Below are 57671 nucleotides of genomic sequence, written 5' to 3' on the forward strand. Positions count from 1 at the left end.
TGCCGTTGAGCGGGGTGCGGATCTCGTGGCTCATATTGGCGAGGAATTCGGACTTGATCCGGCTGGCCTCCAGGGCCTCTTTGCGTGCCAGATCGAGCTCGATGTTCTGGATTTCGATGGTTTCCAGGTTCTGCCGCACGTCTTCGGTGGCCTGGTCGACACTGTGTTGCAGTTCTTCCTGGGCGTTCTGCAGCGACTCGGCCATGCGGTTGATGCCCGAGGCCAGTTCGTCCAGCTCATGGCTGCCGAGTGGCGGCAGGCGGGTTTCCAGATGGCCATCCTTGAGCTGGGCGACGCTCTGTTTGATCTGCCGCAGCGGGTCGTTGATGGTGCGACTCATACGCACGGCGAGCAGGGCGGTGACCATCAGCCCGGTGGCAATCAGCAGCAGGCTGGCCAGCAGGCTGCGGTAGCCGCTGAGCAGGGTGCTGTGGTGGGACAGCTCCAGCTCGACCCAGCCAAGCAGCCGAGTGCCAGGTTCCTCAGTGGCTTTGCCGGTGATGCTCAGGTGCTGCTGATACACCGGCAACAGAAAGAGCGTGGCGTTCTGGTTGCTGTTCTGCGCGGGTTGCGGCTCGCCAGCTGCCGGCGAGGGGTTAAGCATGCTCGGCCCAGCATGGGCCAGGGTGGTGCGCTCGGCGGCGAGAAAACTCACGGCGCGCACATCCGGCTGATCGAGTGCCTGGCTGGCAATGCGCTGCAGCACCTCGCTGTCGCCGGCATGCAGCGCCGGTGCGGCCAGCGGCGCAAGTTGCTCGATAATCATCTGCCCGCGCTGCAGCAATTGCCCCTGCAGATCGGACAATTGCACCCAGGTGAAATAGCCGCCCAACACCAGCGCCAACAGGCTGGTGGGCAGCAGGGTGAGCATGAGCACACGACCTTTGATGCCTAAATCCTTTAACACGCGCTGCCTCCTTGGGTGATGTTTTGGCAGTGTAGCGATTCAGCCGGAGAGAATCTGTAGGTGAGTGCGGTGTGGTTAGTAGGTAGAATTATTCTCATTTGAGTCGGTGAATTGTTCGTGCTCACTTGTTCCCGCCCAGCCGCGCGGATTCTTGCGGTTGAAGATGACCCGCTGCTGGCCAGCCATTTGCTACAGCACCTGCAGGACAGCGGTTACTGCGTCACCCTCAGTCGCGATGGCCGTGAAGGGCTGCGACTGGCAGCCGAGGGTGATCTCGATTTGGTCCTGATGGACTCCTGCTGCCTGGCCTCAGTGGCTTGGAGGCCCTGCAGAGGCTACGTGAGCAGCGCGGTGTGCCGGTCATTCTGATGTCGGCGTTGGGCGGCGAGCAGGACCGGATTGCCGGTTTCAGCCAGGGCGCGGATGACTACCTGCCCAAGCCGTTCAGCATGGATGAGCTGAAAGTGCGCATCGAGGCGGTATTACGGCGGGTGGCTTATGAGCGGCGCGAATTTACTGCTCCGGGGCTGGATCCGCAGTTGCAGTTTGACGATTCGCGCACGGATGTGTGTCTGCGCGGGCAATGGGCTGATCTGACCCAGACCGAATTTCGCCTGCTTGAGCTGTTCGTGCGCCATCCGGAAGGCTTGATGACCAAGGCCTTCCTCTACCAGCATGTGCTGCGCCGCGCCTATTCGCGGCACGACCGCAGCCTGGACATGCATATCAGCCATATCCGACGCAAGTTGCTGGCCCTTGGTTACAGCTCCGGGCGCCTGGAAACCGTGTGGGGAAAGGGCTATCTGTTCACCCGTGAGGGCCTCTGAAGTATGCCCGGGCGCCACTCACTGTTCTGGCGGCTGGCTTTGCTGGTTATGGCTTTCTGCCTGCTGATCATCTGGGTCAGTTGGTCCTGGGGTGGGCGCATCGAGTTTCGCGGTTATCTGCTCAGCGAGGCGGCGCAGCAGCAACTGCTCGACTATGCCGGCGAAGCCGAGCAGGCCTGGCGCAGCGGCGGTGCCGAAGGCGTCGAGCGCTGGCAGACGCAGATGCAGCAGCGCGAGTCGGTTTGGCTGACGGTGGTCGGGCGCGATTTGCGTGCGCTGGGTACGCGCGCCCTGAGTCTTGAGGAAACCGAGCGTCTTACCGCCATGCGCCGTATCGACTGGCCGATGAGCAAACGCGCCAATGGCCTGCCGGTAATTGCCTTGCCATTTCCGCTGCAGCCGCTGGATGGCCAGCTGGTTATCGAGTTACCGGAGCGGTTTTTGCCGCAGGGTTTTACCTGGCGCGCCCAGTTGCTGGTGCACGGCCTGTTGCCCTGCGGGCTGGCGCTTTTGCTCTGTGCCTTGCTGTATCGCCTGCTGATTACCCCATTGCAGCACCTGCGTGAACAGGCCAATGCCCTGCGTGCAGAGCAGCTCAGTGTGCGCATGGCCAGTCAGATCAGTATCCGCCGGGATGAGCTGGGTGAGCTGGGCCGCGCTTTTGACCATATGGCCGAGCGTCTGCAGGGCATGCTCAGTCTGCAGCGTCAGCTACTGCGCGATCTTCCCCATGAATTGCGTACGCCCCTGAGCCGCTTGCGGGTGGCCTGTGAAAGTGGTCTGGATGCCGAGTCGCTGCGTCAACGTCTGGAACGTGAAGTCGGCGGCATGCAGCGCCTGGTCGATGACACTCTGGAGCTGATCTGGTTGGGTACGGAGCGTCCGCAACCACCGCTGGAGCCGATCAACCTGCCATCACTGTGGGCATTGCTGGCTGAGGATGCCTGCTTTGAAAGCGGCTGGCCGCAAGCCCAGCTGCGTTGCCTGTTACCTGAGGACTGCTGTGTGCGCGGGCATCTCAATGGGCTGGCGCAGGCGCTGGAAAACGGTTTGCGCAATGCCATTCGGCATTCACCCTCTGGCGCAACGATCAGCCTGGATGGGCGCTTGGAGCAGGGCGATTGGCTGTTCTGGCTGGAGGATCAGGGCGGTGGTGTTGCGGCAGCACAGTTGGAGCAGATGTTCTTGCCGTTTATTCGTCTGTCTGCAGATCGACCGGGCGGTGATGGTTTTGGTCTGGGCCTGGCGATTGCTCGCAGCGACATGCAGATGCAGGGCGGAGCAATTTGGGCCGAGAACACGGGTGAAGGTTTGCGCCTGAATTTCCGGTTGAAAAGTGTATAGATTGTAAATGATCTTTACTGACAAATAAGAATTAGTATCATCTGCGCTGTTCCCGCGTACGGGTCGGGTTAGCGCAGTGCTTTGCTGTCAGCGCCTGAGCCTGGATGCGGACCATTCGCCACAGGAGAGGGTGTTCATGCAGTCGCGATTCATGCTCAGTCATCTATCATTGGCCGTCGTTGCGGCCAGTCTTTCCCCCTGCACGCTGTTTGCCGCCGAGGTGGTGGATGCCGAGGTGGATGCTCTGAGTGCAGCCGCCGAGCCCGCCGATGCGATCAAGCTCAAGGATGCTGTGGTCACCGCCAAGCAGGAGCTCAAGCAAGCGCCAGGCGTATCGATCATTACCGCTGAAGACATCAAGAAGCGCCCGCCGGCCAATGATCTCTCCGATGTGATTCGCCGCGAGCCAGGAGTTAATCTGACCGGCAACAGCACCAGTGGCAGCCGGGGTAACAACCGCCAGATCGACCTGCGCGGCATGGGCCCGGAAAACACCCTGATTCTTATCGATGGTCGTCCTTCCAGCTCGCGCAACGCCGTGCGATATGGCTGGACCGGTGATCGCGACACCCGTGGCGAAACCAACTGGGTGCCGGCTGAAGAAGTTGAGCGTATCGAAATTCTCCGTGGTCCGGCCGCCGCACGTTATGGCTCGGGGGCCATGGGCGGGGTGGTGAATATCATCACCAAGCGGCCGACCGAGCAGCTGCGTGGCTCGGTCACCCTGTACGCGATCCAGCCGGAAGACGACGCCGAAGGGGCCGGCCAACGCGCCAACTTCAACCTCAGCGGTGCCTTGAATGACAGCCTGGCCTTCCGCCTCTACGGTGGTGCCAACAAGACCAATGCCGATGATGCGGATATCAATGCCAATGACATCGCCGCCGTAGGGAGCCAGGTGGCGGGCCGTGAAGGCGTGCGCAACAAGGACATCAGTGGCCTGCTCAGCTGGCAGTTGAACCCCGCCCATAGCCTGGATCTGGAAGCCACTTACAGCCGTCAGGGCAACATTTACGCCGGCGACACCATGCTCAACGGTGGTGGTGCGTTCGTGAACCAGCTGTATGGCAAGGAAACCAACATTATCCAGCGCAGCAGCTATGCCTTGACGCATAACGGCGAGTACGACTGGGGCAGCTCCACTGCTTCGCTGGCCTACGACTACACCCGTAACGAGCGCCTCAATGAAGGTTGGGCCGGAGGGGGCGAGGGTGCGCCGGCGGAAGGGGCTGGGGTGTTTATGTCGCGCCTGCGCAACACCCGTGGCAATGCCGAAGTCAACTTGCCGCTGGAGATGGGCGCGCCGCAGGTGCTGACCCTGGGCGGCGAATACCTGTATGAGAGTCTGAATGACCCCGGCTCCCTGCGCGCGCAAACCTGGGACCCAGGTGTCGGCGGTGTGCCGGCGATTCCGGGTTTTGACCGCAACCAGACCAAGACCACCGCGCACAGCTTTGCCCTGTTTGCCGAGGACAATATCGAGGTAGGTGAGCGCACTATAGTTACCCCTGGGCTGCGCTATGACGACCATGAAGAGTTTGGCGGCAACTGGAGTCCGAGCCTCAACGCCTCCCATGAACTGACCGACGAGCTGACCCTCAAAGGCGGCATCGCCCGGGCCTACAAGACCCCCAACCTGTATCAGTCCAACCCCAACTACCTGCTCTACAGCATGGGCTTTGGCTGTAACGCGGCAGAAGCCAACGCCGGTGGCTGCTACCTGATCGGTAATCCGGATCTGGAGCCGGAGACCAGCATCAACAAGGAAATCGGCCTGGCTTTGGACAAAGGCACTTGGCGTACCAGCGCGACCTACTTCCGCAACGACTACAAGAACAAGATCGTTTCCAGCAACACGGCGGCTTTCCGCCTGGCGAACGGTCGTCGTGTGCAGAACTGGGAAAACTCCGGCAAGGCGGTGGTCGAGGGGGTTGAAGGCAACCTGTTCGTCACCCTCAGCCCGACGCTGGAGTGGAACACCAACTTCACCTACATGATCGAGTCCAAGGATAAGGACAGCGGCGAGCCGCTGAGCATCATCCCCGAGTACACCGTCAACACCAGCCTGGACTGGGCCGCCACCGAGAAGCTGTCGCTGCAGGTCAGCGGCACCTACTACGGCACTCAGGAGTCCCCGAGCTACAACGCCCGACGCAACGTGGCGATCGACAGTCAGGCACAGAAGGACATCGATCCCTACGGCCTGATGGGCGTCAGCGCCGGCTATGCCTTCAATGAGCAGTACAGCGTGCGCATGGGTATCAACAACCTGTTCGACAAACGCATCTACCGCGAAGGCAACGCCACCGAAGCCGGTGCCAATACCTACAACGAAGCCGGGCGTGCCTACTTCGCCTCGGTCACCGCATCCTTCTAGGTCATCGTGCTCCTTACCCGTTACTACGGCGGGTTTCGGCTCCGCCAGGCGTGTCCTGGCGGAGTCTTTTCAGTGCAGGAAAACGCTTAATGCAAGTGTGGAATCAGGGGTATCTGGCCGAGTTGCCCTATCCCCATCATGTGCAGCCGCAATTGGCGCCCAGCTGGCTGGTGGCGCTGCAGACGGCCCTCGGCCAGCGAGCTGGCAACCTGCAGGCGGGCTTTCGCTACTGCGAGCTGGGCTGTGGGCAGGGCCTGAACAGCCTGCTGTTGGCGGCCAGCAACCCGGCGGGGCAGTTTGTGGCGGTGGACTTCAATCCGCAGCACATCGAGCATGGCCGGCGTCTGGCGGCGGCTGCGCAGCTGAGCAATATCGAGTTTGTGCAGGCCGATTTCACCGAGCTGCTCGCGCAACCGGGCGAGGGTTATGACTTTATCGTCGCCCATGGGGTGTACAGCTGGGTGGCGCCTGCGCAGCGTGCGGCCATCCGTGGCTTTGTCGAGCAGCGCCTCAAAACCAATGGACTGCTGTGCCTGGGTTATATGTGTCAGCCCGGCATGGCGCCCTTGGCGGCGGCTCAGCGGTTTATCTGGCAACACGCGCAACACAGTGAAGGTTCACCGCCGCAGCGTGTGCAGGCGGCTCTGGAGGCATTGCAGGCCTTGCAACAGGGCGGCGCCGGCTATTTTGTCGAGCAGCCTGAGATGGCCCGGCTGCTGGCGCGCAGCGCCGAGCAGGGGCTGGATTACCTGGCCCATGAACTGTTGTGTGAGCACTGGCAACCGCTGCAGGTGGCCGACGTCATGGCAGAGTTTGCCAGCCTTGGCTGTCAACTGATCGGCAGCGCCATTCCACTGGAAAACATCGATGCAGTGTCGCTGCCCGGTAACTGCCTGGCCGCGATTCAGGGCCTGACGGATCCGGCGCTGCGGGAAACCGCCAAGGACCTGGCACGCAACCAGGCCCAGCGCAGTGACTTGTACCAACGCGGCGATCAGGCCTTGTCGGCCACGGAACATCGGCAAGCCTTGCTGGACAGCTGTTGGGCACTGTTGCCCGCAGCACCGGCACCGGCACCGGGGGCGGTGGAGTTTTCAACGCGCATTGGCCCGTTGCAGGGCGCTGCCGAGTTGTATCAACCCCTGTTGCAGGCCCTTGGCGAGGGGCCGCAGAGTTTTGCCGAACTGGCGCGGCGGCCCGCCCTGACGGCGCAGGTTGGCCAGCTCAGTGGCGCCTTGCAGCTGTTGACCTGGGCGGGCTATGCCCATCCGCTGCTGCACGCGTCGGTGGATGTCACCCGCTGCCAGGCGCTTAACCGTCTGCTGGCTGAGGGGACGTTGCAGGGCGTTGGTTACGCACACCTGGCCGCGCCAAGCCTGGGCGCGAGTGTGTCGGCAGACATGCTGGAAATGGCCGCCGCCCGCGTGCTGCTGGAGCATCCGCAGTTACGCGGCACCTTGCTGAGTGAAACCATTCAGGCGCTGCTGCGCCGTTATGGCCTTGGCGTGGAACAGGTTGTCGAGCGCGTGCAGCACTTCGAGCAACGCACCTTGCCCAGCTGGCAAGTACTGGGAGTATTGCCATGAAGCGCTGCTGGTTATGGTGGCCTTGCCTGCTCTGGCTGAGCGTAGCGAGCGCTGCGGATTATCCCGGTTACCAACGGCTTGAGCCGTTTCAGGTGCAGTCGGCAGATGCCCAGCGCAGCTATCAGGTGCAGTTGCTGGTACCGGCGCGTGCGGCACCGGTCAGCGGTTTTCCGGTGCTTTACCTGCTTGATGGCCATGCCGCGCTGGCGGCGCTGGAAGCGCAATGGCTGGCCGAACTGGAGGCGGGTACGCCGCCGCTGCTGGTATTTATCGGGCATGCAGGAGGGAAGCCCTTCAATGTGCCGGCGCGCACCCTCGACTACACCCCGGCACGCCGCGATGGTCAGCCGATGCAGGCGTTCAACGGGGTGCAGGGTGGCGGTGCTGCGGTCTTTCTGGCTTTGCTCGAGCAGCGCATCAAGCCGCAGGTGGCCGCGCTGCAACCGGTTGATCCGGCGCAACAGGCGCTCTGGGGGCATTCGTTCGGCGGGCTGTTCGTGCTCAATGCCCTGTTCACCCAGCCGGCCAGCTTTAGCCGCTACATCGCCGCCAGCCCGTCGCTGTGGTGGCAAACCGGGCTGTTGCTGGAGACTGAGCGTGACTTTGCCGGGGGCCACTGCCCAGCTGTTGATCGTGCGCGGCAGTGACGAAGGCCTGCCCGGCCATGCCCGACCCGGCGTCGATCCGGCAGTGCTGGAACAGCGGCGCAAGGCCATGGCCGCGGTTCCGGCCGATGCCGCGCGGCAGATGGCCGAACGCCTGGCACGCTGGCCGGGCTTGCAGGTGAACTATCAGGAATTTGCCGGCTTGGGCCATGGACCGATGCTGGCCGCGTCCTTGCGGCCGGCATTGCGCATGGCGGCCGGCTTGGCGCAGGAGGGACGCGATGAGTAAGGCCGGAGAAACAACCCTGGCGTGGCCGATCTGTTCACGGGTGCTGGCCGGGCTGCTGGGCGGCTATGTGTTCACCTACGCATTGACCGCCGCCCTGGCGCAGCTGTTGCCGCTGGACCGGGTGGACGCGCTGCTGATCGCCAGTTTGCTGTCATTCACCTTCTACACCCTGGCGATTCTCTGGGCGTTTGCCGCACGCAGCACCTGGCGCGCCTGGGCGGTATTGCCAGCCGCTGCGCCGCTGGTGCTGATCGGCTTCTGGCCACACCTGCTGGAGCGCCTGGCATGAAACAGACCCTGACCCAATCCATGGCCTGGCTGCACACCTGGGGTGGCCTGCTGTTCGGCTGGCTGCTGTTCGCCATCTTTCTCACCGGCAGCCTGGCGGTGTTCGACCAGGAGATCGATCACTGGATGCAGCCGGAGATCAAGCAGACGTCGGTCAGCAGCGCTCAGGCTGTCGAGCACGCCGTGGCTTATCTGCAACGCCAGCATGCCGATGCCAGCGCCTGGAACATCAGCCTGCCCAGCGAGCGCATGCCCGCCTTGCGGGTGACGGCGGGTGATCGGCGCTCGGGCATCAGCACTTACCTGGATCCACTCACCGGTGAGCCCTTGGTGGTGCGCGACACAGCCGGCGGTACATTCTTCTTTCGTTTCCACTACAGCCTGAGCATGCCACGTAATCCGGGTATCTGGATTGTCGGGTTGGCGGCGATGGCCATGCTGGTGGCGCTGATCAGCGGCATCATCATTCACAAGAAATTCTTCAAGGAGTTTTTCACCTTCCGCCCGAACAAGGGCCAGCGTTCCTGGCTCGATGCACACAATGCCAGTGCAGTGCTGCTGTTACCGTTTCACCTGATGATCACCTATACCGGTCTGTTGATCTTTGCCCTGATCTATATGCCGGCGGCGCTGGACAGTCTCTATAACGGTGATTTTGCGGCGTTCTACCAGGAGCATATTGACGTTCCAGAAGAGCATCATGCGGTTCAGACCAGCCAGGCCCGCTCACTGATCTGGCTCCGCTGCTGGCCCAGGCTGAGGCGCGTATGGGGCCGCTGAGCGGTGTGGTGATTGAGCACCCAGGACGCAGTGATGCGCGTATTGAAATGCGCCGGGTGCTGGGTAACCGCATCGCTCTGACCAAGGGCCACAACATGGTCTTCGATGGGGTTACCGGTGAGCTGCTGGCCGGACCACCGGAGCTGCGCCCCACTGTGCTGGTGCAACGGGTGATGTTTGGCCTGCACTTTGCGCAGTTCGGCGGCTACCCGATGCGCTGGTTGTACTTCGTTTGCGGCTTGCTCAGCAGCGCCATGATCGCCACCGGGCTGGTGCTGTTTACCGTCAAGCGGCGGCGAAAATACGCCAGTGAAAGTGCGCTAGGACAACAGCTCTATCGCCTGGTGGAAAGCCTCAACGTGGCGACGGTCGCTGGCCTGGCCGTGGCCTGTATCGGCCTGCTGTGGCTCAACCGCCTGTTGCCAGTTGAGCTGGCCCAGCGTGCCGGATGGGAGCTGCGCGGCTTCTTTGCAATCTGGCTGCTGAGCCTGCTGCATGCCTGGCTGCGCCCGCGCCTGCAGGCCTGGTGCGAGCAGCTGAGCCTGGCGGCGCTGTTGTGCCTGGGCTTGCCGCTGCTCAGTGCAATCAGTGACGGCCAGGCCTGGGGCGACAGCATGCGCCTGTGGCTGGAGGTGACGGTGGTCGCGCTGGGCCTGCTGCTGGCCTGGAGTGTCTGGCGTTTGCGTCAGCCACAGGTGCAACACAGCGAGCGGCGAGTGCGGCACGCACAGGCGCAGGTGAGTTGACATGATGACGGCATTCTTGGGCAGTCTGTTGCTGGCCTACAGCAGCATGCTGGCGCTGTGTCAGGGCCTTGAGCGGCACTACAAACAGGTCTGGGGCAGGGCGCCGACGCTGCTGCAACGCCGCGTTCTGCGTGGTAGCGGCTGGTTGCTGCTGGCGGCCAGCCTGTGGGGCTGTGCGCAAGCCTGGGGTTGGGCGATGGGCCCGGTGGGCTGGTTCGGCATGCTGTCGCTGAGCGGCTTTGCCCTGGCGTTGCTGTTGCCCTATGCACCTCGTCTTGCGGTGTACGCGCCGGTGCTGGGGCTGCCGTGCTGGCTGTTGCTGTACGCCCTGGTGGGGTAATTTTGCTGCCGTGTAGTGGTGTTCGCTGATATGGCCGGGCGCAGTTTGCCGTTATCATGGCGGCCTTCTTTGCTTCTGGATCATCTCGTTCGCCATGAGCCCGCATTACCCAACCATCGCCGATTGCATCGGCAACACCCCACTGGTGCGCCTGCAGCGCCTGCCGGGCAACACCAGCAACACCTTGCTGTTGAAACTGGAAGGCAACAATCCGGCCGGTTCGGTAAAGGATCGTCCGGCGTTGTCGATGATCACTCGCGCCGAGCAGCGCGGCGACATCCAGCCCGGTGATGTGTTGATCGAGGCCACCAGCGGCAACACCGGCATCGCCCTGGCCATGGCTGCGGCGATCAAGGGTTACCGCATGGTGCTGATCATGCCGGACAACTCCACCGCCGAACGCAAGGCGGCGATGACTGCCTACGGCGCGCAGCTGATTCTGGTCGGCGGTATGGAAGAGGCCCGCGACCTGGCCCTGCAGATGCAGGCCGATGGCAAGGGCAAGGTGCTCGACCAGTTCGCCAACGGCGACAACCCGATTGCCCATTACACCAGCACCGGCCCGGAAATCTGGCAGCAGACGGGCGGGCAGATCACCCATTTCGTCAGCTCGATGGGCACCACCGGCACCATCATGGGTGTCTCGCGCTTTCTGAAAGAGCAGAAGCCCGAGGTGCAGATTGTCGGTTTGCAGCCGATGGAAGGCGCGGCGATTCCCGGTATTCGGCGCTGGCCGCAGGAGTACCTGCCGAAGATTTATCAGGCCGAGCGGGTGGACCGCATCATCGATATGGGTCAGCAGGAAGCTGAAGACATGATGCGCCGCCTGGCGCGTGAAGAAGGCATCTTCTGTGGGGTGTCCTCTGGAGGCTCGGTGGCGGCGATGCTGCGCCTGTCCCAGGAAGTGGAGAACGCGGTGATGGTGGCCATTATCTGTGATCGTGGCGACCGTTACCTGTCCAGCGGCGTTTACGACGCCCCCGGTACGGATGGCCAGAGCAACTGATGGCCAAGAAAGACGGCGGTCTGCGCTTTCAACCCAGCGGTGGTTCCCGCGCGCCGCAAGTGCCGGTGGGCAAGAAACAGAAACTGGCGATCGAGCGCCAGGCCAACGATGGCCGCGGCATCGCGTTCAATGAAGGGCGTACCTGGTTTGTCAGCGGCGCACTGGCCGGCGAGCAAATCGAAGCGCGGGTGCTCGGTGCCCACGGCAAGGTGGTCGAGGCGCGTGTCGAGCGCATTCTTACGGCCAGTGCCGAGCGACGCAGCGAAGCCTGCGCGCATGCCAAGGTCTGTGGTGGCTGCAGCCTGCAACATATGCCCCACGCCGATCAGCTTGCCCTGAAACGGCGCATGCTCGCCGAGCAGCTGAGCCGCTTGGCCAATCTTCAGCCGCAGGAATGGGCCGCGCCGCTGGTCGGCCCGGAGCTGGGTTATCGCCGCCGCGCGCGCATTGCCGTGCGCTGGGACAACAAAGCCAAGCGTCTGGACGTTGGTTTTCGCGCAGCGGCCAGCCAGGACATCATCGCCATCGGCGATTGCCCGGTGCTGGTACAACCCTTGCAGCCGATCCTGCGCGCATTACCGCAGGTGTTGCGTGAGCTGGATAAACCCCAGGCCATTGGTCATGTCGAGTTGTTTAGCGGCAGCTCCAGTGCTGTGCTGATAAGGCATACCGCTGCGTTGAGCGAAGCAGACCTGGCTCGCTTGCAGGCGTTCTGCACCGCGCAGGAGGCGCAGTTGTGGTTGCACGGCAGCGCCGAGCCGCAGCCGTATGACCCAGCGCAGCAGCTGAGTTATCGCCTGAATGCTTTTGCTCTCGACCTGGCTTACCGACCTGGCGATTTTGTCCAGGTCAATCAGCCGGTGAATGACGCCATGGTTGCGCAGGCGCTGGACTGGCTGGCACCGCAGGCCGATGAGCGGGTGCTGGATCTGTTCTGCGGTCTGGGTAATTTCGCCTTGCCGCTGGCCCAGCGGGTGCGGGAACTGGTGGCGGTGGAGGGCGTGCAGGCCATGGTTGAGCGCGCCGCTGAGAATGCCGCGAGCAACGGCCTGGGCAATGCGCACTTTTTCCAGGCCGACCTGTCCAACTCGCTGGCTGACGCTGGCTGGGCGCAGGGCGGTTTTGCTGCCGTGCTGCTGGACCCGCCGCGTGATGGCGCGCTGCATGCGGTCAAGCAAATGACGACGCTTGGCGTCAAACGGGTGCTGTATGTGTCGTGCAACCCGACAACCCTGGCCCGCGACAGCGCCGAGTTGCAAGCGCAAGGCTATCGGCTGGAACGTGCCGGTATCCTCGATATGTTTCCGCAAACCGCGCACGTCGAAGCGATGGCGCTGTTTGTCAGGCAGTAGATAGAAGCGCCGGGATACGGCGGCAGGTGCTTGGTTTTATCCGGCGTCGCCCTTATCTCGGTGCTGCAGGGGCGCACAGGGATCGCGCCTTAAGTGGTTAAACCGACCTGCTCAGAGAAGTCGGCGACTGTTCGGTGTGCATGTCGTGCACCGTAGGGAAGGTAAGCAAGATGGTTCAGGTCAGAGCGCATCAGCCGATCAACGACGACGGCAGCATCAACCTTGAAGCCTGGCTCGGGCATGTGCTGAGTGTTGATCCGGCGTTGGATCGTGACGCCTTGCGCGAAGCCTGCGAGTTCGCCCGCGAGGCTGAGCAGCAGGCCAATGCCGCGAAGAATTTGTGGACTGAGGGCGCGTCGAGTTTCCGCTCCGGTCTGGAAATCGCCGAAATTCTCGCCGACCTCAAGCTCGATCAGGACTCCCTGGTTGCCGCCGTGATCTACCGCTGCGTACGCGAGGGCAAGGTGCCGTTGGCGCTGGTGCATCAGCGTTTCGGCTCGGTGGTGGCCAAGCTGGTGGAAGGCGTGTTGCGCATGGCCGCTATCAGCGCCTCCTTGAATCCGCGTGATTCTCTGGTGCTAGGCTCCCAGGCGCAGGTGGAGAACCTGCGCAAGATGCTCGTGGCCATGGTCGATGATGTGCGCGTGGCGCTGATCAAACTGGCTGAGCGCACCTGCGCGATCCGCGCGGTGAAAGAGGCCGATGACGAGAAGCGCCAGCGCGTGGCTCGCGAGGTGTTCGACATCTACGCACCGTTGGCTCACCGCCTGGGTATCGGCCATATCAAGTGGGAGCTGGAGGACCTGTCCTTCCGTTATCTGGAACCCGAGCAGTACAAGCAGATCGCCAAGCTGCTGCATGAGCGCCGGCTGGATCGCGAGCACTACATCAATGAAGTGATGGGTCAGCTGCGCGAGGAGTTGGAGGCCACCGGGATCAAGGCCGATATCAGCGGTCGGGCCAAACACATCTATTCGATCTGGCGCAAGATGCAGCGCAAAGGCCTGCAGTTCACCCAGATCTACGACGTGCGCGCGGTGCGCGTGCTGGTGCCCCAGGTGCGTGATTGCTACACGGCCCTGGGTATCGTGCACACCCTGTGGCGGCACATTCCCAAAGAGTTCGACGACTACATCGCCAACCCCAAGGAAAATGGCTACCGCTCGCTGCACACCGCCGTGCTCGGTCCGGAAGGAAAGGTGCTGGAAGTGCAGATCCGCACCCAGGCCATGCACGAGGAAGCCGAGCTGGGCGTGTGTGCGCACTGGCGCTATAAGGGAACCGACGTCAAAGCCAGCTCCAACCATTACGAAGAGAAGATTTCCTGGCTGCGTCAGGTGCTCGAATGGCACGAGGAACTGGGTGATATCGGCGGCCTGGCCGAGCAGCTGCGCGTGGATATCGAGCCGGACCGGGTCTATGTGTTCACTCCCGACGGTCACGCCATCGACCTGCCCAAGGGGGCGACGCCGCTGGATTTTGCTTACCGCGTGCACACCGAGATTGGTCACAACTGCCGGGGCGCGAAGATCAACGGGCGCATCGTGCCGCTCAACTACAGCCTGCAGACCGGCGAGCAGGTAGAGATCATCACCAGCAAGCACGGCACGCCGAGCCGCGACTGGCTGAACTCCAACCTGGGTTACGTCACCACCAGTCGGGCGCGGGCAAAGATCGTCCACTGGTTCAAACTGCAGGACCGCGACCAGAACGTCGCCGCAGGCAAGCAGCAGCTTGAGCGCGAACTGTTGCGTCTTGGCCTGCCGCATGTGGACTTCGAAAAACTGGCCGAGAAGGCCAATATGAAGACCAGCGAGGATCTGTTTGCCTCCCTCGGTGCCGGTGATCTGCGCCTGGCGCAACTGGTTAACCTGGCGCAACAGCTGGTCGAGCCGGATCGGGTCAACGAGCAGCTCGAACTGATCCCGCGCAAGGCCTTGGGCTTCAAGCCAGGTAAGCGTGGCGATATCCAGATTCAGGGCGTCGGCAACCTGCTGACGCAGATGGCTGGTTGCTGCCAGCCGCTGCCGGGCGATCCGATTGTCGGCTATATCACTCTGGGCCGTGGCGTGAGCATCCACCGTCAGGACTGTGCCTCGGTGCTGCAACTTGCCGGGCGTGAGCCGGAGCGAATTATTCAGGTCAACTGGGGACCGGTGCCGGTGCAGACCTATCCGGTGGAAATTGTTATCAAAGCCTACGACCGTTCCGGTCTGCTGCGTGACGTGACCCAGGTGTTGCTCAACGAAAAGCTCAATGTGCTGGCGGTGAATACCCGCTCGAACAAGGACGACAACACCGCGTCCATGTCGATCACCGTGGAGATTCCTGGGCTGGATGCGTTGGGCCGTCTGCTGGGGCGGATTTCCCAATTGCCGAATATTATCGAGGCCCGCCGCCATCGGGTTTCCTGAGGCGCTTGCGGCTTAACTGGATTTGCCATGTACCAACTCGACGACCTGCTGCACCTGATGGCCCGCCTGCGCGACCCGCAGCATGGCTGCCCATGGGACCTCAAGCAGAGCTACGCGACCATCGTGCCGCATACGATTGAAGAGGCCTACGAGGTGGCCGATGCTATCGAGCGCGGCGATTTTGATCATCTGCCCGGCGAGCTGGGCGATCTGCTGTTTCAGGTGGTGTATTACAGCCAGTTGGCCCGTGAAGAAGGGCGCTTCGAGTTTGCCCAGGTGGTCGATGGCATCACCACCAAGCTGATTCGCCGCCATCCTCATGTATTCCCCGATGGCGATCTGTATGGCGCGGTAGATGTGGCCAAGCTGGAAGAGGCCGCGGTCAAGCAGCGCTGGGAAGCGATCAAGGCCGAAGAGCGTGCCGAGAAGGCCACTGCCCCTGAGCAACTCTCGCTGCTTGACGACGTGCCCACGGCGCTGCCGTCGCTAAGCCGGGCAATCAAGTTGCAGAAGCGCGCCGCCCAGGTCGGCTTCGACTGGCCTGAAGCCTTGCCGGTGGTGGACAAGGTGCGCGAAGAGCTGGATGAAGTGCTCGAAGCCATGAGCGAGAACGACCCTGAGGCGATTGGCGAAGAAATCGGTGACCTGCTGTTTGTGGTCAGCAATCTGGCCCGGCACCTCAAGGTCGATCCGGAAACTGCTCTGCGTGCGGCCAACGCCAAGTTCGAACGGCGTTTTCGTTTTATCGAGCAGGCATTGCGCGAAGCGGGGCGCAGCATGGAAGATTGCGCCTTGGATGAATTGGACACGCTCTGGGGCGAAGCCAAGAAACTGGAAAAGCACTCCCCGAGTTGCTGAGCCCGCAGGGTGGATGACGCTCTTTTTATCCACCATCGGCAGGCACACGCTGGATGGTGAGGCGTAATCCAACGTGCGAATAGCGCGTCACGGTTGTGCTGGGTACGCCACTTAATATTGAAGGTTGGAAAGGTAGGTTATGGCTCTCTCACTACGCGATCAGTTGCTTAAAGCCGGGCTGGTCAACGAAAAGCAGGCCAAGCAGGCCGGCAAGCAGCAGCAGAAACAACAGCGCCTGGTGCATAAAGGTCAGGCCGAGAAGGACGAATCGCAAAAGCTTGCCGCCCAGCAGGCCATGGCCGAAAAGGCCGCGCGTGATCAGGAGCTGAATCGTCAGCAGCAGGAAAAGATCGAGCAGAAGGCCCGTGCCGCTCAGATCAAGCAACTGATTGAAGTCTCGCGTCTGCCCAAGCTGATCACCGAGGATTACTACAACTTCGTCGACGACAAAAAGGTCAAGCGCCTGTCGGTCAACACCCTGATGCGCAACAAACTCAGCAGCGGCTCACTGGCCATCGTGCGTCACGGCGGCGGCTACGAAGTGATCCCGCGCGAGGCCGCACTGAAGATTCAGGAGCGCGACGCCCAGCGCGTGGTGCTGCTCAACACCCCGACCGAAGCACCGGATGCCGATGATCCGTACGCGGCCTACCAGGTGCCCGATGATCTGATGTGGTGAGTACCTTGGCGTGACAGAGCCTTGCTCTAGCACTGTGCACGGCCGCTAGTGGCCTGTCTGGTTAATCCAATAACTCATTCCGAATTACGGCCAGCTTTGCTCGATGCACGGAGCTGATAATCGACTCAGCCGTTTTGCTCCAGCGGAACGGCTTAGCCGAATGTTCGTTATGAGCCTCAATGAAGCGACGTATCGCCGCTCTCAGGTCAGCCACGCTGCTGAAGGCATCACGATAAAGCGCCCGTCTTTCCAGTTGCGCAAACCAGCCCTCCACGGCGTTCAGCCACGAGGCGCTGGTCGGTGTGAAGTGCAGCTTGAAACGGGGATGCTTCTCCAGCCATTCCCTGACGGCAGCGGTCTTGTGAGTCGAGCTGTTGTCCAGAATTACATGCAGGTCCAGCTCGGCGGGGGTGCTGCGGTCGATCTGTCGAAGGAACTCCAAAAACTCCTTGGCCCTGTGCCGCTGGGTGATACGGCCGATGACCTTACCCGTCAGGATGTCAAAGGCTGCGTACAGACTGGCCGTACCGTGGCGCTTATAGTCATGCGTCCGCCGCTCAATCTGCCCGGGCTTGAGCGGCAGCATGGGCTGTGTGCGGTCCAGCGCCTGGATCTGTGTTTTTTCGTCAACAGATAGCACCAGGGCGTTGTCGGGCGGATTCAAATAGAGCCCGACGACATCGACCACTTTGTCTGCAAAGTGCGGGTCGTTACTGATCTTGAAGGTTTTCAACCGGTGCGGCTTGAGGTCGGCAGCAGCCCACACCTGTGCGACCTGCCAGATGCTGACCCCAGCGTACTTGGCCATCAACCGTAGGCTCCAGTGGGTAGCTTCGCGCGGGACTCGCTGGGTCGTCAGCGTCAGGATTTCCTTGATCTTCGCTTCGTTGAGCTTGCGAGGCGCTCCACTGCGCCGCAGGTCACTCAGCCCCTCCAGACCGGTCTCCTGGTAGCGTTTACGCCATTTGAAGACCACTGGCGCAGAGACTTGCAGCTGCTCGCTGATCTCCTTGGGCGTGAGACCGTTGGCCAGCAGCAACAGAATTCTGGCCCGCTGGCCGATGCTCTGAGGCAGCGATCCCATGCGTAACCAGCCTTGCAGCATGTCGGCATCACTGGGACTCAAGAAGAATGGGGCTGCTGGCCGGGCCATATGGGAGCTCAATTCATGACGATAGAGCGCGCAGTATACTGGCCCGACATTGGATTAACGAATTTTACAGACAGCTCGCTAGGCGGTTTACAGCTGCGTTGATAGCTGTACGTGAAGCGCGGGAAATGGCCATATCACCCAATGAGCTTGCTAGCCGTCCACTTGGCCCCTGCTACCCCATGCATGGATGTTACGCCAGCGTGGTGTTTTACAGGGTTCAGGCTTTAAGTATCGCCGCGGGCTCTAGGGAAACCCTGAAGAAGACTTCCTGAATTTGGCAAAATACCTGAACTCCACCCGCCGAGTTTTCCGATGAAGCAGATGACCTTCGCCGACGCCGAGTACGCCGGCAAGCGCAAGCAAACCCGCAAAGAGCTGTTCCTGATCGAGATGGATCAGGTTGTGCCGTGGAAGGGTTTGATTGCCTTGATCGAACCGCATTACCCCAAGGGTGAAGGCGGACGTCCAGCCTATCCGCTGATGGCGATGTTACGGGTTCATTTGATGCAGAACTGGTTCGGCTACAGCGACCCGGCGATGGAGGAGGCTCTGTACGAGACCACCATCCTGCGCCAGTTTGCGGGTCTGAGCCTGGAGCGCATTCCCGACGAAACCACCATCCTCAACTTCCGCCGATTGCTGGAGAAACACGAACTGGCTGCGGGCATCTTGGCCGTCATCAATGGCTATTTGGGTGACCGCGGTTTGTCATTGCGCCAAGGCACCATCGTCGATGCCACGCTGATCAATGCGCCGAGTTCGACCAAGAACAAGGACGGTAAGCGTGACCCGGAAATGCACCAGACCAAGAAGGGAAACCAGTATTACTTCGGCATGAAGGCGCACATCGGCGTCGATGACGAGTCGGGTTTAGTGCATAGCGTGATCGGCACGGCAGCCAATGTTGCAGACGTTACTCAGGTCGACAAGCTGCTACACGGCAAAGAAAACATGGTGGGTGCCGACGCGGGTTACACCGGCGTAGAGAAGCGGCCAGAACATGAAGGCCGTGAAGTGATCTGGCAGATCGCAGCCCGCCGCAGTACGTACAACACGTTGAGTAAGCGCAGCGCGCTGTACAAAGCCAAGCGCAAGATCGAGAAGGCCAAGGCGCAAGTTCGCGCCAAGGTCGAGCACCCGTTCCGGGTGATCAAGCGTCAGTTCGGTTATGTGAAGACGCGTTTCCGTGGCCTGGCCAAAAACACCGCACAACTGGTAACGCTGTTCGCCCTGTCGAACCTGTGGATGGCCCGTCGACATTTGCTGACGAATGCAGGAGAGGTGCGCCTGTAATGTGGGAAATGACCGCTGCGAGGTGCTCGCGGCGGCCAGAAACACCGAAATGAGCGGATGACTTGATCGTTTTTGATCAGTTTTCCGCTTTCAAAATCAGCGGAGGCTGAAGTTGACCGGAAATACAGGGCTACTTCAGACCATCCCTAGTTTGTCCCGGTACCAAAAAAACCAGCCTAAGAGGCCAAGTAGGCCTAACTGGCCTTGCCAGGGGATGTCCTCAATGGGCGCGGGAAGGGCGGCTTCAGGCACATGGCTCCCATCTATTTCTGCGGCCAGTTTTAGCTCCAGTGCTTGGCCGAAGTCACTGAACGTGTCTGCGTTCATGACAAAGGCATTGGTGCCGTCGGCGACATTATCTACATACCACTGTTGCAGTTCTCCGGCGGCGTAGTCCTGGCCAATGGTAATGCCGTTGATGGTGTCGATCCCTTGCGCCAGCGCCGCATCGCGCGCCTCTGCGGTGCTGAAACCGCTGTTCTGTATGCCATCGCCAGACACATCAATGACTTGCCGGGTTCCCTCAAAGCCATTGTCGGCGAACAACCCGGCCCCGTAGAGCAGGGCTGAGCCGGGTGCAGTCATATTGCTGTAGGGGCGTAACATATTGGCCAGGGTGTAAGTGAAGTTGTTGATCGCCTCGGTGCTGTCGAGCAGGGTCCACTCCGTTACGCTGGTTTGCTGGTTGGCACCGCTCCACATGACCATCAGCGCCAACACTTAATGGCAGTATTGGCTATCAGTGTGGTTGGAGACCTGGTGCGACTGGGCGCAATGGCGTTGGATGCAGACGTTTATGCCTTGTTGCATGAAGGCACGACAGCGGTTGCTTACCAATGGCTGCTGCTACTTATGTGTGGATATTGGCTGTTACATGACGCCAAGGCCCCCTGTTTCAACGGTCAGTGCTATGAATGCCGCACGCACGTGGCTTTTTCCGGTGCTGACATTGTTGATCGCGCTGTTTATTGTCATGCAGCGGGAGCCGCAAGCGCTGACATCGCCTGAATCTGTACAAACGGCCGTATTGGCTCAGTTGGCTGAACAGGGTTGGCAATGGAAAGGGAATGGGCGAACTCGCCATGCGGGTCTCTACCGGCTGCTGCTGCTCGAACACATGGCGTGCAAGGAACCGGCCTACCTCATCGTCAACCACAGTGGCAGTGAGACCCAGGGCAGTCTTGCTTTTGCGCGAGTGACGCACCGTATTGAGTGCCGCTTGAATGGTCAGGCGTATGCCACGTACCCGACGTTTTATCGTGAACTGTTGGCGGTTTGGACGCGTTTGGGCAGGGCTGCGCCATTACTCGACTACTGGATTGCGCTGCCGGTCCACTGTCGGTGATGTGCTCTAAATCCTCGGCGTTATGTTCGGAGGTACTCGCTCATGCAGTCGCCTTCTGGCTTGCGCTGGGCCGCTGCGTGCAGCCCAGTGCCCGTGTACCCGCTTAACCCGCATGCAGGTATTAACAGGCTTGTTGGCTGGCCAATTGGCTAAGTAAGCCCTGATAGCGAGCCAGGGTTTTTTCTGAGCCCAGGGCCAGAGGGGTCAATGAGGTTAAACCAAGCACTTGGTTGATGCGTTGCGGACTGCCTATCAGGCAGTCCGCAGCACTGGCGCGCGTTGGGGCTTGCATAACCAGATTGATACCGTGGTGCAATTGGCTCAGCAAGCGAGCTACTTCATTCGTGCTGTGCCCGCAACCGGTACAGGCATTCAGCAGGGGAGCTTGCTCACTGGCAATACTCATGGCCGCACTGAGCATGCCCACTGCATCATCGATATAGAGGTAGTCGCGTATTTGATGGCCGCTGCCCTCAATAAGCAGGGGGCGACCTTGTACCAGGCTGCAGGCAAAGCGCGATACCACACTGTCACTGTCACTGTCACTGTGGCTGCCGGTGGCCGCGCCAGGGCCGTACACGTTAAACAAGCGCAGAATACAACTGGCGATGCCGTATTCGCGACTGTACTGCTGTATTTGCAGTTCACTGCAGCGTTTATCGCTACCAATGCTGTTCAACGGCGTGGTTGGGTGATCTTCGCTGACCTGCAGAAAACCAGGGTTGCCGTAGACTTCAGCGGTTGAGGCGTACACCAGTTTGATGGCGCGCTGGCGATCAATTCGCTGCAAGCAGTTGAGTAAACTAAACGTGCTGCCAAAGTTCATTTCATGGGCGGTAATGCCTTGTGGCGGTTTTTGATTCAGGCTATTGAGTGCCGCCAGGTGAAATACGCCATCTGCGTCACGCAAGTACTCCTCTAGCAGTAACTGGCTACGGCAATCGCCTTGGATAAAGTCCACCGCTGTGGGTAAGTCGTTGGCGTGGCTGGTTGTCAGGTTGTCGATGATGCGTACTTGGTGGCCTTGGCTTAACAGGTGCTGTGTCAAATGCCGTCCAATAAAACCGCAGCCGCCGGTAATCAGATAAGTTGCCATGATCGTATCTCCAGATAGCCATGAGGGCATGGGTCTCTTTGCAAATAGGTCGCCAAACATTGAGCTGAACCTCTGCGACCTGCTGCCTGGGGACTTTCAGAGCAGTGACCTATCGATCAATCGCGGCACTTCGCAAATTGCAATGCGTTGTGCAATGCGTAATAGGCGCGGTGTCCTATAACCGCCGCTTAATGTTATCAGAATGCTGGCCTGCTTCTTGCGATGTCTCCTCGCAGCGAGGAGGACAACAGCATGCAACCTGTTCAGACGATATGGCTGGCTCTCGACAGCCGCAGTAATGGTGGTGTTGAGTCCCATGTTGCCGAGCTGGCCATGGCACTGACTCAGCAGGGCTTCGCGGTGACCGTGGTGCTACTGGCCGATTACGGATCGCACCCGTTGGCTGAGCGCTTGTGTCAGGGCGGTGTGAACCTGCTCAAGCTCAATGGTCGCCCCTGGAGCTTGTTCACCGCTCTGCAATCAGCGCATCCGGATTTACTGCATACCCATGGTTACAAGGCTGGAATATTGGGGCGGCTTTATGCGCGGTTGTTGCGTATCGCAGTAGTGTCCACCTTTCACGCCGGGGAAATCGCGCAGGGGCGTTTGCGTTGTTACCAACGTTTGGATGAACTCAGCGCACCGTTGGCCCCGGCTATGGCGGTGAGTGAGGCGATTGCGTTGCGCCTTAATTGCCGGGCTGCCGTGGTGGATAACTTTGTCGCTGTGCCCCAGCTACCTGCGCGCATTGTGCCGCGCACCGTGGCTTTCGTCGGGCGGTTCAGCCACGAGAAAGGCCCGGATCGCTTCATCAGCATTGCCCGCCTCTTGCCTGAGGTCAGCTTCTTGATGTTCGGCGATGGTCCGTTGCGTGAAGAGCTTGAGCGTATTGCACCGAGCAATGTGCGCTTTATGGGTATGGTGCCCAGCATGCAGCCACATTGGTCTGAGATCGGCTTGCTATGCATGCCTTCTCGTCATGAGGGCTTGCCGATGGCTGCACTGGAAGCGATGGCGCACGGTGTTGTAGTGGCCAGTTTCGCCGTAGGAGGTGTGCCGCGTCTGCGCTTGGGGAGTGCTGGAGGCTATCTGTGCCCAGAGTCAGACGAGGCGGCCTTAACCGCGAGTGTCATCAGTTGGACGCGGTTGACCAGTGGCCGTCGCCAATTACAAGCGGAACATGCTCGGCAACGCATTCTTCAAGGATTCACCGCAGCGGCGGCACTGCCCGCCATTTTGCAGGTGTATGCCCAAGCCAAAGGTGCCGCGTGAGCGTGCTTGTGCTGCGCTGGCAGCAGTGGCTCGGTAAAGCAGTCACTGCTGATTTGCTGCGCCAGGGGCTGTTCTACGGCTTGGGCATTGTCTTGATGAAGGGCATCTCGCTGTTCATGTTGCCAGTGTTCACCGCCTACCTGGCACCTGCCGAGTACGGTCGGCTGGAGGTGGTCTTAGCATTGGCCTGCATAGCCACGCTGTTACTCAGCGCCGGTTTGAGTGAAGCGCTTTATCGCTATGCCGGCTTGGCACCGAACGAGGGAGAACGCGTGGCCGTGCTGCGTGACGTGTTCGCCGCTTCGTGGTTGATGGGCAGTGCAGGGTTGCTGTGTGGCTGGCTGTTGGCCGCGCCGCTGGCAGCCTGGCTACCCGGCCAGGTGAGCGCCTATGAGGTGCAATTGCTGGCGATTGCCGTGGCGCTGGAAGGGTGCATTGGAATTCCATTGGCTTGGCTGAGGATGTGCGATCGAGCGGTCAGTTTCTTCATGCTGACCAGCGGCAAAGTCGTGCTGCAGACCAGTTTGACGTGGTGGTGCCTGGCCCAGGGACAGGGTGTCGAGGGGGTGTTGTTGGCAGGGGCATTATCGTCCATGGTGTTGGCTGCCTGGCTGGCAATTGATCAGGTGCGCGTCTACGGTGTGGCGTTACGCTGGCAGCGCTTGCCCAGTTTGCTGGTTTACGGCATGCCTATGATGGTCAGTGGTTTTGCCGGTTTTATGCTGGCCGGTCTGGACCGTTGGTGGTTGGCAGCTCAGGTTGGTGAAGCGGCCATGGCACCCTACGCGTTGGCGGCCAAATTGGCGTTGGCGTGTGGCATTTTGCTGCAGCCTTTTTCGTTGTGGTGGTATCCACGGCGCTTTCTGTTGTTGAAACAGAGCGACGGCCTGCAGCGCACCGCCCGAGGGGCGGTGCTGGGTAGCATCTTGAGCGTGACGGCCTGTGGCGCGGTTGGATTGATTGCCCCGCTGTTGATCCTCTGGTTGACGCCCAGCGACTATCATCAAGCGATCCATTACATCCCGCTTCTGGTGATTGCCATGGCGCTTAAACAGATGGCCGAACTGCTTAATTTGGGTTGCTATGTCGACAAGCACAGTCATACCCAAATGCTGATTAATATCTTCAGTGCTGCCCTGGCGGTGTTGGCGTATGCCTGTTGGGTTGAGTCATACGCGGTGTATGGCGTGTTGTGGGCAATGTTACTCAGTTACGGGGTGCGACTGCTGTTGTTCTATTGGTTCAGCCAGCGGCGCATGGCTCTGCCTTATGCATTAGGGCCGCTGTATGCCTGCTCAGCAGCGGCGCTTGGGGTGCTGTGGCTGGGGCAGTGGCTGGCGCGGTGGTGCAGTTGACAGTGCCGGTGTTGTCGCGCTGGCGACAGGCTGTAGGGGGGGCGCTGACATGCGTGCTGCTCTGTACGCTCTGGTGGCTGTACCCGCACCCGGTGTTGATCATAGTCCTTGCGGTTCTGCCAATGGTGGGCCTTGCCGCATTGCGCCAGCCTTTTCTGGTCGTGTTGGCCTTTGTGATTTTTTCGTTTTTCCGTATCCATGAGGTGATCCCTCAACTGAACCCTCTGCGCTTGCCGCAGCTACTGGCCGCCGGTGCACTGGCGGTATTGGCCTGGCATGTGTTGATCAGCAAGCAGATCAAGCCGTACTGGAGCCGCGAACTGAGTTGGCTGTGTGTGTTCTTTCTTTTGGTGACGTTCGGCATTTCACTGGCCAGTAATCGGGGAGAGGCGATTGCCATGTGGAGCGGGGTCTACGTTAAGATTTTTATCATGACCCTGGCCACCTGCTGGTTATTGCGTCGGCCGCAAGATTTCAGTTTGGCTGCGCGTTTGTTTGTCCTCAGTGGTTTACTGGTGGCGGCTGTGGCCTTGATTAACAAGGCCACGGGAGTGGGACTGGTTGAGGAAACACGGGTCACGATTGGCCGGGATATTGGTTCAGTTCTGGGTGACCCCAATGATTTAGCCCTGGTGCTGCTGTTTCCGGCGAGCTTTGCCCTGGCCCTGGGGTTGGGGCGCGGGCTGGCCCGTTGGGAAAAAATCTTTGGAGTGTTGGGGTTCGGCTTGGTGGTGGCTGCAGTCGTGGCCACACAGAGCCGCGGTGGGTTGTTGGGGGTCATTGCTGTGACGGGGGTTTTTGCCTGGCGTCGGGTGCAAAACAAGGTACTGCTGGTCAGTGTCGGGGTCATGGCTCTGTCGGTGTTATTCGTTGCCGCCGGGATTTCCGGTCGTGCCAGTGGCGGTGCTGGGGAGGAGGGCATCGATCAGTCAGCAATGGGCCGCTTATATGCATGGGAGGCTGCGTTTGGCATGGCACTGGACCATCCATTCAGTGGCGTTGGCTTAGCTAACTTTTACTACAACTATTACTTCTACAGTCCACATTGGGATGGCCTTAACCATGCGGTGCATTCCACGTGGTTCGGTGTATTGGCAGAAACCGGATTCCTTGGTTTGGGGGTGTTCTTGACCCTGGTTATCAGTGCGCTATGGCGGGCCTGGTGCGCCTGTCAAAGCCAGGCGATGGCATTAGCCCCCCCGCCTCTGGCGGCAGGTATGGAGGCGGCCATGGCCGGTTTGGTGGGCTTTGTGGTCTCTGGCACCTTTCTTACACAAGGCTTTACCTGGCCGTTTTACCTGCAGTTAGCTTTGGCCGTGGCCGCGATGCGGCGCCTGCAGGCCGTACCGTTGCAAAATGCAATCGATGGCATGCAAGTTGCGAAGAAGACGCCTTGAATGTGTTATTTTTTTTATAAAGTCTATTTAAATTAATTAGTTAAGATAATGGCTCGGCTCTTGCTGGGTAACACTGTGTATCTGAACATTGGTGCTGCAGGTGTTAAACAGGAGCCGTGGTATGTCTAGCTCAACGCCGATTCTATTCACGCATTATGGTGACGATTGGATTCGTGGCAGCGAGCGCTGTCTGCTTGATTTATTAAGTCACCTGGATCGTAAGCGCTTCACGCCCTATCTCTGGTGTAACAGTCCGGTTATGGCTCGGGCTGCCGAAGCGTTGCAGGTGCATGTAACACAACAAGCCTTTCCCGTCTTACTGGGCTGGCAAGCGCCGCGTTTTGATTGGCGTGGCTACCGTCAATTGCTTCGTAGCGGGCGAGCGTTGATCGAGCAACATGCGATCAAGCTGTTGCATGCCAATAGCGGCGCACCGTGCCAGTGGCTGGTGCCATTGGCGCGGCAGCATAAGCTGCCATTGCTGGCTCATCTGCATGCCCGTTATCTGTTACGTGATCGCTGCACGCTCCGGCTCTCAGCCGTGGATCTGGCTGTGGGGGTTAGTCAGCCGGTATTAGCGGGTTTGCTTGCTGATGGTATGCGTGAGTCGCGTTTGCAGGTCGTGCCCAATGGCATTGACGTAAAACGCTTGGAGAAACAGCCCGTGCAGGACATGCGTGCTTTGTTGCACTTACCCTCAACCACGCCTTTGCTGGCGACGCTGGGCTCACTGATTGAGCGTAAAGGCGTGGATATCCTGGTAGAGGCGCTGCGTCAGTTGCATGCGGACGGCCTGGCTGCGCATCTGTTGGTAATCGGTGAGGGACCTGAGCGGGCAGCGCTGGAGAGCTTGGCGCACCGCCTTGGTCTGCATGATTATGTGCATTTTCTGGGTGAGTCGGCTGTGCCGCTGGGTATTTTGCGCGGCGGGGTCGATGTGCTGGTCAGTGGCGCGCGCGAAGAGGTGTTTGGACTCGCTTTGGCAGAGGGCAGTTGCGCCGGCTTGCCAGTAGTGGCTCCGCGCGTGGGAGGTATCGCGGAGGTAATTGAGCATGGCCACAGTGGTGTACTGGTGCCGACCAATGACAGTGGTGCTTTGGCTCAAGCCATTGCACAGCTATTGCGTAACCCGACGCTGGCTAAGCAAATGGGCAAGACTGGCCGCCAACGGGTGTTGCAGTGCTTTACCGCATCAACCAATGCGCAGGCGCTGCAGGCCTGTTACGACCGTTTGTTACAGGCCGCTCCCCGTGCTGACCGAGGTTATGACCTGGCGTGCTGGCGTTGGGCTCAGCGCGCACTGCAATTGCGCTTGACTGGCAACCGCGTAGCTGAACCCTGGCTATAAGGAGGTCACATGAGTTGTGCTCACTGTGTTGTGGTTGACACGATTCCCTACCGAGGGGGCTCGAAAATAGCCACCGAAAAAGCGCTGCGTTTGTTTATTGAACAGGGTGGGCAGGTGAGTGTGCTTGGCCGAGACCCCAGTTCGTGGAAATTGCCAGGTGTTCGTTACTGGCGGCTGAGGGAATGGTCTGTGTTGGTTCGGCGTGAGCAAGGGCTGGGGTATTTTCTTCGCCATGGCCTGATTTTTATTCAGTTGTGCGCGCTGCTATTTTTTAAACGCCCAACCGTAATGCTCGGCGCTTCAGGGCCAGGTAATGACTTGGCTATATACCTGGCTCGGTGGCTATGGAACGTTCCGTTGGTGCAGTGGATCCATGGTCCTGTGGCGTGTTCCCGTACCCTCGGTCGAGCCCTGTGTCTGGCTGATTGGGTGTTCTACCTGTCCAGCAGTCGGCCCAGTCTCGAGGCGGCACTGCACGTGTATGCGGGGGCGGAGGTGGCTCAGGAATACCTGGCCAACCCCCGTTGGCAACCCATCTGCAATGGCTTGGCCCGGCAGGAATGGCCGACGCGTTGTCAAACGAAGCAGGTGCCGCAGCTTTTTTGGGCGGCCTCTTTACTCAAGTGGAAAGGGTTGGACGTGTTGATTGAGGCCTTGCAGTGCCTGCCGGAACCTTTGCCTGCGCACATCTGCTATTTACGCCCAGCGCAGACCGCATTATCCGTCAGCGAGATCTGCCCGCAGTTGCCCGCCAGCCACTGGTATGAGGCTCCGAACAGCCTGGATGCGCTGCGTGCCCGCTGCAATATTTTTGTCTCCACCAGCAGCCAAGAACCCTTTGGTCTGTCTGTGCTGGAAGCCATGGCAGCGGGTTTGGCGGTGTTGATCCCTGCCGATGGTGCTTACTGGGACGAGCACCTCACGGACGGTAAGGACTGCCTGAAATACGCACCGGGCAATGCTCGGGCGTTGGCCGAGTGCCTGCTGCGCCTCAAGCATGACGCTGAACTGCGTGATCGCTTGGGGCGGGCCGCAACGTTACAGGCGCTGGCTTACCGTGCCGAGCGTGTCTACCAGCCTGTCGTGTCTGTGTTGAAGGCTGTTTAAAGCTGGCAGGGTGTGTAGCCGGGTAAGCAATCCGCATTGCAATTTGCAAATAATCAGCCCATGGAGCTGGGCTTATTTCAGAAATTTCCCTGCATTGTCCGCAAACGCCTGCTTTAGAGGGGGTTGGTCCACAGGGAGGAAGTTGGCCCAAGCCCTGCAAGCCTTGTCATATACCCGCCTGATGACGAGGTTCCCCATGCAACAGTTAAAGCAATGGATCAAACACGGAAACACCCCGCTGGCGCGCAATGCCTGGCGGCTGGCCCAGGCTGTGCGTCACGCGCAAATGCCGCTTATCCCTGGGGTACATCGTGCTCTCTACCTAGGTTATGAAACAACGCGTCAGGCGCTGAGCACCTTGGCGCGTTGTATATGGTGGACGCCGCTCCTGCAGTCCCGGCTGCAAGCGCCAGCGCCACGCTTGTACCTGTATGGCGGTTTACCAGCGATTCTTGGGCCGTTGCACCTACGCATTGGGGCGGATTGCCGGGTGGCAGGGCGAACCACGCTGTCGGGTCGCGGGGTTGAAGGCCAGCCGGCAGTGCTCGAGGTGGGGCGTAACTGTGATATTGGCTGGGGCAGCAGCATTGCTGTTGGACGCCGAGTGGTGCTGGGCGACAACGTTCGCCTAGCCCCCAACTGTTTCTTGGCCGGTTATCCCGGGCACCCAATGAATGCCGCCGAGCGGGCTGCTGGCCTACCCGAACGCCCGGAGCAGATCGGTGACATTGTCCTGGCTGCCGACGTGTGGTTGGGCACTGGTGTGATGGTGATGGCAGGGGTGCATATCGGAGCCGGAACGGTGGTGGCCGCTGGCAGTGTTGTGACCCGCAATTTGCCCGCCGGGGTGTTGGCGGGTGGTTCGCCGGCCCGAGTACTGCGTCCATTAATTGAAAATGACCTTGGCACTGGAGTGTTGGCATGAGCACACGCGACTTGGTGGTTTTTGCAGAAGACTGGGCCAGCCATCCCAGCAGTACACAGCACTTGATTAAGCGCCTGAGCGAGCACTATCGGGTGCTCTGGGTCAACTCGATTGGCTTGCGTCGGCCACGCCTGTGTGCGACGGATATGCAGCGTGTTTATCGCAAACTGCTCTCCATGTGTGCCGGACAAGTGAGCGCTGAACCGTCCAATACGCCAACAGGGTCGATTCATGTGCTCAGGCCGCGGGTAATATCCTGGCCTGGAAGCCGTGTGGCAGCGGCTCTCAATCGTCTTCTGCTAGGCCGTCAACTGCGCCATGCCATGGACGCTCTAGGCATGTCCAGGCCCCTGGTTTGGACCTCCTTGCCCAGTGCTATCGAAGTGCTGGATGAGCTGGATCCCAGTGCCGTTATTTATTACTGCGGGGATGACTTTTCGGCCTTGGCGGGTGTGGATCATGCCCCTGTTGCCGACCAGGAAGCGCGCGTGCTCGCGCGTGCCGACCTGATACTGGCCGCCAGTGAGACCTTGGCACAGCGGTTTCCAGCGGCCAAAACACATTGTTTGCCACATGGTGTGGACACACAACAGTTTGCGAAAAAGCAATGGCCACGACCAGCGGATCTACCCGCGGGCAAACCGATTGCCGGGTTTTATGGCAGCCTCAGCAACTGGCTGGACCAGGCAATGCTCAAGCAGGTAGCGCAAGCCCTGCCAGATTGGAACATCGTGTTGATTGGCCCCTGTCAGTGCAATATCGACTCACTCTTACGTGAGCCAAACATAACTTGGCTGGGGCCCAAGGCGCATGAGGCGTTGCCAGCCTATGTGCAGCATTGGCAGGTAAGTTTGCTGCCATTTGTGGATAACGCGCAGATCCGTGCGTGCAATCCGTTGAAGTTGCGCGAATACCTGGCCAGTGGCAAACCAGTGGTGAGCACGGCCTTTCCAGCAGTTATGCCATACCGTGACAGTCTGCATCTGGCTGACAGTGCAGAACATTTTGCACGGGCCATCGTGACGGCAGCAGTGGATGCCCCCGCACCTGGTGAACAGTGGTTGGAGCGACTTGACGACTGGAGAAGTGTGCGTCGCCTGGCGCAAGCCGCCGAGCGTCGGCAGGCGTGTGTGCACAGCGAAAGTTGGGAGCAGCGTACGGATGTTCTGGCTGGCTTGCTGAGGGCGCTATGAGATCCCTCTGGTGGTGGTTGTTAGGCAGTTGCTGGGTTGTTAGCGTGAGCGTCAGCGCGACGGAATTATTACCCCATACGCAACCCACACCGTTGCAATTGAACGTAGCAGCTCAAGGTGTCTGGCAGCAGGCCGATGAGCTGCTGATTGAGGGCGTCAATCAACATCCTCATCCCATCATTGTGGTGCTGCGCCTGGATGATGAGGTGTCGTGGGACTACGCCACGCGTTTTAACCGCGAGTGGCAAGTCCCGCCTGGCCCTTTCCTCCTGAGCCAACCGCTGTCTGGGCTGCGCGATGGTCGCGGACGGGAAATGAGCCGTTTGGCTTTGCGCCGGTTGTATCTGTTTCATGCCGAGCAGGGGCCTGCAGTACAGGTCAATCACCTGAGGTTGTTTCGACAAACCTTCCCCGAACAGGTCGTGGCGTGGGACATGGGCGCGGCTCACAGTGCGTGCAGCAGTGGTTTTCGCTGTATGGACGAACGTTCTCTGGCGCTCCAGGGTGTGGCGCTGGAGGCCCGGCAGCGCCCGTATGCCGATGCACTGCTGGCCGATGGTATTCGCGGCATAGCCGCTCTGCGCTTGCCGCTGGCGGCGGGGCGTTGGCGGCTCTTGTTGTGGCAAGAGGACGTCGGTGAGTGGGAATACTTGCCGCATGTGTTGCACCGCGAACTGCGTTTAAACGGTGAGCGGGTGCGCAATGAGCACCTCACCCCTGAGCAATGGTATAGCCAGCGCTATTTGGCTGGGCGTGAGCGTGAGTGGCAAGTGGGGGAAGATGCCTGGCAGGCGCTGGGTCGCTGGCGCGGCGAGGCGCTGGAGCAGACCGTCGAAGTGGTTCAGGACCAGGGCCTGTTGATTGAAATGACAGGTGAAGGCGCAGATGCACAGTATTTGTCAGGATTACTGGCATGGCCTGCCGATGACCCGGTTGCCGAAGAGGCTGTGCGTACATGGCAGCGGCAGCGTGCGCAGCGCTTTGCCGCGCAGTGGCCCGTGCAAGCGCAGGATGAGTCTGTTGCCAAACAATTGCAGGTACGTTTGACCGCAGTGGAAGACTGGTTGGCAACGCCACTGGAGGATGCCCAGATCCAACGCGGTGTGGCAGGCAGTCGCCTTTTTGTAGGCCTGCGCATTGATGCGGCGCAGGAGGACAACAGCCCCGTGCTGCTGGTGACACCGCCTCTGTTAAATGACCAAAGCCTTCCCGTTCAGGTGCACTTTGGTCACTGGCGGCTGGAGCGACCGCAAGCGGCCAGTACATTGCTGGTGCCAGGAGCCGGGCATTTGCGAGCAGACCTCGAGCACTTGCGGCTACGCCCAGGGCAGCCGCGGCGTTTGCTGGTGAGTGTTCAGGTCTCTGAGGGCGCAGCCCCTGGGGTCTATGTTGGCAATGTGCAGGTCTACAGTCATGGCGCCTTTCGTCAGCTGCCATATCGGGTACAGGTATTGGCCGTCCAACGTACTCCGCAGCAGACGGCCGTAGGTCTCTACCATGAACGGCTGCCCGCGCTGGGATGGTTTAGCCCGCTGGAACCGGCCATGCAGCAACTCGAAAGCTGTGATTGGCAGCGCTTCGTCCAATTAGGCCTGAGTACGGTGGCACCTGCACTGCCTACGCCGGACAGCGCACAAGCGCGCGATGATTTGGCCGCTCAGGTCAGTCGCGTGCAGCAGTTAGGGTTATCGGCACCCTTATTAGCGTATGCACCCCTTAAGCGCTTGCGAGCGGGGGTTGGCGACGAAGAGGCGTTGCAGCGTTTGCGTCTGCTCTCACCCGTGTTACGGCAGCAGTTATGGTGGGCGGTTGCTGACGAGCCAGCCGTTGAGCAGTTTGCAGTACTGCAGCAGTTTGCCGATCAGGCGCGGGCTATCGCGTTGCCGTTGGCGTGGCAGTTGAATCACCCCGAGCAGCAAAAATTACTTAAACCCGGTGATTTGTTATTGGCTAACCCGGGCTTTGGTGTGGATGTTGAGCGCATTGCACAGATCGAGGCTCAAGGGGTTAAGGTCTGGTTATATAACTTAGGACGCGAGCGGCTGGCCGCTGGATTCTACCTGTGGCGTAGTCAGGCATCCGGCCTGTTGCAATGGCATGCACGGATGCCCACTGCCGATCCTTTTGACTCCACTGATGGTCGCGAAGCCGACTTCAATTACCTATGGCCGCAAGCCTTGATGCCGGATCAGCGCTGTGCAGTGCTGGATATGGATGCGCGTCTGGTGGGGCTGAGTCAGGGCATGGAGGATCTGCGCTGGCTGCAATGGCTGGATCAACAGGCGTCTGTGAATGAGGCGGCGCGTCGCCTACGTAAACAACTTTGGCAGCAGGTTCCGACTCGCTGGGAAATGGCACAGACACTGCAAGAGAAGCACCTGCAGGGCTGGCGAGAAGCTATTCTGGAGTTGGCGCAGCAGCGCTCCCCATCATTCGCCGCGCCACTTAAGTGAAGTCAGTGATCACATGCAGCAAGGAGGCCTTTATCTGCAATCGTCTGTTGTTAAGCCTGTGTATCAGCCTGCTATGCAGTGCTTGTGCTCAGCAGCCCAGCCATGTGGCAGAGGTACCAAGCGACTTACAGCCACCCGCTGAAAGCCCGTACTTGGCGCGCATTAATCAATTACGGGCACAAACCGGCTATGTCGCACCCGCATCAACGACCATCGAGCCGGCGCAGGGGCAAGAGCCAGTCACAGATCCTGTGTCGGGCGACCCGGAGCCAGGCAGTCGCTTGCTCTGGCACTTTACGGATCAGCAGCAGCAACCGAGTGCTGCACAGTCGCAAGTGTTCAGCTTATGGCAGCGGCAACAGCAGCATGCACTGAGTGTCCAGGTCGGGCCTGTAAGTGGAAAAACGCCACTGGAGTCGGCCCGTCTGGCGCTGTTGAGGGCTCAGGCGTTGCAACGTTGGTTGGATGAGCAGTCGGTGCAGGCTCATGTTCGTTATGTGCCGCAGATGCCGTTGAACCAAGTGCTATGGCAGGCGGAACGTCAGCCATGAATGAGTCGCTGATGCTCAACTTGCATGCCATTCTGGCCGGTGCCTGGCGGCGTCGGTATTTGATGGCCTCGTGCATGTTGATCATGCCGCTATTAGCCATAGTGGTCGGGATGTTGAGTCCACGCACATGGCAGACGCACACCAGTGTGTTGGTTCAGGAAACCTCAAAGCTCAACCCCTTTCTTGAAGACCTGTCGGTGTCGAGCAATTTGGAGGCGCGCTATGCCGGATTGAATGCGTTGCTGCACAGCCGGCATGTACTGGCCAACGTGGCGCAAGAACTCGGCATGATCAAGGCTGACAGCGACCCTGCCTGGCGTGAGCAGGTGATAGCAGAGTTGGCGGCGTCCTTGAGCTTGCAGCTGTTGGGCAAGGACATGTTGCAGCTTGTCTACCGCTCGAAGAACCCGGACAACATGGCGTCGACACTGAAGTTGGTACGCCAGCACTTCCTCGACCAGTTGCTGGCGCCTGAGCAGTCTTCACTGGCTAGCTCCGAACAGTTTCTTGAGCAGCAGTTGGATGAACGTCGGCGCGACTTGCAGAGCGTTGAACAGAGCCTGGCCGATTACAAGAAGCAACATGCAGCTGAGTTACCCAGTTTGTTAGGGTCGAATGTCACAAGCCTGCGTCGGCTCAAAGAGGAAGTGGCAGACAAACGCACGCAATTGGCAGGTGCGTTGGCGGCAAAAGATTCGCAACAGTCGCGTTTGGCTCAGGTCAATCCAGTGATCGGTCGCCTGGAGGAACAGATTGTCACGATCACCAGTGATCTAGCCCTGCTGCGCGCGCGTTACACCGAAGAGCACAGCGCGGTGCAGGCTGCTTTGCGCAAGCTGAGTCGCTTGGAGGAGGAGCGCGGTGCACAGATCAAGCAGTTATCCGGTATCTCCTCGCAAGATCTCGATCAGTTGTGGCGTTTAGCCTCAGGAAGTGAGCAAGAGCAGGGCGGCGAGCGCCGCACGTTGCTGATTTCGCAACTTGAAGCGTTGCAAATTGCAAATAATCGCGTTGTGCAACTGCAAAAAGAGTTGATTGACCAAGAGAAATCCTTGCTTGAGATCGAAGGGCAGGTCACCAACTATGCCGAAGTTGAACGGGGCATGGCGGAGTTGGAACGCGAGTTGGCTAGCAAGCGAACCCTCTATGAAGAGCTGCAACTGCGCTTCGAGAAAGCCCGTGTTGCGGGAGCTTTAGGCCGATTCGAGCAGCCGGAGAGGATCAAGATTATTGACGAGGCTTTTCAGCCGCTGAAACCGAGCAATCTGCCCTTGTTTGCTTTTGTTTTAGCCGGTGTCGTCGCGGGAATTGCACTTGGCGTGGGGCTTGCAATTATCAGTGAACTGATGGATAGCAGCGTGCGGCGGCGGGATCGCTTGGAGGCATTGCTGGATGTTCCGGTCATAAGTCGTATCCCTTGTGTCACGGAAGGCACTCCTTAAACGGAGGTTGTATGAGCCAGACAATTATTCAGGTCGTTCAGCACTTAGCCCCCGGCGGTATTGAATGCATGGTGCTTGATCTGCTTAAGCACGCGACGGCTGAGCAGACTGTGCACGTGGTCAGCCTGGAGGGCAATGCTGCCCAGATGGAGTATTGGCCTCGGTTAAAGCCCTATGCTTCGCGTTTGCACTTCTTGAACAAAGCGGCCGGTATTTCTCCTGTACTAATCTGGAAGCTGCGTGGCTTGATGCGCACGCTCAAAGCGGATGTTGTGCACACCCACCATATCGGGCCTTTGTTGTATGGCGGTACTGCCGCGCGCCTGGCGGGTGTGCCGATATTGCTGCACACCGAGCATGATGCCTGGCACTTACAGGACCCCAAGCGCAGACGTTTGGCCAAGCTTTTACTTGCGGCTCTGAGTCCGAGCGTGATTGCGGATTCGCAACAGGTACAGGCGCAGATGCGCTCCATGTTGCCGAGCAGTAATCCTCAGGTAATTCTTAATGGCATCGATGTGCAGCGTTTCAAACCCTGCAGTCAACGCCTTTCACGCGAGCGTTTGGGTTTGCCTGTGGATGTCAAGTTGGTGGGCTGTGCCGCCCGCTTAGAAACCGTGAAAGGCCATCAGGACTTGCTCGATGCCTTGTTCCGGTTACCGATGAATGTGCATTTAGCGCTGGCCGGCGATGGCTCTTTGCGCGAGTCACTGGAAGCCCAGGCGGTTGAGTTGGGGCAGCAGCACCGTATCCACTTTCTCGGGCATGTAGAGGCCATGCCGGACTTCTACCGGGCCCTGGATGTGTTCTGTCTGGCCTCCATGGCAGAGGGCATGCCCCTTAGTTTGCTGGAGGCTCAGGCATGCGGTGTGCCTGTAGTGGCAACGCGTGTCGGCGGGGTGGCTGAGGCAGTCTGCCCACTCAGTGGTGTGCTGGTTAGAGCAGGTCATTCTGACGAGCTGGCGCGAGCACTCAAGTACCAGTTCCAACGCAAGCCTAAGTACGATCCGCGGCCTTTCGTACTGAGTGGTAAGCGTGTTCAGGATATGGTGCATGCCTATGCACTCCTCGGCGCTGGCTTGCGCTTGGGAGGTAGTCATGTCGGTTGAATCTGCTGGCCTGGTGGTGTTCGGGTTGTGTGCCTTGTTGGTGGTGTATCACCACGCCATATACCCCGTCTTGTTGAGCCGTCTTGCGGCACGCTGCAGGCTCTCGGAGCTGCCTGATATTCCCCAGCGCGGCTGGCAGTCCCAGGCAGGCGACCAGTTGCTACCGAGCATTGAAATCATCATGCCGGCTTACAACGAGTCGGCCTGTATTGCGGACAAGTTGCGCAACCTGGCCCAATTGGATTACCCGGCTGGCTTGTGGCGCGTGGTGATCATGCTCGACGGCTGCAGCGATGCCACGCGTGCCTGTGCGGAGAGCACGTTACAGGAGCCTGAGTGTGCGGGTTTGCCTGTGGTTATTCGCGACTACCAAGACAATCTCGGCAAAGTCATGCGGATCAACCAGGCTATTGAGGCGGCGCAGAGCTCACTGGTTTTGCTTTCCGATGTCTCGGCTTTGCTACCGGTGGATTGCTTGTTGGCCTTGGCGGCTCATTTTAATGACCCCCGTATCGGGGCCGTCAGCTTGGGATACCGCTTGCTCAATTCGGGTAGTGTGGGGGAGCAGGTCTACTGGGATTATCAGCGAAAGATAAAAATCCAGGAGAGTCGCCTGGGCTGTGTGCAGGGCGCTCATGGTTCAGGCTGGGCCCTGCGTCGGGCGCTGTTTCAACCCTTGCCGGCCTCCACCATCAATGATGATTTCATCATGCCCATGCAGATTGCGGCGCAAGGTTATCGGGTGGTGTATGAGTCGCGTCTCAGTGCGCTCGAGCTTGAATGCATGGGCGCCGTCGGTGAGCCGCAGCGTCGTCGTCGTATTGCTGCAGGCAACACCCAGCAAATTGCCCGCCTGCTCAGGCTGCTAAGCCCGCAGCAGGGGGCTAAAGCGTTTATGTTTCTTTCAGGCAAGTGTTTGCGCGTATTAATGCCTTACTGCTTGCTGGGGATGTTGCTGGCCAATGGCTTGTTTTTGGGGCTGGGTAGCTGGGCTGTTGCGCTTTTTCTTGCTCAATTGCTCGGCTATGGCGCGTTCATTGCTATGAACCTATTGCAGTACACTCCCCGGTTGCGCCTGTTGCGCGTGATCAATTATTTGCTGCTGGGGCACTGGGCCAACTTGAATGGCAGCGTGCATTATTTGACCGGTCGCCAACGTGGCGTCTGGCAGCGGGTTAAGGAGACATGATCATGCAAGCATCTTTTGTTCATCCAGTCATACAGGTGCTCAAGCGAGCGCTGGACTTTTTCGGCGCGGGTCTTGGTCTGCTGTTGTGTTTGCCTGTTTTTCCTCTGATCGCCCTGGCGATCAAGTTGGAAAGCCCGGGCCCGGTTTTCTTCAAACAATTGCGTATTGGCCGTAGTTGGCCGGAGCATGTGGAACTGTTTGAAATGATCAAGTTTCGTTCCATGCGCGCCGATGCTGAAGTCGGCAGCGGGCCGGTGTGGGCGCAACGCAATGACCCCAGAATTACGCGCGTTGGTAAGTTCCTGCGCAAGTCACGCCTGGATGAGCTGCCACAGTTTATCAATGTGCTGCGCGGTGAAATGTCCTTGATTGGGCCGCGCCCCGAGCGCCCTGGTATTACCCGCAGCCTTGAGCAGGCCATCCCCTATTTTGTCGAGCGCACCTATGGTGTGGCGCCCGGTATTACAGGGTTGGCCCAAGTGATTAATGGCTACGATGAGACCCTTAATGATGTGCGAGCCAAGCTCGGTTATGACTTGGCCTATTCGTTGAGCCTGAGTCATCCGGGACAATGGGTGCTGATGGAGTTGCGTATTGTTTGCCTGACCTTGCAGGTCATGCTGTTTGGTCGTGGCCGTTAATGGGTGCTATGCGCTGAGCACGCGAGTGATGATTACATGGGCGACGCTTCGCATGAAGCGTCGCCTTTTTTATGGCCGTCTCGCAATTTGCTGCTCAGTTGCAAAGCGCCACTGGCGTTATTGCAATCTGCAAGGCACACGCAATTAACTTTTCTTAAAAGGCAGTTATATTTATATAAGTTTATGTTTTATAAAGATTTTTAATGGTTGGCCTAGCCCTTGCTTTGTATTGGTTACATCCTCAAAACCGGAGTGCCTTGCAATGAGCCCCATGACCTATTTTCTGAATGATGCACTGGTCGTTAACCTGGACGGCGAGTTGGACGCCAAGAGTGTGCATGACCTGCGCCCCTGCTTTGAAGAGCTTGCCGATGCCGGTAAGTCGGTGGTGCTGGACATGAGCGAAGTGAGCTTTATCGACAGTTCGGGCATCGGTGCCATCGTGTTTCTCTACAAGCGGTTGGTGGCCCGGCAGTTCTCCGTCAGCGTGATCGGTCTGCGTCCGCAACCACGGGAGCTCTTCATGATGCTACGGATCAACAAGACCATTGCTTGCCATGACAACCTCAAAGCGTTCCTGGGGCGTCAAGCGCACAAGGTCGCTGTATGAAAGCCCTGTATGTCATACCTCTGGTTGCGCTGCTGAGTGCCTGCAATATATGGCCTCGCCACGGTGCTGGAGGTGTGGCGGAGTACCGTGCACCGGCTATCTGGATGGGCAGCGAAGAGGAGCAGTTGCTTAATGAGCTGCAAGCCTTGCAGGGTGAAACGGAGCATCTGATCCGGCAAGGGGCAATGGACTGTCAACCGGCTCAGGTGTTCAACGTTCGTCGCGCGATGATTCGTCTTAAGCGTGAGCTTTACGGTGACATGCTGGCTGACGCGCACGACTCGATGGTGTCCGTCAAAGTGGCGCTTGGCCGCCTACACTGGAGTAAAAAGCTCAGGGCCGAGTGCTATGAACAACGCGCCCAGCGCTACGCACATCGCTGAGAGCAATTTGACCGCTGGCTTGGCTGAGCAGGGCAAAAGGGAGGGGGATGCATGCAGGAGAGATGGCTGTGCCTATGCGTTGCATGGCTGATGCTATCGCTATCGCCTGCGGCGGTGGCGCAAGAGCAATCAGCAGCACTGCCGATTGATGCGCCAGCCAGCGCGGTGATTTCGTCAGGCTCCTCAGGCACTGGGCGTTCTGATGCATCGGCTCTTCGTCCTGGCGATGTGCTTGTGCTGACGGTGCCGGGAGAGGCGGCATTCGAGACCCCCTTTGAAGTCGACCGATACGGCTATGTGCAACTGCCTGAGGTGGGGCGAATTAAGGTTGAAGACCTGAGCCTCGATCAAGCCAAGGCCAAGTTACAACAGGCGTTAGCCGGTATTTTTCGTGATCTGGAGCGTTTTGATGTGCAGCTCAAACAGCGGCAGCTGCCCATTACGGTGTTGGGGTATGTGCGCAAGCCTGGCCCTGTGACTCTCCCGGCAGAAGGCAATGTGCAAATGGCCATCGCGGCTGCCGGTGGGCTGGTGCCTGGTGCTCAACTGGATAAATTGCAGGTGCGCCGAGGCGATGAAACGCTGTCGGTGGACTACAAGAAATACATGGACAGCGGCGAAGCTGGCTTGCTGCCTGCACTGCAACCTCGAGACTTGGTTTTTGTCCCAGCCTCGCCTCTGATTGGCAATGTTCAGATCGAATTTGATGCAGCCACCCTGGCGGCGGGGGGGGATGCCGGCGAGTCGGGGCGTGCGGTCAAAGTCTTCGGGGAAGTCAATAACCCCGGCAGCTTTACCTACAAAGATGGCAGCTCGCTCGTGGATCTGTTGATGCGGGCGGGGGGCGTGACGCGTTTTGCCGGGGTTGAACGCATCCGGGTTATCAATCAGGGCGCGCCACAGCTGTTTGATCTCAAAGCCTACCTGGACTCTGGCGATAGCAGTCGCTTGCCGAGCATACAGGGTGGCGCAACGATTTTTGTGCCCAAGCAGGAGGATGCCGTCAGCCGCAGTGCCTCGACGGTGTACATCATGGGCGAGGTGTTTCATCCCGGTGCCTACGAAGGACGTGAAGGCACGACCTTCTTCGACATCCTGGCTAATGCTGGCGGCCCTACGCGTTTCGCAGAAAGCCGGCAGATTCGCATTTTGCGCCAGGATGGCAGTGTTGAAAATTTCGACTTGCAAGGTTACACCGAAGGTTTAGCCCGCACCAAGCAGCCTGCTATTCGCCCAGGTGATGCCATTTTTGTCCCTGAAAAGACCGACATGAATGAAAAATCCTGGCTCAAGGTCGCGCCCAATCGTGCGGTGATGGTTATTGGTCAGGTGACTCAGCCGGGCCGCTTTGAATGGTCGGATGAGATGAGCCTGCTCGACTTACTGGCCCACGCCGGAGGGCCAACTAGCCAAGCGGACATTGCCGATGTGCGGATCGTCCCACCGGGCGGCAAAGCGCAGTCGTTTGATCTGGATCGGTTTGTGAATCAGGGTGGGGATGTGACCAGCTTACCGGTCATTCATGCAGGCTATACCATCATGGTCCCGGAGCTGCCGCAGGACCCCAGCGATAACAAGTCACAATGGATTCGTCAGAGCAAAGACAATTCCATCTATGTATTTGGTCAGGTGGGTGCGCCGGGGCGCTATGCGTTCAATGACCACTTGGGGTTTCTTGACATTCTGTCAGCGGCGGATGGTCCTACTGCTGCCGCTGATATCCATAACATCCGCATTACCCATCGCAGCGAGGCCATCACACGGGTTACCAAACTCGATCTCTCCGACTATTTCGAAACAGGCGATGAGACCTTGCTGCCGCAGGTACTGCCGGGCGACACCATCTACATCCCGGAAAAGGGGCGGCCTTGGCTGGATGAGAAAAAAGAAAATACCGTTCGCGTTATGGGCGCAGTGGCTAAACCCGGACGCTACCGGTTCAATGAAGACATGACCATTCTTGATCTGCTAGCCGAGGCGGGTGGGCCGTCGGCAACGGCTTACTTGGAACGTATTGTGGTGGTGAACGTGGCTAAGGCGCAGGCTGGGGAGGATCAAGCGCGAACGTTTGATTTTGAAGAGTTTATGCTTGAGCCCGACTTTGCTGCATTGCCACTGCTGCGTCCAGGCGACACCCTTTACGTCCCCGAGAGGAGTTCAAGTAACTGGGCCATTTTTATGGACGGTGTACGTGACAGCGTCAGCCTCCTGTCGATATTCGCCATCATCGGAGGATTGTGATGCAGCGCTTGCCAGTCGCTTACCTGGAGCTCGAAGCCGTGTATGCGCGCAGCATCGGCCAGGGCATGCGCACGCTGGCAGTGTGTGCCGCTAATAGTGGCGAGGGGGTCAGCATGTTGGCCGAAGCCCTGGCGCACCGCACGCAAGCGGCTGGACGGCGCGTGTTGCTGGTGGAAATGAATCTGTATCAGCCAACCATGGCCAATCACTTCGGTATTGAGCGGCAAGCCTGGTTGCCAGCCCTGAGCGAAAAAGGCCAAGGCTCGCTTCCGCTGATCCATGAGACCCAGGGGTTCGGTGTGTTGCCCGCCTCCTTGGCTAAAGAGGCAAGCATGCGCCTGCGCGAGCCGCATGTTCTGGAGCAAAGTCTTAATGAGTGGTTGAGCCATTACGATCATGTGATCTTCGACACCTCGCCACTCAATGCCACCAATCAGCACAACATTCCTGCTGAGCGGATTGCTGCTGCGTGTGAAGGATGCATCCTGTTGGTGCTGGCCGGCAAAACCACTCAATCGGCAGTGATTCAAGCTAAGCGACGGCTGGAGGCGGCTAATGTTCGCTTGATCGGTGCGGTCTTCAATGACTGCTACAACCCAACCCTGGCGGCAGAAATGGAGCGTGAGTGCAAACGCTTGGACCGCTGGGCGCCTCGTATTGCTGGTTGGCTTAAACGTCGGGCGATGGACAGCCCATTACTCAATGTTCCGGTGTAACCCGGCAGGAGAGGTGTATTGGGCCTAATTGGGGTGAGTGCATGAAGCTGACAGGCCGAATGGTTATCTTGTCGCTACAGCTGCTGGGTACGTTGCTGGTGCTGGTGTGGGCAATTTTTCAGCAGGAGCAGTGGTGGCAGTGGTGGCAGTGGTTGTTGTTAGTTGTCGTCGGTAGTTTGTTTGGCCAACTGTATTTAATGGTGCGGCGTGTCACGCGTGTTAGGGCACCGCTAACAACCGCTCCCCTCCTGGATGTGATCAAGCCAGACATAGCTGCAGGGCGAGCGGAAATAAAACACCTGGCTGAAAACCTGGCTCGCTCGCAGAAGGAGAAAAACCTGGCGCGCGAGCGCATGCAGGCTATTTTCGAGACGCTGCAAGAAGGCATCGTGACGCTGGACTGCGCTGGATTGATCCTGAGCGCAAATCCGGCAGCCTTGCGATTATTTGAAGCGGACGGTGCGCATTTCATCGGCTCGCGACTGTGGGACTGGTTGCAACTGGATGAGGTGCAGCAAGCCTTACTCAGCAACACTCAGCCGTTGGCTTTTAGCCTCGAGCAATTGGTGGATGGCGTGCGCTCAAGCGGTGAGCGCTTCCCGTTGTCTCTGCATATTGATTCCATCGATTTAGAGGGAGCAGAGCACTACGTGGCGACGCTGAGCGATGTCAGTGATCTGTTAGGTGTGCGTGACAAGCTGGCACTAAGCCAGGCCGTGAAATCATCCATCTTGGCCTCAGCGCTGGATGCCATCATCACGGTTGACGATCAGGGGCTGATCATTGAGTTCAACCCTGCCGCCGAGCAGACGTTCGGTCATACCCGCAGCACCGTGCTGGGGAAGGAAATGGCTGACTTGATTATTCCCGAAGCCTTGCGCGCAGCACATCGTCGGGGCATGCAACATTACTTGAGCACAGGTGAGCATAAAGTTCTCGGGCAACGTGTTGAGGTGACGGGTTTACACCGCGACGGCCACGAGTTTCCAATCGAGCTGGCCATTGCGCCGATTCGCCTTGATCAGCGCACGCTGTTTACCGCCTATGTTCGCGATATCACGGATCGTCGTGTGGCCGAAGCCGAGTTGCAACAAGCCAAGAGCAGTGCTGAGGCAGCCAGTCGCGCTAAGGGCGACTTCCTCGCAGTGATGAGTCATGAGTTGCGCACGCCCCTGAATGCCATCATTGGTTCAATATCACTGCTCAGCGAAAGCTCGCTGGCTTTGGAACAGCGCAAACTATTGATCAACGCAGCACAAGCAGGCAAAGCCATGCTCTGGCTGGTCAATGACATTCTCGATTTCTCCAAGATAGAAGTCGGCATGTTGGAGTTGGAGCACTACCCGTTTGAGTTAGCCGCTGTGGTTGAGGAGGTGTTGTTTCTGTTGGCTCCCCGAGCGAAAGACAAGTCCATTGATTTGTCGGTGGTGCTTGACCCCAAGCTGCCGCATAAGGTCAAGGGAGATGCGGGGCGTATTCGTCAGATATTAATCAACCTAGTCGGTAATGCGATCAAGTTCACCGAGCACGGTGGCGTGTCTATTCGTTTGAGCGTGGATGAGCAGGCGGGTATTCGCGTCGAGGTCGAAGACAGCGGTATTGGCATTACCCAAACGGTGCAAGAGAAACTATTTAGTGAGTTTATTCAGGGTGACTCGGCTTACTCCCGTAAATATGGTGGCACCGGGCTAGGGCTGGCGATCTGTAAACGTTTAACCGAGATGATGAATGGTTGCATCGGGCTAAAGAGCCGGCTGGGCGAAGGCAGCTGTTTCTGGTTTACCTTGCCGCTGGAGGTCGAGACCCCGGCCATGGCTCTTGTTAACCCTGAGTTACTTCCACGCAGGGTGCTGTTGCAAGAAAGCAACCGTATGACAGCCGCCGCTTTGCTTATGCAAATGCAGCACTGGCAGATTGAGGTCGAACGAAGCGTTGTGCCAGAGCAGGATCATTGGCTGCGCTGGATGGACAGTGATGGTTCGGAGCACTGTCTGTCTTTGGGTATAAACCAGCAGGGGCAAACGGCTCATATCCCCACACCAGTCCTCCCTCGGCTACTGGCGCAAGCCTTGGCGGGTCTCTCTCTTGATGGGCAGGAGCGCATACAGTCCGGTGCTGAGCAGCAACCCAGACCCGAGCAGTTCGGCCGTATCTTGTTAGCCGAAGACAGCTTGGCCAATCAAATGGTGGCTGAAGCCATGCTGCAGAGAGCAGGCTATGAGGTCGACTCAGTGGCTAATGGAGCTGAGGCGGTGCAAGCGGTTGAGGCCGGTAAATATGATCTAGTCCTGATGGACCTCTCAATGCCGGAAATGGACGGTATTACGGCTACGCAACTGCTTCGTCAACGAGGATACGATCTCCCTATTCTGGCGATGACGGCCAATGTCCTTAAGGAAGACCTTGATCGCTGTATGCAAGCCGGAATGAATGGTTATGTAACCAAGCCGGTGGTACACCATGACTTGCTCAATGCGCTGCGCACCTGGTTGGCCGATAAATCTGTGCACAGAGTGCCAAAGGCTCCCGTGCTTCAACGGACTGAAGAGGCTGTTGAGACGCTATGGAATGAGGCCATCCTATTGCAGTTGCAACGCGATATTGGGGCTGCCATGCCACGTATGATTTCGCTTTATATCCAGGAGGCGAGCAAGCGAAGTGATGCGATCACTGCGGCGATTAGCGCGCAGGATATGACGGTGATGTGCCATGAAAGTCATGCGCTGAAAAGCAGTTCCGGTACTCTGGGAGCTGTGGCTATACAGAACCTAGCTCTGCGACTTGAGATGGCCTGTATTGACAGTAAGCTGCACGAAGCGCTCGCGTTAGCGCAGCAACTCGCTCCGTTACTGGCTGCGACTCTGGAGCACTTGCCCGCTGTTGCACGTACATCATGAGTGTTCTCTTGGATATGCAAGCCCCAGCAACTCTGGACGGTGTACGTTGTTTGCGCCATGCCTTAGAGCGGGCAACCCTGAGACATCCGCTAGAGGCCGCTCAGCGCCAAGCCTTACTTTTGGGGTTAACGGAGTTGGCAACCAATAGCGTTAAGCACGCTGCACCCTCTGTGCTAACCCTGTATGTCGTCCGCGAAGAGCAGGGGTTGTTGTGTGTGCTGGGTGAGGATGGTCCACACTTTGCGGCGTTTGACGCACTGATTCGCCAGCGCCTTACCTCGATGGACGACCCATTGAGTGAACCTGAGTTGATCGAGTCTGGTATGGGCCTGAGCCTTATTGCGCAATGTTTGCCCGGTGTTCAATGCAGGCGTGAAGCTGACCTTAATCGGTACACCTGGCGTGTAGCGGGTTCTCGACCTCGTTTGCGAGTCGCCGTGGTGGACGATGACCCATTGATCCGTGAGCTGATAAGCCTCTACCTTGCCGACGACTATCAGGTCAGTGTCTTTGACAGTGCTTTCAGCGCCTTGCAAGCCCTCACCGAGTCGCCTCCTGATGTCGTGCTGTCGGATATCCACATGCCGGAAATGGACGGTTTAAGCTTGCGTCAGGCATTGGCGGAGCGAAGCCATACGGCGGTTACCCCGTTTGTGTTCATCAGCGGCAGCGATGACGATGTGTTGCGTGAACAAACCAGTGCACTGGGGATTGATGACTATCTGTGTAAACCCCTCGAGCGGCGCCAGCTTATTCAGGTTGTAGAGCGTGTTCATCAACGCAGTCTACGTATTCAAGTGGCTGCGCAACAATTGGTTGAAAGCGGTATCACGGTTCAACTGCAGCCGGTATTACCTGCTGTTGCCGAGCCTTTTCAGTTGGCCATGGCGCATCGGCCTGCTGAAGCGGGGGGCGGGGATTTTGTTTTTCATCGCCAGCAGGCCGGGCGCCACACCCTTGTGTTGGGCGACTGCATGGGGCATGGGCAGCAAGCTAAAGTGTTTGCCCACGCATACCAAGCCTATTTATCGAGTACGTTGGGGGCACTGGATACGTTGGTGGGACCGGCGCAGGTTTTGGCGCAACTCAGCGACGCGATGCAAACAGATCAGTTACTGAGTCAAAGCTTGCTGACGTGCATCGTCATGCAATGGCAAGACGATGAATGGATTACGTTGGCCTGTGCAGGGCATCCGCAGCCCTTATTGTGCAATGGCGATACGGTTGTCGAGGTGCCCGTTGCTGGCATGTTGCCTGGGCTGATGGCCGATACCCGCTATCAAAATTGTCAGGTACAGCTGCGCCGAGGGTCGCGGTTATGCCTCTACAGCGATGGTCTCTTGGCAGGATTGGCTACGCGCACCGACGAGGCCCAAGCTCTGCAGTGCTTATCCGCTAACGTGCGTTTGTCCGCGCACCAGCCACTCGCTATTCAAGCGCATTGGCTACTGGAGCAGGGGGCTACGGCGCGTGATGATGCCTGCGTGATATTGTTAGAAAATCCTCTGTCGTGAGCGCACCAGGTCACGATGCAGGATTGGCGTTTATCTCTACTATGCTTTGAGAAAACACTAAGGACAGTCCGTGCACAGCATCCCAAAGATTCTTTTAGTTGAAGACAGCCCAGCCTTGGCCGCGGTCTATCAGGAGTACTTGCGTAACATCGAGCACAGCTTTTTCTGGGCAGACAGCCTGGCCAAAGCCCGAGAGTTCTATCAAAAACATACGCCTGATCTGATCTTACTTGATCTCAAGCTTCCCGATGGTGATGGCCTCGATTTGTTGCGAGCGTGGCACGCTGAAGGTTCCGACGCTTCGGTCGTCGTGATCACGGCACACAGCAGCGTGGATGTCGCCATTGATGCCATGCGCTTTGGTGCCGTTGACTTTATTGAAAAGCCCTTCGATGCCAAGCGCTTGCTGGTCACGGTGAAAAACACGCTGCAGCAGCGCTCCCTAAAAGAGCAGGTGGATGACTACAAAGAGCAATATGAGCGCGAGGACTTTTACGGCTTTATTGGGGCGTCCAAAGCCATGCAGGCGGTTTACTGCATTCTTGAGGCTGCCGCGTCCAGTACTGCTACTGTCTTTATTACCGGCGAAAGCGGAACGGGCAAAGAGCTATGCGCGCAAGCGCTGCATCGGTTGAGTAATCGCAGGGATAAATCCTTTATTGCCCTGAACTGCGCTGCTATCCCGCGAGACTTGATCGAGAGTGAAATTTTTGGCCACGTCAAAGGTGCATTCACAGGGGCTTCCAGCGAGCGCGACGGTGCGGCAATCGCAGCGGATGGCGGCACCCTGTTTCTCGATGAGCTGTGTGAAATGGACCTGGATCTGCAAAGCAAATTGTTGCGTTTCGTTCAAACCGGGCAAGTACAGAAAGTTGGTGCGAATCAGCTGCGCAAAGTGGATGTCCGCTTTGTTTGTGCCACCAATCGCAACCCGTTGAAGGAGTTGGAAGAGGGGCGCTTTCGTGAGGATCTTTACTACCGTTTGCATGTGATTCCCGTGGCATTGCCGCCTTTACGCGAACGCGGTGAGGATGCGTTGATCATTGCCCGGCGCTTGTTGCATCAGTTTTCCAGTGAAGAACAAAAGGTCTTCCGAGGCTTCGATTCGCAAGTGGAAAATGTGCTGCGCACCTATTCATGGCCTGGAAATGTTAGGCAATTGCAAAACATTATTCGCAACCTCGTGGTCCTTAATCAGGGGCCGCATGTGACGCAGGCAATGCTCCCGCCGCCCTTGAGTAACGTGTCAGTCAGTGAACGAACAACCAGGATGCCTGAGCTGACGGTTGATGCATTGGAAGTGGAAGTGAGCAGCATTAAGCCGCTTTGGATCGTGGAGCGAGATGCCATTGAACAGGCTGTCGCACTGTGCGCTGGTAATATCCCCAAAGCAGCTGCTTTGCTTGAGGTCAGCCCCTCCACTATTTATCGCAAGAAGGCCAGCTGGGGATAGGGCGACGCAAGCTTGAGTAACAGGCTGGTGTGCCAGCGTCATTGAGCCACGCAGGCCATTCCGTACGAGTGCAGCGCATGCCGATTGCTTTATGCCTAGCGTGCTGAAGTTGGTCTGGTAAGTGCTTGCCTATAAGGACAGCTCTGGAATAAAAAGCCCTGCGAAAGATAAACCTTGGCAGGGCATGTGTGGTGCTGATGAACGGGCGTATCAGTCATATGCATTGACGCTTATTCCTTGATCCCTTCAACGGCGCGGCCATCGATCGTACCTTCCTTAAGCATGATCTGATACTCCTTACCGTCTTTCTCGATCTGATGCAGGCGTACCAGCAGGAAGTCCCAGTCCTTGGCGAACCAGAGGATGGTCTTGCGGCTACTTTGCGTCGGGTCGCGCACGCGCTCGACCTTGATGGCGTCAATTAGGCCGGCTTTAGTGCGCACGGTTTCTTCACCCAGCACGCGGAAATCGTAGGTTTCCACTTCGTCGCCATCGACCACCTGGTAGCTCATGCTCTGGGTGCCGGCGGCCACGTCATATTGCAGGGCCAACTGGTAGGTCGATTTGTCCAGCAGGCCACGGTTCAGTGGCAGGCGCACCGGGGTGTCGCGATCACTGCCGGTGACCTGTTTGGCGCTCCAGTCGAAGTCGTGCTCAATCTTCTTGCCTTTGCCCAGGCCGTTGCGTTCATACAGGTAGGTCTGTGGCAGGAAGACTTCTTTGTCCACGCGCAGGGTGCTTTGTTCGGTCAGGCTGGCGACCAGCATGGAGGCTTCGAAATTTAGCTTCCATATCCCGTTATCCAGGGCTTCAAGGTTGCGTTCGGCGCTGCCGCTGACGGGCAGTTGCTTCCAGTCGGCGGTGTAGCTGGCGGAGAAGGGTTTCAGCTCGACGGCCAGTGCCGGCAGGCTCAAAAGTGTCAGTGCGAACAGTAAGGCGCGACCCATGGTGTCTCCTAAGTTCGAATAAGGTGTCCGGTACTCGGCAACAATTGCTCGTCCAACATCGCCCCGTGTACCGTCAGCTGCAAACGGCCTTCGGCAAACCAGCGCACGGCCAGCGGGTAAATTACATGTTCTTGCTCGTGTACGCGCTGCGCCAGGCTGGTGGGCGAGTCATCCGACTGTACCGGTATCACTGCCTGTACGACCAGTGGTCCGCCATCGAGTTCCTCGCTGACAAAGTGCACGCTACAACCATGCTCAGTGTCGCCGGCGTCCAACGCCCGCTGATGGGTGTGCAGGCCTTTGTATTTCGGCAGCAAGGACGGGTGGATATTCAGCAGACGGCCGCTGTAGTGACGGACAAAGCCAGGCGTAAGGATGCGCATAAACCCCGCCAGCACCACCAGTTGCGGATTAAACGCATCAATGGCCTCGACCAGCGCGGCATCGAAGGCTTCGCGGCCGTCGAACTGCTTGTGGTCGAGGACTGCAGTGGCGATGCCGGCCTGTTTTGCGCGCTCCAGACCGTAGGCATCGGCGCGGTTGGAAATCACCGCGCTGATATGTGCCGGATTGCCGTCATGGGCGATGCTATCAATCAGCGCCTGCAGGTTGCTGCCGGAGCCAGAGATCAGCACCACCACGTTGCACTGTGCTGGCATTAGTGCTGTTTCAGGTTGTTCAGCACGACCTGGGCGGCACCTTCGGCGGCTTCACCGATCTGGCCGATCACCCATGGCTGCTCGCCAGCGGCGGTCAGGGTTTGCAGGGCCACTTCGACCTGATCCTGCGCCACGCAGATCACCATGCCGACGCCGCAGTTGAGCACACGGTGCATTTCGTGCTCATCGACGTTGCCTTTTTCTTGCAGCCAGTCGAAGACCGCTGGGCGAGTCCAGCTGGCCACATCGACCACGGCCTGGGCACCTTTTGGCAGCACGCGCGGGATGTTGTCGAGCAGGCCACCACCGGTGATGTGGGCCATGGCTTTGACGGCGCCGGTGTCCTTGATCAACTTGAGCAGCGGTTTGACGTAGATGCGCGTCGGCGCCATCAGCAGGTCGGTCAGCGGCTTGCCAGCAACCTGGGTGGTTTCGATGTCGGCGCCGGAGACTTCGATGATCTTGCGGATCAGCGAGTAGCCGTTGGAGTGCGGGCCGGAGGACGGCAGGGCGATCAGCGCATCGCCAGTAGCGACTTTCGAGCCGTCGATGATCTCGGTTTTTTCCACCACGCCGACGCAGAAACCGGCCAGGTCGTAGTCTTCGCCTTCGTACATGCCCGGCATTTCAGCGGTTTCACCGCCAACCAGTGAGCAGCCCGCCAGTTCGCAGCCTGCGCCAATGCCGGTGACCACGGTGGCGGCGACGTCGACATTGAGCTTGCCAGTGGCGTAGTAGTCGAGGAAGAACAGCGGCTCGGCACCGCACACCACCAGGTCATTGACACACATGGCGACCAGGTCCTGGCCGATGCTGTCGTGCTTGTTCAGGTTCAGCGCCAGGCGCAGCTTGGTGCCTACACCGTCAGTGCCGGAGACCAGCACCGGTTGCTTGTAGCCAGCCGGGATCTCGCACAGGGCGCCGAAGCCGCCCAGCCCACCCATGACTTCCGGACGCGCGGTGCGCTTGGCCACGCCTTTGATGCGTTCGACCAGGGCTTCGCCCGCCTCGATATCTACACCTGCGTCCTTGTAGCTGATGGAGGGTTGCTTGCTCATAGATCCAGGCCTTTAGGGGAAATTCGGATAGGCACCACCGCTTGTGGCGGCGGTCTGCGAAGGCGCGCGATTTTATCAGGCTTACCCGGCAGCGGCCACCCGCTAAGGTTGCGGCTGTTGGGGCGGCTGTTTAAGCTCGAAATCTGGCTGTTGTTGGCAGTCTGTGGCTGAAAAGGGCTTTGGAATGCACCTTAACAGCACCTAAACTCGCACTCTTGGGCCAACGCGGCCTGCCTTCTGTGGCGTAGGTTGGCCACAACTATTGTTAATCCTGGCCTGCGCGCCATTTTCCGTCCGTCGAGAATTCATCCATGCGTTTGACCGCTCGCCTGCTTCTAGTCTGTTTGTCGCTATCCGGCCTGCCGGCGTTTGCCGCGCCGGTGAGTGATCTGTACCAAGTCCGCGAAGCGGTCAGCAGCCAGCAACCTGAAGAGCGCGCTGCCGCCCTGAGCCGCGCGCTGGATACCCTGGTGTTGCGCCTTACCGGCAAGGCCGATGCGGCGCAGAATCCGGCACTGGCGGCGCTGCGGAAGGACCCGCAACAGATCGTCAGCCAATATGGCTACGAGGGCGAGCAGCTGCTGGTCGATTTCGACCCGCTGAGCACCGATCGCAGCCTGCGTCAGGCTGGCCTGTCGCTGTGGGGCGCCAATCGTCCAAGCATTTTGCTGTGGTGGTTGAGTGATGCCAGCGACGGCAGCCGTCTGCTCGGTGATGGTCAGGCGGCCGCCGCACCACTTAATCAGGCCGCGCAGCATCGCGGTCTGCCGATGCGTCTGCCGTTGGCTGACCTGGCCGAGCAACTGGTTGCGGTGCCGGAAAATTTCACAGCCAATGATCCGGCTGCCTTGCGTGAAGCGTCCGAGCGCTACGCCGCCGATGCCTTGCTGGCAGTGATGGCGCGCGAAGCAAACGGCCAATGGCAGGCCGAGTGGCGACTGTGGCTGGGTAATGAGCGGGAGCAGGGCACTGTGCAGGGCGCCGATCAAACCGCATTGGCCGATGCCATTCTGTTGGCAGTCAGCCAGCGTCTGGCTCCACGCTTTATTGTGGCTGCAGGTGCCGCCAGTGGTTTGACTGTGGAGGTGCAGGGCGTTGACCTGGCGCGCTACGCCGAGTTGCAGCGCATTCTTGAGCCATTCGCGGCGCAACTGCGCAAGGTTCAGGGCGACACGCTGACTTTTGCCGTCAATGCCAATGCCGAACAACTACGTGCGCAATTGGGCCTGGCACACTTGCAGTAAGTACCGGCAGAAGCTCCAGTGGTTGACGCCAGCCAGTCGGTTACGCTGCCGGCTACCGCCGCTGAGCCCGCTGCCGCAGTGGTAGGGCCTGACAATGTGCTGAGGTTTCGCTGGTAGACTGCGGCTATTACACCCGGTCTCTGACTTGAAAACCGCAGCTATCGAGCTGCGGTTTTCTTATGTAACGGGCCTCGTGGTTTGAGTATTCCTGGACAAAACGTTGGCATATGGAGCGCTGGGCATGATCGATTCGCATCGTTGGATATGGATAGTCGGGGCGCTGCTGCTATGCGGCCTGTTGTACCTGTTGGCTCCGATTCTCTCGCCATTTCTGATAGGCGTACTGCTGGCCTATATGGGCGACCCGCTGGTCGACCGTCTGGAGCGTTGGAAACTCTCGCGGACCTGGGGGGTGGTGGTGGTCTTTGCACTGATCACCCTGATCATGGCCATTCTGCTGCTGGTATTGGTGCCAATGCTGGGCAAGCAGCTGGTGCGTCTATATGAGTTGATCCCGCAAATGCTCGATTGGGCACAGAATCAAGCGCTGCCATGGATTCAGCTCCAGCTGGGTTTGAGCGAGGGCTTCTGGCGTTTTGATCAGCTGAAAACTGCACTGTCCGGCCAACTGGGTAAAACCACCGATATCGTCGGCATGCTGCTGTCCACGGCCACTTCTTCAGGGCTGGCGCTATTGGCCTGGCTGGCCAATCTCGTACTGATTCCGGTGGTGAGCTTCTACTTGATGCGCGACTGGGACCTGATGGTCGCCAAACTGCGCAGTTTGCTGCCGCGCGGTCGTGAAGGCCTAGTTGTGCAGCTGTTCGGCGAGTGTCACGAAGTGCTCGGCGCTTTCCTGCGCGGTCAGTTGCTGGTGATGCTGGCTCTAGGTGTGATGTACGCCACCGGCCTGATGGTGATTGGCTTGGAGCTTGGACTGTTGATCGGTGTTCTGGCGGGCTTGGCCAGCATCGTGCCGTACCTGGGAGTGGTGGTGGGCATCGGCGCTGCGCTGACGGCTGGCCTGTTCCAGTTCGGCCTGGATTTCTATCCGCTGATGGGTATCGCGGCAGTCTTTATCGTCGGACAAATGCTCGAAGGCATGCTGCTGACACCGATGCTGGTAGGCGACCGCATTGGCCTGCATCCGGTCGCGGTGATCTTTGCGATCATGGCCGGTGGTCAACTGTTTGGCTTCACCGGCGTCCTGTTGGCCTTGCCAGTGGCCGCGGTGATTATGGTGCTAGTGCGTCATCTGCATGATTTCTATAAACTTTCCGATCTTTACGGTGAGCCAGCCAGTGGTTCCGACGAGCCGCCCAACCCAGCATGACACCCATACAACTGCCTTTAGGTGTGCGTCTGCGCGATGACGCCACTTTCGCCAACTACTACCCCGGCGCCAATGCGGCGGCCCTCGGCTATGTCGAGCGGCTGTGCGAGGCCGATGCTGGCTGGACCGAGAGCCTGATCTATCTATGGGGCGGTGAGGGCGTAGGGCGAAGTCACTTGTTGCAGGCGGCGTGTTTGCGCTTTGAGCAGCGCGGCGAGCCGGCGGTTTATTTGCCGCTGGCTGAGGTGGTCGAGTATGGCCCTGCGCTGCTGGATAATCTGGAGCAGTGCGAACTGGTCTGTCTGGATGATCTGGATGCGGTGGCTGGACGCAGTGACTGGGAAGAGGCGTTGTTTCACCTGTTCAACCGTTTGCGTGACAGTGGTCGGCGGTTGTTACTGGCCGCCAGCAGCTCGCCGCGCGAGTTGCCGGTGCAACTGGCTGATCTGCAGTCGCGCCTGACTTTGGCTCTGGTGTTTCAGCTGCAGTCACTCTCCGATGAAGACAAGCTGCGTGCCTTGCAGTTGCGTGCGTCGCGTCGTGGTTTGCATCTGAGCGATGAGGTCGGACGGTTTATCCTGACTCGCGGTGAGCGCAGCATGAGTGCGTTGTTTGAGCTGCTCGAACGCCTGGATCAGGCTTCCTTGCAGGCTCAACGCAAGCTGACGATCCCCTTTCTTAAAGAAACTCTCGGCTGGTAGCGGTAGCGATCGCTATAAAATCGCTGAGCCCTAGCGCAGGCAGGCTCAGCTCTTACCTTAGCTTTCTCCAGCTAATTTGCGTTCGTACTGAAAGCGCCAGCGGGTAAACATCAGCGCGGCGCAGAACAGGCTGAAGCTCAGCCCTGTCAGCAGCCAGCCATACAGCGCCTTGCTGGGGTCGAAGGCGGCGAGTACGCCCTGGATAAAGTACAAATTCACTACGAAACAGGCCCAGGCGTGGGTGCGGGCATTGCCGAGAATCAGGCCGGGTGCGAGCAATAGCAGGGGGGCGAGTTGTACGCCGAGCATTACCCAAAGCAGTTTGCTGGGGACATTGGCAAACCACAGGTTCCATGCGAGCAACAACGCAGCTAGGCTAAAAAAGCTCAATAGGCTGACCACGCGGCTGATGTTCAGGCGTGGTTGCAACCATTCCAGGGGCGGCAGCGGTTTTGCGGTTTTAGCCACGGGCGTTCTCCAGTTTTGCCACAGTTTGTGCCAGGCGCTGGCCGAGTGCGCGGCACAGGGCAATTTCATGTTCATCCAGGGCGCGTTTGCCATCGGCTCCAGTGTGGTGGCTGGCACCATAGGGCGTGCCGCCACCACGGGTTTCCAGCAGCGCGGCTTCACTGTAGGGCAGGCCGGTGATCAGCATGCCGTGGTGTAGCAGTGGTAGCAGCATCGACAGCAGGGTAGTTTCCTGGCCGCCGTGCAGGCTGGCGGTGGAGGTGAACACGCCGGCCGGTTTACCAACCAGGCCACCGGTCAGCCACAGGCCACTGGTGCCATCGAGAAAGTACTTGAGCGGTGCGGCCATATTGCCGAAGCGAGTCGGGCTGCCGAGCGCCAGGCCGGCGCAGTTCTTCAGGTCATCCAGGCTGGCGTAAAGCGCGCCTTCGGTCGGGATGTCCGCAGCCACTGCTTCGCACTCGTTCGATACGGCAGGCACGGTGCGCAGGCGCGCCTCCAGACCACCCATTTCTACGCCACGGGCGATCTGGCGGGCCATTTCGGCGGTTGCGCCATGGCGGCTGTAATACAGCACCAGAATGTAGGGTGCGCTCACGGCAGAATCTCCAGAACATTTTCAGGTGGGCGACCGATGACGGCTTTTTTGCCGACGACCAGAATGGGGCGCTCAATCAATTTGGGCTGTTCAACCATGGCCGCGACCAGCTGTGCGTCGGTCAGTTGCGGATCGCTCAGGCCGAGGGTTTTGTATTCATCTTCGCCCGTGCGCAGCAGTTGCCGTGGGCTGATGCCGAGCTTGTCCAGCAGCGTCTGCAGCTGGGAAGCGTTCAGTGGTGTTTCCAGGTAGCGCACGATAGTTGGGCTGTGTCCGCGATCTTCCAGCAATTGCAATGCACTGCGCGATTTTGAGCAGCGCGGGTTATGGTAAAGCGTCATAGCGGTCATGTTAGGGTCGCCGGTTAACTTCGATGGCGGCTATTCTAACCGCTAATGGCATTCACGCCTGCGCCTGTAGTTCAGGTTGCCGGGATGCAAATGGCTAAGGAGAGGGTATGCTGCAGCGCGTTAACAATCTGTTGGAGTTCTGGCGTTTTCTGTTGCAGCGCTTTATCGCCGACCAAGGCACCAGCAATGCTGCGGCCCTGACTTACACCACCCTGTTTGCGGTGGTGCCGATGATGACGGTGACCTTTTCCATGCTCTCGGCCATTCCGGCGTTTCAGGATACTGGCGAGCAGATTCAGAGTTTTATCTTCCGCAACTTCGTGCCCTCCGCGGGGGAAACCCTGCAGCAATACCTGCGTGACTTCACCACCCAGGCGCGCCAGTTGACCTGGATTGGTGTGGCAGTCTTGGCGGCGACGGCGTTCTGGATGCTGGTGACCATCGAGAAGACCTTCAACACCATCTGGCGTGTGCGCCAGCCGCGTCGTGGTGTGTCGAGCTTTCTGCTGTATTGGGCGATTCTCAGCCTGGGGCCGCTGCTGCTGGGCGGTGGCTTTGCCATCAGCACTTACTTCACGTCGCTGTCGCTGATCTCTGGTCCGGATGCACTGATCGGAGCCCAGGCTCTGCTGAAATTTATGCCGCTGCTATTCAGCGTGGCGGCATTTACCCTGCTGTATGCCACGGTGCCGAATGCTCAGGTGCCAGTTCGCCATGCCTTGCTGGGTGGCTTGTTTACAGCGGTGCTGTTTGAAGTGGCAAAGATGCTATTCGGCCTCTATGTGCGCCTGTTTCCCGGTTATCAGCTGATCTATGGCGCATTTGCTACGGTGCCGTTGTTTCTGTTGTGGATCTATCTGTCCTGGCTGATTGTGCTGTTTGGCGCCGAACTGGTCTGTAACCTGGGGTTCTCTCTGCAATGGCGCAAGCGTGCGATACCGCGTCTGTTGATGGCGCTTGGTGTATTGCGGGTGTTCTATGAGCGTCAGCAGTCGGGTTTGAAAGTGCGACTGCTGGATGTGCAGCGTCAGGGCTGGTCGCTGGCTGAACATGAATGGGAAGAAATTCTGGTGTTTCTTGAGCAGCAGAAGCTGATCGCTCCGACCGGTTCTGGAACCTGGGTATTGAGTCGCGATCTTGGCCATTATTCACTGCAGCAACTGCTCAGCCACAGTCCCTGGCCGCTGCCCAGGGCGGAGAACCTGCCCGAGCAGCTCGATGAAGTCTGGTATCCGGCGCTGCGCAGTAGCTTGGTGAAGCTGCAGGAAGAGCAGGTAGCGTTATTTGGTGAAGACCTGGCGACGTGGTTGCAACCAGAGGCTGAGTCGGAAAAGTGACGTAAAACGTCAGTTTGCGGCGTTGTGCTGATGGCGCATGATGGCATGGCGACCACGAAGGTCGCCAAACGCGGTTAAAGGGAAGCTGGCACGCTTCTGGCTATCTGTCCTGTAGATAGCGATCAGGTTGCCAGCAGGGCAGGGATTGGCGGAGTGTGAAGGCGTTATGACAGCCACTAAAGGCAAAGTGATTCATCTGTACCAGCGTGATCCGCAAGAGGCCCTCGAGCGCCTTAATCGCATCACCGGGCTGCGCTTCAGTAGCTGGCCACAGTCCTTGGTCAATTCCAGTCCGGCTGTGCAGTCCGACTCTTCTGGTTCATCTGAAGCTGCTGTGCAGCCTGACTCCGGCACCAAGTGCGGGCCGGTAGGAATGCTCTCACGCTAAACGCAAAACCCCGCGTCGGTGCGCGGGGCTTGGGTGTGGCGAAGTGCTATCAGGCGAGTGCTTGGCGGCTATCGGTTTGAGGCAATTCGACTGCTTGTACGAACAGCTCCTCAACCACCAGGCTGGTTGCCGGTACGGCAGAGCGCAGGCGCACCTGCATTTCTTCGATCTTCTGCTTCACCGGCAGGCGAGCCACGCTGGAAAGTAGAATCTTGCTGTGCTGATTGACCTTGCCGTGATTGACCATCACTTCACGGCGGGCGGTGCCGTCACGATAGCTGACCAACAGGGATACGGGCAGGTTAGCCAGCCCTGGCAGGTGCAGCCAGGCGGCTACGTAGAACTCTGCGACGCGCCCTTCGTACGGGGTGACCTGTAAGCGGGCGAGATTGACGATGGCAGATGGCACGGGGCCGACCAACTTATCGAGGGCTTGGGTCATGGGTGTGTTCCAGGCTAATAACGGATCGCATCAAGCGTGAGTGCGATGAATTATAAGCTTGGCCCTCCGATGAAACTGTGCGCTCGGCCGACGTTCGGCGTGACCTTTCTCGCAGTTTTAGCGTATTGGCAACCAGGCTCAGGCCAGTTGCATCGGGTAGCGGGTGACGGATGCGGTGACCAAGTTGGCGGTCGGCAGTGGCAGGATCGCCTGATTGTGCGCGCTGGCCAGTTGCAGCCAGACATTTTCCCCTTCAACAAACTGTCCATTAGGCAGCCATAAGCCGTGATGCCAGCCATTGCCGGGTGCTGGTGTGCTTTGCAGTACGCCAGGGTGAGTCTGGGCGCTGGGGGGCGCGGCGTAGCCAGACTGGACGCGGCAGGCCTTTCAGGTAGCGCAGGCCCAAGTGTAGGCCTTCACTGTTCAGGTGTCGCCAGCGTACCAGGGCCAGGGTTGGCGTATCGCTGTCGGTGATCAGCAACACCAGTTGGCCAACTGACAGCTGTACGGCCTGATCAGCATTACACAGCAAGCGTGCGCCGCCCGCACTGGCGTCGAGCATTTGCGCACTGGTGCGCAGTGGCCGTTGTTCCAGCAACTGCGCATGAATGGCGGCTAGGCCGACTACCAGGCTGCACTCCGAGCTATGGTCGGCGCGGGTATGCCGACGCTGCTGACGCCCCAGCCAATGCTGTTGTACACGCTCCAGCAGTTGGCGTTCCGCCTTGCTTTGCAATGGTGCTGGCTCATGCAGGGCCACCAGCAAGGCGCCCAGCTCGAAGCGGCGTAGATAGTCAGCACTGCCTTCTGGCGTCTGGGCGTAGCTCAGGCAGGGTTGCGCCTCGGTCAGATCGATGGTCGGCCCTTCGATCTCTTCGTCCTCGTCCCAGGGCAGTAAACGCGCCAGCCCGGCCAGCGGCGAGAGCGCCCCGAACAGCAGTGCACATTCGCCATCGGCAAGGTGAAACGGGTTGCTCAGTGCGAGCAGCAGCATCTGTTGGTAGATGCCGCGCATAGTGTTTGCCGGTTGCGGGGTAAACGCCGCAGCCACTGGCTCGTCCAGGC

The 57671-nt window shown here is 59.0% G+C and carries 49 protein-coding genes and 4 pseudogenes (2 of these 53 cut by a window edge); 41 read left to right on the forward strand and 12 right to left on the reverse strand.

Features of this window, described 5'->3' with window-relative positions:
* Window positions 1-907, reverse strand: the 5' portion of a protein-coding gene (locus tag BLW24_RS17715) for a response regulator (protein WP_090384994.1). 1844 nt of this gene lie to the left of the window's left edge; 907 of the gene's 2751 nt are visible here — the first part of the coding sequence; the start codon lies at window positions 905-907; the stop codon falls past the left edge of the window.
* A 117-nt stretch (window positions 908-1024) separates the two neighbouring features.
* Between BLW24_RS17715 and BLW24_RS17720 the strand changes: the two are divergent.
* The 14 genes and pseudogenes from BLW24_RS17720 (at window position 1025) to BLW24_RS17785 (ending at window position 16398) form a co-directional block, all read left to right on the forward strand.
* A pseudogene (locus BLW24_RS17720) lies at window positions 1025-1734 on the forward strand (response regulator transcription factor).
* A gap of 48 nt (window positions 1735-1782) precedes the next feature.
* Window positions 1783-3078, forward strand: a complete 1296-nt coding sequence (locus BLW24_RS17725) for a sensor histidine kinase (protein WP_276326444.1) — start codon at window positions 1783-1785, stop codon at window positions 3076-3078.
* 136 nt (window positions 3079-3214) lie between these two features.
* On the forward strand, window positions 3215-5455 hold the full coding sequence (locus tag BLW24_RS17730) for a TonB-dependent siderophore receptor (protein WP_090385006.1): 2241 nt from the start codon (window positions 3215-3217) through the stop codon (window positions 5453-5455).
* A gap of 89 nt (window positions 5456-5544) precedes the next feature.
* Window positions 5545-7041, forward strand: coding sequence for a class I SAM-dependent methyltransferase (locus tag BLW24_RS17735; protein WP_244161192.1), 1497 nt, complete (start codon window positions 5545-5547; stop codon window positions 7039-7041).
* Window positions 7038-7688 carry an alpha/beta hydrolase gene (locus BLW24_RS17740; protein WP_090385012.1) on the forward strand — a complete coding sequence of 217 codons (651 nt, stop codon included), beginning with the start codon at window positions 7038-7040 and terminating at the stop codon, window positions 7686-7688. Before BLW24_RS17735 ends, BLW24_RS17740 begins: the two co-directional genes overlap by 4 nt.
* On the forward strand, window positions 7639-7935 hold the full coding sequence (locus tag BLW24_RS17745) for a hypothetical protein (protein WP_139272693.1): 297 nt from the start codon (window positions 7639-7641) through the stop codon (window positions 7933-7935). The genes BLW24_RS17740 and BLW24_RS17745 overlap by 50 nt, the downstream gene beginning before the upstream one ends.
* Window positions 7928-8224 carry a DUF3649 domain-containing protein gene (locus BLW24_RS17750; RefSeq protein WP_090385027.1) on the forward strand — a complete coding sequence of 99 codons (297 nt, stop codon included), beginning with the start codon at window positions 7928-7930 and terminating at the stop codon, window positions 8222-8224. Before BLW24_RS17745 ends, BLW24_RS17750 begins: the two co-directional genes overlap by 8 nt.
* Window positions 8221-9749, forward strand: a pseudogene (locus tag BLW24_RS17755) (PepSY-associated TM helix domain-containing protein). The gene BLW24_RS17750 and the pseudogene BLW24_RS17755 overlap by 4 nt, the downstream one beginning before the upstream one ends.
* Before the next feature lies 1 nt (window position 9750).
* The gene (locus BLW24_RS17760) at window positions 9751-10089 is read left to right on the forward strand and encodes a DUF3325 domain-containing protein (RefSeq protein WP_090385033.1); all 339 of its coding nucleotides are present in this window, start codon (window positions 9751-9753) and stop codon (window positions 10087-10089) included.
* 94 nt (window positions 10090-10183) lie between these two features.
* Window positions 10184-11095 (forward strand): cysteine synthase CysM, encoded by a 912-nt coding sequence (cysM, locus tag BLW24_RS17765; RefSeq protein ID WP_090385036.1) that lies wholly within the window; start codon window positions 10184-10186, stop codon window positions 11093-11095.
* On the forward strand, window positions 11095-12447 hold the full coding sequence (gene rlmD, locus BLW24_RS17770) for a 23S rRNA (uracil(1939)-C(5))-methyltransferase RlmD (RefSeq protein ID WP_090385040.1): 1353 nt from the start codon (window positions 11095-11097) through the stop codon (window positions 12445-12447). Before cysM ends, rlmD begins: the two co-directional genes overlap by 1 nt.
* A 170-nt stretch (window positions 12448-12617) precedes the next feature.
* Window positions 12618-14861: a GTP diphosphokinase gene (gene relA, locus BLW24_RS17775; protein ID WP_090385045.1), complete on the forward strand. Its 2244-nt coding sequence runs from the start codon at window positions 12618-12620 to the stop codon at window positions 14859-14861.
* A gap of 27 nt (window positions 14862-14888) precedes the next feature.
* Window positions 14889-15719 (forward strand): nucleoside triphosphate pyrophosphohydrolase, encoded by an 831-nt coding sequence (mazG, locus tag BLW24_RS17780; RefSeq protein ID WP_090385052.1) that lies wholly within the window; start codon window positions 14889-14891, stop codon window positions 15717-15719.
* 139 nt (window positions 15720-15858) lie between these two features.
* The gene (locus BLW24_RS17785) at window positions 15859-16398 is read left to right on the forward strand and encodes a DUF2058 domain-containing protein (protein ID WP_090385057.1); all 540 of its coding nucleotides are present in this window, start codon (window positions 15859-15861) and stop codon (window positions 16396-16398) included.
* Between the two features lie 61 nt (window positions 16399-16459).
* Here BLW24_RS17785 and BLW24_RS17790 read toward each other — a convergent pair whose 3' ends face one another.
* Complete coding sequence (locus tag BLW24_RS17790; protein ID WP_090375546.1) at window positions 16460-17551, reverse strand: IS630 family transposase; 1092 nt, start codon at window positions 17549-17551, stop codon at window positions 16460-16462.
* A gap of 312 nt (window positions 17552-17863) precedes the next feature.
* Between BLW24_RS17790 and BLW24_RS17795 the strand changes: the two genes are divergently transcribed.
* Complete coding sequence (locus BLW24_RS17795) at window positions 17864-18844, forward strand: IS5 family transposase (RefSeq protein ID WP_090375421.1); 981 nt, start codon at window positions 17864-17866, stop codon at window positions 18842-18844.
* 135 nt (window positions 18845-18979) lie between these two features.
* Here the strand turns inward: BLW24_RS17795 and BLW24_RS17800 are convergent, their stop codons facing one another.
* The gene (locus tag BLW24_RS17800; RefSeq protein ID WP_208600191.1) at window positions 18980-19564 is read right to left on the reverse strand and encodes a DUF1194 domain-containing protein; all 585 of its coding nucleotides are present in this window, start codon (window positions 19562-19564) and stop codon (window positions 18980-18982) included.
* 190 nt (window positions 19565-19754) lie between these two features.
* On the opposite strand from BLW24_RS17800, the gene BLW24_RS17805 reads away from it, so the two are divergent.
* A complete protein-coding gene (locus BLW24_RS17805) occupies window positions 19755-20189 on the forward strand; it encodes a hypothetical protein (RefSeq protein ID WP_090385065.1) in 435 nt (144 codons plus the stop codon).
* 121 nt (window positions 20190-20310) lie between these two features.
* Here BLW24_RS17805 and BLW24_RS17810 read toward each other — a convergent pair whose 3' ends face one another.
* Window positions 20311-21285, reverse strand: coding sequence for an NAD-dependent epimerase/dehydratase family protein (locus BLW24_RS17810; protein ID WP_167360393.1), 975 nt, complete (start codon window positions 21283-21285; stop codon window positions 20311-20313).
* A gap of 252 nt (window positions 21286-21537) precedes the next feature.
* Here BLW24_RS17810 and BLW24_RS17815 point away from each other — a divergent pair, with 252 nt between their 5' ends.
* The 20 genes from BLW24_RS17815 to BLW24_RS17910 all read left to right on the forward strand — a co-directional run bounded on the left by BLW24_RS17815 (window position 21538) and on the right by BLW24_RS17910 (window position 47081).
* Window positions 21538-22557: a glycosyltransferase family 4 protein gene (locus BLW24_RS17815; protein ID WP_167360394.1), complete on the forward strand. Its 1020-nt coding sequence runs from the start codon at window positions 21538-21540 to the stop codon at window positions 22555-22557.
* Complete coding sequence (locus BLW24_RS17820; protein ID WP_208600192.1) at window positions 22554-23912, forward strand: lipopolysaccharide biosynthesis protein; 1359 nt, start codon at window positions 22554-22556, stop codon at window positions 23910-23912. The genes BLW24_RS17815 and BLW24_RS17820 overlap by 4 nt, the downstream gene beginning before the upstream one ends.
* Window positions 23888-25309, forward strand: coding sequence for an O-antigen ligase family protein (locus tag BLW24_RS17825; RefSeq protein ID WP_208600193.1), 1422 nt, complete (start codon window positions 23888-23890; stop codon window positions 25307-25309). The genes BLW24_RS17820 and BLW24_RS17825 overlap by 25 nt, the downstream gene beginning before the upstream one ends.
* A gap of 121 nt (window positions 25310-25430) precedes the next feature.
* Window positions 25431-26657 carry a glycosyltransferase gene (locus BLW24_RS17830; RefSeq protein ID WP_090385081.1) on the forward strand — a complete coding sequence of 409 codons (1227 nt, stop codon included), beginning with the start codon at window positions 25431-25433 and terminating at the stop codon, window positions 26655-26657.
* 9 nt (window positions 26658-26666) lie between these two features.
* Window positions 26667-27764 (forward strand): glycosyltransferase family 4 protein, encoded by a 1098-nt coding sequence (locus BLW24_RS17835; protein WP_090385083.1) that lies wholly within the window; start codon window positions 26667-26669, stop codon window positions 27762-27764.
* 196 nt (window positions 27765-27960) lie between these two features.
* Window positions 27961-28689: an acyltransferase gene (locus BLW24_RS17840; RefSeq protein ID WP_208600194.1), complete on the forward strand. Its 729-nt coding sequence runs from the start codon at window positions 27961-27963 to the stop codon at window positions 28687-28689.
* A gap of 383 nt (window positions 28690-29072) precedes the next feature.
* Entirely contained in the window at window positions 29073-29882 is an 810-nt protein-coding gene (locus tag BLW24_RS17845; protein ID WP_208600195.1) for a glycosyltransferase, read from the forward strand.
* A 92-nt stretch (window positions 29883-29974) separates the two neighbouring features.
* Window positions 29975-32335 carry a hypothetical protein gene (locus tag BLW24_RS17850; protein ID WP_139272694.1) on the forward strand — a complete coding sequence of 787 codons (2361 nt, stop codon included), beginning with the start codon at window positions 29975-29977 and terminating at the stop codon, window positions 32333-32335.
* 152 nt (window positions 32336-32487) lie between these two features.
* Entirely contained in the window at window positions 32488-32886 is a 399-nt protein-coding gene (locus BLW24_RS17855) for a hypothetical protein (RefSeq protein ID WP_139272695.1), read from the forward strand.
* A complete protein-coding gene (locus tag BLW24_RS17860) occupies window positions 32883-34328 on the forward strand; it encodes a GumC family protein (protein WP_167360395.1) in 1446 nt (481 codons plus the stop codon). Before BLW24_RS17855 ends, BLW24_RS17860 begins: the two co-directional genes overlap by 4 nt.
* A gap of 11 nt (window positions 34329-34339) precedes the next feature.
* Window positions 34340-35437 (forward strand): glycosyltransferase, encoded by a 1098-nt coding sequence (locus tag BLW24_RS17865; RefSeq protein ID WP_090385107.1) that lies wholly within the window; start codon window positions 34340-34342, stop codon window positions 35435-35437.
* Window positions 35427-36626 (forward strand): glycosyltransferase family 2 protein, encoded by a 1200-nt coding sequence (locus BLW24_RS17870; RefSeq protein WP_167360396.1) that lies wholly within the window; start codon window positions 35427-35429, stop codon window positions 36624-36626. The genes BLW24_RS17865 and BLW24_RS17870 overlap by 11 nt, the downstream gene beginning before the upstream one ends.
* Before the next feature lie 2 nt (window positions 36627-36628).
* A complete protein-coding gene (locus BLW24_RS17875; RefSeq protein WP_090385116.1) occupies window positions 36629-37267 on the forward strand; it encodes a sugar transferase in 639 nt (212 codons plus the stop codon).
* Window positions 37268-37529: 262 nt separating this feature from the next.
* A complete protein-coding gene (locus BLW24_RS17880) occupies window positions 37530-37877 on the forward strand; it encodes an STAS domain-containing protein (protein WP_090385120.1) in 348 nt (115 codons plus the stop codon).
* Window positions 37874-38260, forward strand: coding sequence for a hypothetical protein (locus tag BLW24_RS17885; protein ID WP_139272696.1), 387 nt, complete (start codon window positions 37874-37876; stop codon window positions 38258-38260). The genes BLW24_RS17880 and BLW24_RS17885 overlap by 4 nt, the downstream gene beginning before the upstream one ends.
* 51 nt (window positions 38261-38311) lie before the next feature.
* Window positions 38312-40501, forward strand: coding sequence for an SLBB domain-containing protein (locus BLW24_RS17890; RefSeq protein WP_208600196.1), 2190 nt, complete (start codon window positions 38312-38314; stop codon window positions 40499-40501).
* Window positions 40501-41217, forward strand: coding sequence for a CpsD/CapB family tyrosine-protein kinase (locus BLW24_RS17895; protein ID WP_090385132.1), 717 nt, complete (start codon window positions 40501-40503; stop codon window positions 41215-41217). The genes BLW24_RS17890 and BLW24_RS17895 overlap by 1 nt, the downstream gene beginning before the upstream one ends.
* A 41-nt stretch (window positions 41218-41258) precedes the next feature.
* Window positions 41259-44114 carry a PAS domain S-box protein gene (locus tag BLW24_RS17900; RefSeq protein ID WP_090385135.1) on the forward strand — a complete coding sequence of 952 codons (2856 nt, stop codon included), beginning with the start codon at window positions 41259-41261 and terminating at the stop codon, window positions 44112-44114.
* A 14-nt stretch (window positions 44115-44128) separates the two neighbouring features.
* A complete protein-coding gene (locus BLW24_RS17905) occupies window positions 44129-45628 on the forward strand; it encodes a SpoIIE family protein phosphatase (protein WP_244161285.1) in 1500 nt (499 codons plus the stop codon).
* Window positions 45629-45698: 70 nt separating this feature from the next.
* Window positions 45699-47081 (forward strand): sigma-54-dependent transcriptional regulator, encoded by a 1383-nt coding sequence (locus BLW24_RS17910; RefSeq protein WP_090385148.1) that lies wholly within the window; start codon window positions 45699-45701, stop codon window positions 47079-47081.
* A gap of 230 nt (window positions 47082-47311) precedes the next feature.
* Here BLW24_RS17910 and BLW24_RS17915 read toward each other — a convergent pair whose 3' ends face one another.
* The 3 genes from BLW24_RS17915 to purM are packed head-to-tail and all read right to left on the reverse strand — an operon-like array spanning window position 47312 to window position 49745.
* Window positions 47312-48028 carry a DUF3108 domain-containing protein gene (locus BLW24_RS17915; RefSeq protein WP_090385153.1) on the reverse strand — a complete coding sequence of 239 codons (717 nt, stop codon included), beginning with the start codon at window positions 48026-48028 and terminating at the stop codon, window positions 47312-47314.
* An 8-nt stretch (window positions 48029-48036) separates the two neighbouring features.
* Window positions 48037-48687, reverse strand: coding sequence for a phosphoribosylglycinamide formyltransferase (gene purN, locus BLW24_RS17920; RefSeq protein WP_090385161.1), 651 nt, complete (start codon window positions 48685-48687; stop codon window positions 48037-48039).
* Window positions 48687-49745: a phosphoribosylformylglycinamidine cyclo-ligase gene (gene purM / locus BLW24_RS17925; protein ID WP_090385164.1), complete on the reverse strand. Its 1059-nt coding sequence runs from the start codon at window positions 49743-49745 to the stop codon at window positions 48687-48689. Before purM ends, purN begins: the two co-directional genes overlap by 1 nt.
* 311 nt (window positions 49746-50056) lie before the next feature.
* On the opposite strand from purM, the pseudogene BLW24_RS17930 reads away from it, so the two are divergent.
* The 3 genes and pseudogenes from BLW24_RS17930 (at window position 50057) to hda (ending at window position 53023) form a co-directional block, all read left to right on the forward strand.
* Window positions 50057-51106: pseudogene (locus BLW24_RS17930) on the forward strand (DUF2066 domain-containing protein).
* Window positions 51107-51230: 124 nt separating this feature from the next.
* Complete coding sequence (locus BLW24_RS17935; protein WP_090385175.1) at window positions 51231-52322, forward strand: AI-2E family transporter; 1092 nt, start codon at window positions 51231-51233, stop codon at window positions 52320-52322.
* Window positions 52319-53023, forward strand: a complete 705-nt coding sequence (gene hda / locus BLW24_RS17940; RefSeq protein ID WP_090385180.1) for a DnaA regulatory inactivator Hda — start codon at window positions 52319-52321, stop codon at window positions 53021-53023. The genes BLW24_RS17935 and hda overlap by 4 nt, the downstream gene beginning before the upstream one ends.
* A 57-nt stretch (window positions 53024-53080) precedes the next feature.
* On the opposite strand, the gene BLW24_RS17945 is transcribed toward hda, so the two are convergent.
* Genes BLW24_RS17945 through arsC form a run of 3 tightly spaced genes read right to left on the reverse strand, consistent with a single transcriptional unit; the run spans window position 53081 to window position 54439 of the window.
* The gene (locus BLW24_RS17945; RefSeq protein WP_090385185.1) at window positions 53081-53491 is read right to left on the reverse strand and encodes a DUF2069 domain-containing protein; all 411 of its coding nucleotides are present in this window, start codon (window positions 53489-53491) and stop codon (window positions 53081-53083) included.
* Entirely contained in the window at window positions 53484-54089 is a 606-nt protein-coding gene (gene wrbA / locus BLW24_RS17950; RefSeq protein WP_090385190.1) for an NAD(P)H:quinone oxidoreductase, read from the reverse strand. Before wrbA ends, BLW24_RS17945 begins: the two co-directional genes overlap by 8 nt.
* Window positions 54086-54439, reverse strand: a complete 354-nt coding sequence (gene arsC / locus BLW24_RS17955; protein WP_090385195.1) for an arsenate reductase (glutaredoxin) — start codon at window positions 54437-54439, stop codon at window positions 54086-54088. The genes wrbA and arsC overlap by 4 nt, the downstream gene beginning before the upstream one ends.
* A 107-nt stretch (window positions 54440-54546) precedes the next feature.
* On the opposite strand from arsC, the gene BLW24_RS17960 reads away from it, so the two are divergent.
* Together BLW24_RS17960 and BLW24_RS26620 are read left to right on the forward strand one after the other, a co-directional pair.
* Entirely contained in the window at window positions 54547-55776 is a 1230-nt protein-coding gene (locus BLW24_RS17960) for a YihY family inner membrane protein (RefSeq protein ID WP_090385198.1), read from the forward strand.
* 166 nt (window positions 55777-55942) lie between these two features.
* Window positions 55943-56164 carry a hypothetical protein gene (locus BLW24_RS26620; protein ID WP_090385201.1) on the forward strand — a complete coding sequence of 74 codons (222 nt, stop codon included), beginning with the start codon at window positions 55943-55945 and terminating at the stop codon, window positions 56162-56164.
* Between the two features lie 49 nt (window positions 56165-56213).
* Here the strand turns inward: BLW24_RS26620 and BLW24_RS17970 are convergent, their stop codons facing one another.
* Complete coding sequence (locus BLW24_RS17970) at window positions 56214-56606, reverse strand: hypothetical protein (RefSeq protein ID WP_090385203.1); 393 nt, start codon at window positions 56604-56606, stop codon at window positions 56214-56216.
* A gap of 138 nt (window positions 56607-56744) precedes the next feature.
* Window positions 56745-57671 (reverse strand): annotated as a pseudogene (locus BLW24_RS17975) (PilZ domain-containing protein); it runs 484 nt beyond the window's last position.

Origin of the sequence: Pseudomonas anguilliseptica, assembly GCF_900105355.1 — a bacterium.
Classification (GTDB): Bacteria; Pseudomonadota; Gammaproteobacteria; order Pseudomonadales; family Pseudomonadaceae; genus Aquipseudomonas; species Aquipseudomonas anguilliseptica.

Coding starts and splice junctions, on each gene's coding strand:
- BLW24_RS17725 (WP_276326444.1), top strand. CDS start 1,783: ATGGCTTTCTGCCTGCTGATCATCTGGGTCAGTTGGTCCTGGGGTGGG.
- BLW24_RS17730 (WP_090385006.1), top strand. CDS start 3,215: ATGCAGTCGCGATTCATGCTCAGTCATCTATCATTGGCCGTCGTTGCG.
- BLW24_RS17735 (WP_244161192.1), top strand. CDS start 5,545: ATGCAAGTGTGGAATCAGGGGTATCTGGCCGAGTTGCCCTATCCCCAT.
- BLW24_RS17740 (WP_090385012.1), top strand. CDS start 7,038: ATGAAGCGCTGCTGGTTATGGTGGCCTTGCCTGCTCTGGCTGAGCGTA.
- BLW24_RS17750 (WP_090385027.1), top strand. CDS start 7,928: ATGAGTAAGGCCGGAGAAACAACCCTGGCGTGGCCGATCTGTTCACGG.
- BLW24_RS17760 (WP_090385033.1), top strand. CDS start 9,751: ATGATGACGGCATTCTTGGGCAGTCTGTTGCTGGCCTACAGCAGCATG.
- cysM (WP_090385036.1), top strand. CDS start 10,184: ATGAGCCCGCATTACCCAACCATCGCCGATTGCATCGGCAACACCCCA.
- rlmD (WP_090385040.1), top strand. CDS start 11,095: ATGGCCAAGAAAGACGGCGGTCTGCGCTTTCAACCCAGCGGTGGTTCC.
- relA (WP_090385045.1), top strand. CDS start 12,618: ATGGTTCAGGTCAGAGCGCATCAGCCGATCAACGACGACGGCAGCATC.
- mazG (WP_090385052.1), top strand. CDS start 14,889: ATGTACCAACTCGACGACCTGCTGCACCTGATGGCCCGCCTGCGCGAC.
- BLW24_RS17785 (WP_090385057.1), top strand. CDS start 15,859: ATGGCTCTCTCACTACGCGATCAGTTGCTTAAAGCCGGGCTGGTCAAC.
- BLW24_RS17790 (WP_090375546.1), bottom strand. CDS start 17,551: ATGGCCCGGCCAGCAGCCCCATTCTTCTTGAGTCCCAGTGATGCCGAC.
- BLW24_RS17795 (WP_090375421.1), top strand. CDS start 17,864: ATGAAGCAGATGACCTTCGCCGACGCCGAGTACGCCGGCAAGCGCAAG.
- BLW24_RS17805 (WP_090385065.1), top strand. CDS start 19,755: ATGAATGCCGCACGCACGTGGCTTTTTCCGGTGCTGACATTGTTGATC.
- BLW24_RS17810 (WP_167360393.1), bottom strand. CDS start 21,285: ATGGCAACTTATCTGATTACCGGCGGCTGCGGTTTTATTGGACGGCAT.
- BLW24_RS17815 (WP_167360394.1), top strand. CDS start 21,538: ATGCAACCTGTTCAGACGATATGGCTGGCTCTCGACAGCCGCAGTAAT.
- BLW24_RS17830 (WP_090385081.1), top strand. CDS start 25,431: ATGTCTAGCTCAACGCCGATTCTATTCACGCATTATGGTGACGATTGG.
- BLW24_RS17835 (WP_090385083.1), top strand. CDS start 26,667: ATGAGTTGTGCTCACTGTGTTGTGGTTGACACGATTCCCTACCGAGGG.
- BLW24_RS17840 (WP_208600194.1), top strand. CDS start 27,961: ATGCAACAGTTAAAGCAATGGATCAAACACGGAAACACCCCGCTGGCG.
- BLW24_RS17860 (WP_167360395.1), top strand. CDS start 32,883: ATGAATGAGTCGCTGATGCTCAACTTGCATGCCATTCTGGCCGGTGCC.
- BLW24_RS17865 (WP_090385107.1), top strand. CDS start 34,340: ATGAGCCAGACAATTATTCAGGTCGTTCAGCACTTAGCCCCCGGCGGT.
- BLW24_RS17870 (WP_167360396.1), top strand. CDS start 35,427: ATGTCGGTTGAATCTGCTGGCCTGGTGGTGTTCGGGTTGTGTGCCTTG.
- BLW24_RS17875 (WP_090385116.1), top strand. CDS start 36,629: ATGCAAGCATCTTTTGTTCATCCAGTCATACAGGTGCTCAAGCGAGCG.
- BLW24_RS17880 (WP_090385120.1), top strand. CDS start 37,530: ATGAGCCCCATGACCTATTTTCTGAATGATGCACTGGTCGTTAACCTG.
- BLW24_RS17885 (WP_139272696.1), top strand. CDS start 37,874: ATGAAAGCCCTGTATGTCATACCTCTGGTTGCGCTGCTGAGTGCCTGC.
- BLW24_RS17890 (WP_208600196.1), top strand. CDS start 38,312: ATGCAGGAGAGATGGCTGTGCCTATGCGTTGCATGGCTGATGCTATCG.
- BLW24_RS17895 (WP_090385132.1), top strand. CDS start 40,501: ATGCAGCGCTTGCCAGTCGCTTACCTGGAGCTCGAAGCCGTGTATGCG.
- BLW24_RS17900 (WP_090385135.1), top strand. CDS start 41,259: ATGAAGCTGACAGGCCGAATGGTTATCTTGTCGCTACAGCTGCTGGGT.
- BLW24_RS17905 (WP_244161285.1), top strand. CDS start 44,129: ATGCAAGCCCCAGCAACTCTGGACGGTGTACGTTGTTTGCGCCATGCC.
- BLW24_RS17915 (WP_090385153.1), bottom strand. CDS start 48,028: ATGGGTCGCGCCTTACTGTTCGCACTGACACTTTTGAGCCTGCCGGCA.
- purN (WP_090385161.1), bottom strand. CDS start 48,687: ATGCCAGCACAGTGCAACGTGGTGGTGCTGATCTCTGGCTCCGGCAGC.
- purM (WP_090385164.1), bottom strand. CDS start 49,745: ATGAGCAAGCAACCCTCCATCAGCTACAAGGACGCAGGTGTAGATATC.
- BLW24_RS17935 (WP_090385175.1), top strand. CDS start 51,231: ATGATCGATTCGCATCGTTGGATATGGATAGTCGGGGCGCTGCTGCTA.
- hda (WP_090385180.1), top strand. CDS start 52,319: ATGACACCCATACAACTGCCTTTAGGTGTGCGTCTGCGCGATGACGCC.
- arsC (WP_090385195.1), bottom strand. CDS start 54,439: ATGACCGCTATGACGCTTTACCATAACCCGCGCTGCTCAAAATCGCGC.
- BLW24_RS17960 (WP_090385198.1), top strand. CDS start 54,547: ATGCTGCAGCGCGTTAACAATCTGTTGGAGTTCTGGCGTTTTCTGTTG.
- BLW24_RS26620 (WP_090385201.1), top strand. CDS start 55,943: ATGACAGCCACTAAAGGCAAAGTGATTCATCTGTACCAGCGTGATCCG.
- BLW24_RS17970 (WP_090385203.1), bottom strand. CDS start 56,606: ATGACCCAAGCCCTCGATAAGTTGGTCGGCCCCGTGCCATCTGCCATC.